The organism is Streptomyces sp. NPDC023573, assembly GCF_055559735.1.
Genome location: NZ_JBVHKB010000007.1, coordinates 280651 through 336918, shown reverse-complemented (window position 1 = coordinate 336918; position 56268 = coordinate 280651). Strand labels below are relative to the sequence as shown.

Annotated in this window: 54 protein-coding genes (2 of these 54 cut by a window edge); 38 read left to right on the top strand and 16 right to left on the bottom strand. The window is 71.6% G+C overall.

The window, feature by feature from the left end; translation table 11 throughout:
• Positions 1–1568 carry the 3' portion of a SpoIIE family protein phosphatase gene (locus ACZ32T_RS23885; RefSeq protein ID WP_467265602.1) on the top strand. Its footprint begins 508 nt before the window's first position, so the window shows 1568 of its 2076 coding nt (coding positions 509–2076); its start codon lies off the left edge, out of view; the stop codon is at positions 1566–1568.
• Between the two features lie 252 nt (positions 1569–1820).
• On the opposite strand, the gene ACZ32T_RS23880 is transcribed toward ACZ32T_RS23885, so the two are convergent.
• Complete coding sequence (locus ACZ32T_RS23880) at positions 1821–3266, bottom strand: glyceraldehyde-3-phosphate dehydrogenase (protein ID WP_467265608.1); 1446 nt, start codon at positions 3264–3266, stop codon at positions 1821–1823.
• A gap of 143 nt (positions 3267–3409) precedes the next feature.
• On the opposite strand from ACZ32T_RS23880, the gene ACZ32T_RS23875 reads away from it, so the two are divergent.
• Together ACZ32T_RS23875 and ACZ32T_RS23870 are read left to right on the top strand one after the other, a co-directional pair.
• Positions 3410–4375: a YihY/virulence factor BrkB family protein gene (locus tag ACZ32T_RS23875; protein ID WP_467265610.1), complete on the top strand. Its 966-nt coding sequence runs from the start codon at positions 3410–3412 to the stop codon at positions 4373–4375.
• 55 nt (positions 4376–4430) lie between these two features.
• On the top strand, positions 4431–4910 hold the full coding sequence (locus ACZ32T_RS23870) for a hypothetical protein (RefSeq protein WP_467368871.1): 480 nt from the start codon (positions 4431–4433) through the stop codon (positions 4908–4910).
• Between the two features lie 75 nt (positions 4911–4985).
• Here ACZ32T_RS23870 and ACZ32T_RS23865 read toward each other — a convergent pair whose 3' ends face one another.
• Positions 4986–5897, bottom strand: a complete 912-nt coding sequence (locus tag ACZ32T_RS23865; protein WP_467368869.1) for a MerR family transcriptional regulator — start codon at positions 5895–5897, stop codon at positions 4986–4988.
• Positions 5898–6072: 175 nt separating this feature from the next.
• On the opposite strand from ACZ32T_RS23865, the gene ACZ32T_RS23860 reads away from it, so the two are divergent.
• On the top strand, positions 6073–6435 hold the full coding sequence (locus ACZ32T_RS23860) for a DUF4180 domain-containing protein (protein WP_467265615.1): 363 nt from the start codon (positions 6073–6075) through the stop codon (positions 6433–6435).
• A 49-nt stretch (positions 6436–6484) separates the two neighbouring features.
• Here the strand turns inward: ACZ32T_RS23860 and ACZ32T_RS23855 are convergent, their stop codons facing one another.
• The 5 genes from ACZ32T_RS23855 to ACZ32T_RS23835 all read right to left on the bottom strand — a co-directional run bounded on the left by ACZ32T_RS23855 (position 6485) and on the right by ACZ32T_RS23835 (position 11574).
• Entirely contained in the window at positions 6485–7024 is a 540-nt protein-coding gene (locus ACZ32T_RS23855) for a MarR family winged helix-turn-helix transcriptional regulator (protein ID WP_467265617.1), read from the bottom strand.
• Positions 7025–7106: 82 nt separating this feature from the next.
• A complete protein-coding gene (locus tag ACZ32T_RS23850; RefSeq protein ID WP_467265619.1) occupies positions 7107–7718 on the bottom strand; it encodes an SRPBCC family protein in 612 nt (203 codons plus the stop codon).
• 42 nt (positions 7719–7760) lie between these two features.
• Positions 7761–10151: a xanthine dehydrogenase family protein molybdopterin-binding subunit gene (locus ACZ32T_RS23845; protein ID WP_467368867.1), complete on the bottom strand. Its 2391-nt coding sequence runs from the start codon at positions 10149–10151 to the stop codon at positions 7761–7763.
• Positions 10152–10156: 5 nt separating this feature from the next.
• The gene (locus ACZ32T_RS23840) at positions 10157–10693 is read right to left on the bottom strand and encodes a (2Fe-2S)-binding protein (RefSeq protein WP_467265623.1); all 537 of its coding nucleotides are present in this window, start codon (positions 10691–10693) and stop codon (positions 10157–10159) included.
• Positions 10690–11574, bottom strand: a complete 885-nt coding sequence (locus ACZ32T_RS23835; RefSeq protein ID WP_467265625.1) for an FAD binding domain-containing protein — start codon at positions 11572–11574, stop codon at positions 10690–10692. The genes ACZ32T_RS23840 and ACZ32T_RS23835 overlap by 4 nt, the downstream gene beginning before the upstream one ends.
• A 150-nt stretch (positions 11575–11724) precedes the next feature.
• Between ACZ32T_RS23835 and ACZ32T_RS23830 the strand changes: the two genes are divergently transcribed.
• On the top strand, positions 11725–12828 hold the full coding sequence (locus tag ACZ32T_RS23830; protein ID WP_467368865.1) for an XdhC family protein: 1104 nt from the start codon (positions 11725–11727) through the stop codon (positions 12826–12828).
• 69 nt (positions 12829–12897) lie between these two features.
• On the top strand, positions 12898–14091 hold the full coding sequence (locus ACZ32T_RS23825) for a TetR/AcrR family transcriptional regulator (RefSeq protein WP_467368863.1): 1194 nt from the start codon (positions 12898–12900) through the stop codon (positions 14089–14091).
• A gap of 36 nt (positions 14092–14127) precedes the next feature.
• Here the strand turns inward: ACZ32T_RS23825 and ACZ32T_RS23820 are convergent, their stop codons facing one another.
• A complete protein-coding gene (locus ACZ32T_RS23820) occupies positions 14128–15495 on the bottom strand; it encodes an MFS transporter (RefSeq protein ID WP_467265631.1) in 1368 nt (455 codons plus the stop codon).
• A gap of 289 nt (positions 15496–15784) precedes the next feature.
• Here ACZ32T_RS23820 and ACZ32T_RS23815 point away from each other — a divergent pair, with 289 nt between their 5' ends.
• The 11 genes from ACZ32T_RS23815 to ACZ32T_RS23765 are packed head-to-tail and all read left to right on the top strand — an operon-like array spanning position 15785 to position 25844.
• A complete protein-coding gene (locus tag ACZ32T_RS23815; protein WP_467265632.1) occupies positions 15785–17269 on the top strand; it encodes an aldehyde dehydrogenase in 1485 nt (494 codons plus the stop codon).
• Between the two features lie 32 nt (positions 17270–17301).
• Positions 17302–18279 (top strand): VOC family protein, encoded by a 978-nt coding sequence (locus ACZ32T_RS23810; RefSeq protein ID WP_467368860.1) that lies wholly within the window; start codon positions 17302–17304, stop codon positions 18277–18279.
• Positions 18276–19073 (top strand): aspartate dehydrogenase domain-containing protein, encoded by a 798-nt coding sequence (locus ACZ32T_RS23805; protein WP_467368858.1) that lies wholly within the window; start codon positions 18276–18278, stop codon positions 19071–19073. Before ACZ32T_RS23810 ends, ACZ32T_RS23805 begins: the two co-directional genes overlap by 4 nt.
• A complete protein-coding gene (locus tag ACZ32T_RS23800; RefSeq protein WP_467368856.1) occupies positions 19070–19873 on the top strand; it encodes an alpha/beta fold hydrolase in 804 nt (267 codons plus the stop codon). Before ACZ32T_RS23805 ends, ACZ32T_RS23800 begins: the two co-directional genes overlap by 4 nt.
• An 11-nt stretch (positions 19874–19884) precedes the next feature.
• Positions 19885–20406, top strand: coding sequence for a cupin domain-containing protein (locus ACZ32T_RS23795; protein WP_129260692.1), 522 nt, complete (start codon positions 19885–19887; stop codon positions 20404–20406).
• Entirely contained in the window at positions 20399–21154 is a 756-nt protein-coding gene (locus tag ACZ32T_RS23790; RefSeq protein WP_467265639.1) for an SDR family oxidoreductase, read from the top strand. The genes ACZ32T_RS23795 and ACZ32T_RS23790 overlap by 8 nt, the downstream gene beginning before the upstream one ends.
• Before the next feature lie 19 nt (positions 21155–21173).
• A complete protein-coding gene (locus ACZ32T_RS23785; protein ID WP_467368854.1) occupies positions 21174–21962 on the top strand; it encodes an SDR family oxidoreductase in 789 nt (262 codons plus the stop codon).
• A 10-nt stretch (positions 21963–21972) separates the two neighbouring features.
• Positions 21973–23598 carry a thiamine pyrophosphate-binding protein gene (locus ACZ32T_RS23780; protein ID WP_467368852.1) on the top strand — a complete coding sequence of 542 codons (1626 nt, stop codon included), beginning with the start codon at positions 21973–21975 and terminating at the stop codon, positions 23596–23598.
• Positions 23599–23636: 38 nt separating this feature from the next.
• Positions 23637–24572, top strand: coding sequence for a PDR/VanB family oxidoreductase (locus tag ACZ32T_RS23775; RefSeq protein WP_467368850.1), 936 nt, complete (start codon positions 23637–23639; stop codon positions 24570–24572).
• A 28-nt stretch (positions 24573–24600) separates the two neighbouring features.
• Complete coding sequence (locus tag ACZ32T_RS23770) at positions 24601–24825, top strand: recombinase-like helix-turn-helix domain-containing protein (protein ID WP_467265646.1); 225 nt, start codon at positions 24601–24603, stop codon at positions 24823–24825.
• 2 nt (positions 24826–24827) lie between these two features.
• On the top strand, positions 24828–25844 hold the full coding sequence (locus ACZ32T_RS23765; protein ID WP_467265648.1) for a Rieske 2Fe-2S domain-containing protein: 1017 nt from the start codon (positions 24828–24830) through the stop codon (positions 25842–25844).
• Between the two features lie 24 nt (positions 25845–25868).
• Here the strand turns inward: ACZ32T_RS23765 and ACZ32T_RS23760 are convergent, their stop codons facing one another.
• The gene (locus ACZ32T_RS23760) at positions 25869–26420 is read right to left on the bottom strand and encodes a MarR family winged helix-turn-helix transcriptional regulator (protein WP_467368848.1); all 552 of its coding nucleotides are present in this window, start codon (positions 26418–26420) and stop codon (positions 25869–25871) included.
• Between the two features lie 39 nt (positions 26421–26459).
• Positions 26460–27407 (bottom strand): methionyl-tRNA formyltransferase, encoded by a 948-nt coding sequence (locus ACZ32T_RS23755; RefSeq protein ID WP_467265652.1) that lies wholly within the window; start codon positions 27405–27407, stop codon positions 26460–26462.
• Between the two features lie 244 nt (positions 27408–27651).
• Here ACZ32T_RS23755 and ACZ32T_RS23750 point away from each other — a divergent pair, with 244 nt between their 5' ends.
• The gene (locus tag ACZ32T_RS23750; RefSeq protein WP_467368846.1) at positions 27652–29007 is read left to right on the top strand and encodes a lysine N(6)-hydroxylase/L-ornithine N(5)-oxygenase family protein; all 1356 of its coding nucleotides are present in this window, start codon (positions 27652–27654) and stop codon (positions 29005–29007) included.
• A 59-nt stretch (positions 29008–29066) separates the two neighbouring features.
• On the opposite strand, the gene ACZ32T_RS23745 is transcribed toward ACZ32T_RS23750, so the two are convergent.
• On the bottom strand, positions 29067–30716 hold the full coding sequence (locus ACZ32T_RS23745) for an FAD-dependent oxidoreductase (protein WP_467368844.1): 1650 nt from the start codon (positions 30714–30716) through the stop codon (positions 29067–29069).
• A gap of 9 nt (positions 30717–30725) precedes the next feature.
• Positions 30726–31640: an AurF N-oxygenase family protein gene (locus tag ACZ32T_RS23740; protein ID WP_467265658.1), complete on the bottom strand. Its 915-nt coding sequence runs from the start codon at positions 31638–31640 to the stop codon at positions 30726–30728.
• Positions 31641–32091: 451 nt separating this feature from the next.
• Between ACZ32T_RS23740 and ACZ32T_RS23735 the strand changes: the two genes are divergently transcribed.
• The 3 genes from ACZ32T_RS23735 to ACZ32T_RS23725 are packed head-to-tail and all read left to right on the top strand — an operon-like array spanning position 32092 to position 35287.
• Positions 32092–33432 carry an extracellular solute-binding protein gene (locus ACZ32T_RS23735; RefSeq protein WP_467265660.1) on the top strand — a complete coding sequence of 447 codons (1341 nt, stop codon included), beginning with the start codon at positions 32092–32094 and terminating at the stop codon, positions 33430–33432.
• Positions 33429–34391, top strand: a complete 963-nt coding sequence (locus ACZ32T_RS23730; RefSeq protein WP_467265662.1) for a carbohydrate ABC transporter permease — start codon at positions 33429–33431, stop codon at positions 34389–34391. Before ACZ32T_RS23735 ends, ACZ32T_RS23730 begins: the two co-directional genes overlap by 4 nt.
• Positions 34388–35287, top strand: a complete 900-nt coding sequence (locus tag ACZ32T_RS23725; RefSeq protein WP_467265664.1) for a carbohydrate ABC transporter permease — start codon at positions 34388–34390, stop codon at positions 35285–35287. Before ACZ32T_RS23730 ends, ACZ32T_RS23725 begins: the two co-directional genes overlap by 4 nt.
• Positions 35288–35332: 45 nt before the next feature.
• On the opposite strand, the gene ACZ32T_RS23720 is transcribed toward ACZ32T_RS23725, so the two are convergent.
• Positions 35333–36220, bottom strand: a complete 888-nt coding sequence (locus ACZ32T_RS23720; protein ID WP_467368842.1) for a UbiA family prenyltransferase — start codon at positions 36218–36220, stop codon at positions 35333–35335.
• An 86-nt stretch (positions 36221–36306) separates the two neighbouring features.
• Here ACZ32T_RS23720 and ACZ32T_RS23715 point away from each other — a divergent pair, with 86 nt between their 5' ends.
• The 4 genes from ACZ32T_RS23715 (at position 36307) to ACZ32T_RS23700 (ending at position 41734) form a co-directional block, all read left to right on the top strand.
• Positions 36307–37398 (top strand): type III polyketide synthase, encoded by a 1092-nt coding sequence (locus ACZ32T_RS23715; protein WP_467368840.1) that lies wholly within the window; start codon positions 36307–36309, stop codon positions 37396–37398.
• Positions 37399–37411: 13 nt separating this feature from the next.
• The gene (locus ACZ32T_RS23710) at positions 37412–37939 is read left to right on the top strand and encodes an isoprenylcysteine carboxyl methyltransferase family protein (RefSeq protein ID WP_467368839.1); all 528 of its coding nucleotides are present in this window, start codon (positions 37412–37414) and stop codon (positions 37937–37939) included.
• A complete protein-coding gene (locus ACZ32T_RS23705; RefSeq protein WP_467368837.1) occupies positions 37936–38949 on the top strand; it encodes an NAD(P)/FAD-dependent oxidoreductase in 1014 nt (337 codons plus the stop codon). The genes ACZ32T_RS23710 and ACZ32T_RS23705 overlap by 4 nt, the downstream gene beginning before the upstream one ends.
• An 82-nt stretch (positions 38950–39031) precedes the next feature.
• Positions 39032–41734, top strand: a complete 2703-nt coding sequence (locus ACZ32T_RS23700) for a SpoIIE family protein phosphatase (protein ID WP_467265672.1) — start codon at positions 39032–39034, stop codon at positions 41732–41734.
• A gap of 15 nt (positions 41735–41749) precedes the next feature.
• On the opposite strand, the gene ACZ32T_RS23695 is transcribed toward ACZ32T_RS23700, so the two are convergent.
• The 3 genes from ACZ32T_RS23695 to ACZ32T_RS23685 all read right to left on the bottom strand — a co-directional run bounded on the left by ACZ32T_RS23695 (position 41750) and on the right by ACZ32T_RS23685 (position 45053).
• Positions 41750–42379: a class I SAM-dependent methyltransferase gene (locus ACZ32T_RS23695; RefSeq protein ID WP_467368835.1), complete on the bottom strand. Its 630-nt coding sequence runs from the start codon at positions 42377–42379 to the stop codon at positions 41750–41752.
• 25 nt (positions 42380–42404) lie between these two features.
• A complete protein-coding gene (locus ACZ32T_RS23690; RefSeq protein ID WP_467265676.1) occupies positions 42405–43190 on the bottom strand; it encodes an SAM-dependent methyltransferase in 786 nt (261 codons plus the stop codon).
• Positions 43191–43337: 147 nt separating this feature from the next.
• The gene (locus ACZ32T_RS23685) at positions 43338–45053 is read right to left on the bottom strand and encodes a lysyl oxidase family protein (RefSeq protein WP_467268874.1); all 1716 of its coding nucleotides are present in this window, start codon (positions 45051–45053) and stop codon (positions 43338–43340) included.
• Between the two features lie 443 nt (positions 45054–45496).
• On the opposite strand from ACZ32T_RS23685, the gene ACZ32T_RS23680 reads away from it, so the two are divergent.
• From ACZ32T_RS23680 to ACZ32T_RS23620, 13 genes are all read left to right on the top strand, one after another.
• A complete protein-coding gene (locus ACZ32T_RS23680; RefSeq protein ID WP_467268876.1) occupies positions 45497–46258 on the top strand; it encodes a DeoR/GlpR family DNA-binding transcription regulator in 762 nt (253 codons plus the stop codon).
• Positions 46259–46447: 189 nt separating this feature from the next.
• Positions 46448–47806 (top strand): ABC transporter substrate-binding protein, encoded by a 1359-nt coding sequence (locus tag ACZ32T_RS23675; RefSeq protein WP_467368833.1) that lies wholly within the window; start codon positions 46448–46450, stop codon positions 47804–47806.
• On the top strand, positions 47803–48768 hold the full coding sequence (locus tag ACZ32T_RS23670; RefSeq protein WP_467368830.1) for a carbohydrate ABC transporter permease: 966 nt from the start codon (positions 47803–47805) through the stop codon (positions 48766–48768). Before ACZ32T_RS23675 ends, ACZ32T_RS23670 begins: the two co-directional genes overlap by 4 nt.
• A complete protein-coding gene (locus ACZ32T_RS23665; RefSeq protein WP_467368828.1) occupies positions 48765–49643 on the top strand; it encodes a carbohydrate ABC transporter permease in 879 nt (292 codons plus the stop codon). Before ACZ32T_RS23670 ends, ACZ32T_RS23665 begins: the two co-directional genes overlap by 4 nt.
• Complete coding sequence (locus tag ACZ32T_RS23660; RefSeq protein WP_467368826.1) at positions 49643–50632, top strand: zinc-dependent alcohol dehydrogenase family protein; 990 nt, start codon at positions 49643–49645, stop codon at positions 50630–50632. The genes ACZ32T_RS23665 and ACZ32T_RS23660 overlap by 1 nt, the downstream gene beginning before the upstream one ends.
• Entirely contained in the window at positions 50629–51543 is a 915-nt protein-coding gene (locus tag ACZ32T_RS23655; RefSeq protein WP_467268887.1) for a PfkB family carbohydrate kinase, read from the top strand. The genes ACZ32T_RS23660 and ACZ32T_RS23655 overlap by 4 nt, the downstream gene beginning before the upstream one ends.
• Before the next feature lie 275 nt (positions 51544–51818).
• Entirely contained in the window at positions 51819–52241 is a 423-nt protein-coding gene (locus ACZ32T_RS23650) for a DUF6221 family protein (RefSeq protein WP_467268889.1), read from the top strand.
• A gap of 98 nt (positions 52242–52339) precedes the next feature.
• Positions 52340–53230, top strand: coding sequence for an SDR family oxidoreductase (locus tag ACZ32T_RS23645; protein ID WP_467368824.1), 891 nt, complete (start codon positions 52340–52342; stop codon positions 53228–53230).
• 108 nt (positions 53231–53338) lie between these two features.
• Entirely contained in the window at positions 53339–53572 is a 234-nt protein-coding gene (locus tag ACZ32T_RS23640; RefSeq protein WP_467268893.1) for a hypothetical protein, read from the top strand.
• Between the two features lie 340 nt (positions 53573–53912).
• Positions 53913–54404 carry a lamin tail domain-containing protein gene (locus ACZ32T_RS23635; RefSeq protein ID WP_467268895.1) on the top strand — a complete coding sequence of 164 codons (492 nt, stop codon included), beginning with the start codon at positions 53913–53915 and terminating at the stop codon, positions 54402–54404.
• A gap of 149 nt (positions 54405–54553) precedes the next feature.
• Positions 54554–55051 (top strand): peptidylprolyl isomerase, encoded by a 498-nt coding sequence (locus tag ACZ32T_RS23630; RefSeq protein ID WP_467268897.1) that lies wholly within the window; start codon positions 54554–54556, stop codon positions 55049–55051.
• Between the two features lie 166 nt (positions 55052–55217).
• The gene (locus tag ACZ32T_RS23625) at positions 55218–56009 is read left to right on the top strand and encodes an SDR family NAD(P)-dependent oxidoreductase (RefSeq protein WP_467368822.1); all 792 of its coding nucleotides are present in this window, start codon (positions 55218–55220) and stop codon (positions 56007–56009) included.
• A gap of 26 nt (positions 56010–56035) precedes the next feature.
• On the top strand, positions 56036–56268 hold the 5' end (the start) of the coding sequence (locus ACZ32T_RS23620) for a ribonuclease H family protein (RefSeq protein WP_467368820.1). 478 nt of this gene lie beyond the right edge of the window; the window shows 233 of its 711 coding nt (coding positions 1–233); its start codon is at positions 56036–56038; its stop codon lies beyond the right edge, outside the window.

The following is a 56268-nucleotide window of genomic DNA, read 5'->3' as shown; positions in this document are numbered from 1 at the left end:
AGGTGCTGACGGGCGGCGAGGCGCGTTCGGTGCTCCACAGGGACACCATCAGCTTCCACCGGGTGGCCCAGCAGTCGGTGCTCGAAGGGTGCCCGGAGTCGGTCGTCCCGCTCGGTGAGACCCACGCGTACGACCGTGACTCGGAGGTGGGCCGCGCGCTGGTCCACGGGGAGCCGGTGCGCTTCACCGTCGACGAGGAGGCACTGCGGCGCTGGAAAATGGTCGATCCCGCACGGGCGCGGAGCATGCGCGAGAACAAGATCCACTCGGTGCTGGCGGTCCCGCTGCGGGCCCGTGGCATCACCCTCGGCACCTCCCTGTTCTGCCGGCACCGGACCCCCGGCGGGTTCGGGGCCGCGGATCTGCAGCTCGCAGCCGAACTCGTCTCGCGCGCGGCCGTATGCGTGGACAACGCCCGCCGGTACACCCGCGAGCGGGCCACGGCGCTCGCACTGCAGCGCAGCCTGCTGCCGCGCCGGGCTGCCCGGCAGCAGGCGGTCGAGGTCACGGCACGCTATCTCCCGAACACCGACGGCGCGGGCATCGGCGGGGACTGGTTCGACGTGATCCCGCTGTCCGGCGCACGGGTCGCGCTCGTGGTCGGCGACGTCGTCGGCCACGGTCTTCACGCCTCGGCCACCATGGGCAGGCTCCGCACCGCGGTGCGGACCCTCGCCGATGTCGATCTCGCGCCCGAGGAACTCCTCACGCAGCTCGACGCCCTGGTGCTCACGCTCGACCGGGAACAGCCGGCGGACAGCTCCGAGGACGCGCAGGTCGCCGGTGCCACCTGCCTCTACGCCGTCTACGACCCGTCGACAGGGCTCTGCACGATGGCCAGGGCGGGCCACCCCGAGCCGATGCTGGCCTGCCCGGACGGCACCGTCAGGCAGCTGCCGCTGCCCTCCGGGCCGCCGCTCGGTGTGGGCGGCCTGACCTTCCAGGGGGCCGAGTTCGAGCTGCCCGAGGGCAGCCGGCTCGCCCTGTACACGGACGGCCTGATCGAGACGGCGGGCCGGGACCGCGACCATGCCCTCGCCGAGTTCCGCGATCTGCTCGGCGGCTCCACGTACTCGCTCGAAGAGGCCTGCGACACCGTCATGCACGCGCTGGTTCCCGAGCAGCCGAACGACGACGTCGCCCTGCTGATGGCCCGTACCCGACGTCTCGACGCGGGCCACTACGCCGCGTGGGACCTCCCCGCCGACCCGTCGGTCGTCTCCAACGCCCGTAAGCGTGCCGCCGCCCAGCTCACGGCGTGGGGCCTGGACGACGCGGTGTTCACCACCGAGCTGGTCGTCAGCGAACTGGTCACCAACGCCATCCGCTACGGCGCCGAACCGATCCGGCTCCGCCTCATCCGCGACACCGCGCTCATCTGCGAGGTCTTCGACGGCAGCAGCACCGCCCCCCATCTGCGCCGCGCCCGGATCTTCGACGAAGGCGGACGCGGCCTCCTGCTCGTCGCGAGTCTCACCGAGCGCTGGGGCACCCGCTACACCAGCGACGGCAAGACCATCTGGGCCGAACAGCCGCTGCCGGACGCGGAGGTGGCGGACCTGGTCTGAGCCCGGCCCGCCACGCGCGCGGCCGTCGGCCGAGCGCGCCGCCCCTTCGTGAAGAGCTCCCCGCCGTCGCTCAGCAGCCGGTCGATCGCTGCGTCCATGGTGTCGGGGCCGGACTCCTCGCCCAAGGGCACGATGCGGTGTCCTCTGCCACCGTGGCGGTCACCGCCGTCCGCGGCGGAACAGCCTGACCCGGCCATGGCGAAGGCTCCCGGTGCCGTCTCGTGGCACCGGGAGCCGCGGGGTCCGCCCGGATCAGACCGCCGGTGCCGGGTACGTCGGGTACTCGACCCCGGAGACGTGCTGGACGACCCGGACGACCTGCGAGGAGTAGCCGAACTCGTTGTCGTACCAGAGGTAGAGGATCGCGTTGTCGCCCTCGACCTTGGTGGCTCCCGCGTCGACGATCGAGGCGTGGCGCGAGCCGATGAAGTCGCTCGAGACCGCGTCGGGAGCGGTGATGAAGTCGATCTGGCGCCTGAGCGGCGAGGTCAGCGACACGTTACGGAGGTGGTCGAGGACCTCCTCGCGGCTGGTGCCGCGCGCGAGTTGCAGGTTCAGGATGGCGATCGAGACGTCGGGCACCGGGACCCGGATCGAGCTGCCGGTGATCTTCGCGTCGAGGTCGGGCAGCGCCTTGGTCACGGCGGAGGCGGCGCCCGTCTCGGTGATGACCATGTTGAGCGGCGCCGAGCGCCCCCGGCGGTCCGAGTTGTGGTAATTGTCCAGCAGGTTCTGGTCGTTGGTGAACGAGTGGACCGTCTCCACATGGCCGCGCAGCACGCCGTACTCGTCCGCCATCGCCTTCAGCGGCGGGACGATCGCGTTGGTGGTGCACGAGGCGCAGGAGATGATCTGCTCGTCCGGCTTGATCGTGTCGTGGTTCACGCCGTGCACGATGTTGGGGACATCGCCCTTGCCGGGCGCCGTCAGGACGACCTTCGCGATGCCGGGGCGCAGGTGCTTGGACAGCCCCTCGCGGTCGCGCCAGCGGCCCGTGTTGTCGATGAGGATGGCGTCCTTGATGCCGTGCGCCGTGTAGTCCACCGCCGTCGGGTCGTCGGAGTAGATCACCTGGATCTCGTTGCCGTTGGCGATGATCCGGCTGTTCGCCTCGTCGACGGTGATCGTGCCCTGGAACTGGCCGTGGATGGAGTCCCGGCGCAGCAGTGAGGCGCGCTTCACGAGGTCCTGCCCGGCGCCCTGGCGTACGACGATGGCGCGCAGCCGCAGGCCGTTGCCGGAGCCGGTCTTCTCGATGAGCAGACGGGCCAGGAGGCGGCCGATGCGGCCGAACCCGTAGAGGACCACGTCACGCGCCTCGCGGCGCTCCGTCTTGTTGACGCCCGTGGCGCCGGCCACGGCCTCGGCGGTGAAGTCGCCCACCGACAGGCCGCGGTCGTCCGTCCGGTACGTCGCGGCGAGCATGCCCAGATCGATCTGTGACGGACCGAGGTCGAGCGCCGTGAGGGCGTGGAGGAACGGCAGCGTCTCGGTGACCGAGAGCTCCTCGCCGGCTATCTGCCGGGCGAAACGGTGGGTCTTGAGGATGCTGACCACCGACTTGTTCACCAGGGAGCGGCTGTGGAGCAGGATCGTGACGTCCCGCTCCCGGTGCAGCTTCCCGATGATCGGGATCATCGACTCCGCGATCTCCTCGCGGGTCTTCCAATTGGTGAACGAGTCCTCGGTGGCAGTCACAAGTCCATCTTTCGAGCTAGGCGGTGCTCATATGTTAACCGCACCAGATTTTGATCACGCAATCGGTGCCGCCGGTTGTCCCCGCACGAACTACTGTGCGGTCGGGTCGGGACAGCAGAACCGGCGGTCGGAGGAGAGGTCTCATGGGGACAGTCGTCCATGTGCCGCAGACGCGGGACATGATCGGGGAGGAGCTGTCGGGGGACGAAGCCCTCAGCGCCCTGCGCCACTACGGCGGGCGCAAGCTGCTCCTGGACGCCTTCGCGCGGTTCCGGTACGCCGACGGGTTCAGCTTCGCGAGGTCCCTCGGGTTTCAGGTGGTCGTGGGCATGGTGCCCTTCGTGATCGCGCTGGTGGGCGTGGCCACGACGGTGCACACCGAGAGCATCGGCCGCGTGATCGAGCTGACGCTCGGCAGGATCGTGCCCGGCGCCAGCGCGGAACTCGTGCAAGGTGCGTTGCGGGACACCCGCCGGAGTGCGGGCTCCACGACGGCGGGGGCGCTGGCGATGTGGCTCGGCCTCGGCTTCGCCGTGCTCAATCTCGCCTCGGCGATGGGCCAGATCGAGCGGGGCTGCAACCGCATCTACGGCATCGAGCGCGATCGCCCCTTTCTCGCCAAGTACGGTCGCGGACTGCTGCTGGCAGTCGCCGCGGGGCTGCCTCTGATGCTGGGGTTCCTCGTGCTGGTCGCCGGGGAGGCCGTCGGGGACTCGGTGGTGGAGGCCCTCGGCTGGTCGCGGTCCTGGCTCGGCTGGTGGGGCGTCCTCGAGATACCCGTCGGAACGGTCTGCGCCGCCTTCGCCTCCGCCGTGATCTTCCGCTGGTCGCCCCGGCGTGTGCAGCCCGGCTACACGTGGCTGGTCTTCGGCTCCGCCGTACACCTGGTCCTGTGGGTCGCGGCCACCTGGCTGCTCACCTTCTACGTGGGAAAGAGCGGTTCGTTCGGTGCCGTCTACGGGCCCTTGACCGCGTTCGTGGCGCTGCTGCTGTGGGCCAACCTGACCGGCATCGTCCTGTTCCTCGGGATCGCGTTCGCGGCTCAACTGGAGGCCGCGCGGGCGGGTATCACCGAGCCCGTCCGGCCGGACCCCGGCCCCGGCACCTGAAGGCCGTCCGGCCGCGGGGACGCATCGGTCGCGGCAGGCGGGGCAGGCGCGAGTCATGCAGGGACGCTACGCACAGGCCGAGACGGACCCCTCCCACGGTGCGCCCCTCCGTGGGCCGGACGACGTCGGACACCCCTCGCACCACGGTGGCAAGGGCCGCCATCGACTGCTCAGGCACCGGAAGGGCGACTGGCACCGGCGCGTGCTCGCCTACAGCGAGATCGAGCTCGTGGAGTCGTCGCAGGGGGCAGGTGACACGCGGTGTCTGCTCCTCGTGCACGTGCGCAAGGTGGTGGGTCACGTGGATTTCCGCCTCTGCGACTCCTGCGCGGAGGCGGTCATCACCGACGTGCTCATCGAGAAGCAGTTCCATCGCAGCGGGCTGGGCACCAGGGCGCTCTCCCACCTGCGAGCCCGGTATCCGGGAGTCGCCTGGCGCACCACGCTCGATCGGCGCGGGACGCGCGACCTCATGCGCCGGATGCGGGTGCCGAGGCAGGCCGAGGGCAGCCTGTGCTTCCACGCGGCCGGATGACGGCCGGTCCCGCCCGCCGCAGCAACGCCTCCGGCGTCGCCCCTTGCCCGGTCCCGGCACGATCCGGGCCGTGTTTCAGGTAGCGGGTGAGTCCTGGGCGGAGAGTTCTTCGGCCAGTTCCATACAGCGCACGCGGGCCGGGGCGAAGTCGTAGGGCATCTTGCGGGTGGCTTCGCACACGCTCATGGAGCCGGCCTCCCGCCTGCCGGAGGCGAGGTCGGCCTCGCCCTCGCCGTCATCGGCGGCAGCGGGGTGCAAGGTTTCCCAGGCGTCGAAGAGGTCGTCGTCGTCCTTGTCCAGGCCGGACTCCTCGACGGCGGCCTGCAGGGCGCTTTCGAAGGCGTGCCGCTCGCGGGCCACCTGGAGCACCCGCGGGTCATCGACGGCGACGCTGTCGTCGAGTGCCTCCTCGGCGTCCTCGACGCGGTCGGAATCCTCCCGCAGAGCGGGATGCGTGGCCAGAACGACGAAGCGGGTGGCCTGGACCGCCGCGCCGAGCGGGCCGAAGACCCGCTCGGTGACCAGCAGACTGTCCAGGTCCGCCTGGCGCAGGGAGCCCTCAGGCAGGCTCTTGAGGCGTTCGGTGACGATGCCGGAGAGCAGGCCCGTCCGGCTGCCTTCGGTGCGCATCCGCTGCACGGCGGTCCGCTGCCGCCGCAATTCCGCCTCCTGCCCGGCGAGGGTTTCCTCCAACCGCTCCAGGACGTCCGCGACACCCTCTCCGCTGTCCGTCCCGACGGAAGCCGTGCCGGTGGTGAAGGCGTCACGGATGTCGTCCAGAGCGATCCCGGCATCGGCCATCCTGCGGATCCAGAGCAGGCGGATCATGTCCTCGTACCCGTAGCGGCGGCGGTCGTCGCCGCCCCGCTCAGGCTCGGGGAGCAGGCCGATCTCGTGGTAATGCCGAATCGCCCGTGGTGTGCTGCCGGCGAAGGCAGCCGCGTCACCGATCTTGACCTGGCGGGGTGGCGTGAAGGACGAACGCATGAGCAGGGACCTTTCCTCAGGGATCGGGACGGGAGTCCACCGGACCACATGCCGTTACGGAAGGTGCAACTCGGTACGCATCGCTCCGCGGGTTCACAGCCACGGCCGGCCTGATCATCAGCATGCGGGGCGCGCACCGGAAGCCGAGCCCGAACACGGCCTAGTCTGGTCGCCCATGAGCACCTTGCAGACCATCCATGACGTGCCCGTCCTGATATGCCCCTCCCAGGGCGAGACCATCCGCGGGGAGAGGGAGGCCCTGGATCTCATCGGTGACGCCGGTTACCAGGGGGCCCGGTGGGCCGTCATCCCCGCCGGGCGTTTAGATGAGAGCTTCTTCCGGCTGGAGACCCGCGTAGCGGGAGACATCGTCCAGAAGTTCGTGCAGTACGGCGTGGGACTGGTGGTGCTCGGCGACGTCTCCCACCACGTGCAGGAGAGTTCCGCGCTCCGGGACTTCGTCCGGGAGTGCAACCGGGGGACCCAGACCTGGTTCGTCGCCGACGACGACGAACTGCGCGACCGGCTGAAGGGCTGAAGCCCGGCACGGGACGCCCGGGCGGGGCGGAGCCATGCCGGCCCGGCGGTCATTGCGCCGGGCCGGCCCGCTCCTCGTCGGCGTCGAGGATCGAGATCTCCAGCTTCCGGAGCAGCCGCGCGAGCTGCCGGCGCTCGGAGGGGGACAGCCCTGCGAGCATCCGGTTCTCGTTGTCCAGGTGCTCGGTGAACGCCGTGTCCACCGTCGCCAGGCCCTTCTCCGTCAGCCGGGAGTAGACCACCCTGCGGTCCTGGGTGTCCCGCTCCCGCACGATGAGGCCGTCCTTCTCCAGGCGGTCGATCCGCAGGGTCACCCCCGCCGACGACACCAGCCCGGAATCGGCGAGCTGACCGGCCGTCAGCCGGTAGGGCTTGCCGGACCTGCGCAGCGCGGTGAGGACGTCGAAGCCCGCGACGGACAGGCCGTGCCGCTCGACGGACTCGGTGAGTCCGGTGCTGTAGCGCAGGAAGGAGCGGTGGAGCCGGGCGAGGACCTCGAGCGGGCTCGTGTCCAGCTCCGGCCGCTCCCGCGCCCAGTCCTCGACCACCTTCGCCACAGCGTCCCGGTCCCCAGGCCTTGGTGCTGCCATCTCATCCCCTCGTACGGCGTCGGCCGGCGTCCCCCCGGCTTCTCACGGCACTGAGAATCTTACCGCTGAGGTGATGGGAGGCTCAGCCGCGGGAGCGCCGCCTCACCGCCCCGAGCAGCATGACGGCGATCAACGCGGCGGCCGCGGGTACGGCGGCCTTCCTGAGCAGCACGGGAAGGGCCGCCGCGCCCAGGTCCACGGCCTCCGGCTCGGCCGGGGACACGACCGGCGCCGGGCCCGCGGATCCGGGGGCGGGAGCACGCAGGAGGTCCTCGAGACGGTCCGCGAACTGCTGCACCAGCCGGTCCCCCACCTCGCTCATGATCCCGCGGCCGAACTGTGCCGGACGTCCGGTGATGTCGAGGTCGGTGCGCACGTGCACCCGGGTGCCGTCGGGGCCCCCGGCCAGGGTCGCGGTCACCGTCGCGGACGCGGTTCCCGCCCCCCGGGTCTCGCTGCCGGTGAGGTCGAGGTGCATCGAGCGAGCGGCCTCGTCGCGCGTGACGGTGCCCTCGCCGCGGTAACTCATCTGCACCGCACCGATCTTGACCTTGACCCGGCCGGTGAAGGAATCGCCGTCGAGCGTGTCGAGCACGGCACCGGGCATACAGGGCGCGACCCGGCCGAGGTCGTGGAAGAGCTTCCACGCGTCCTCGGGACCGGCGGGAACGGTGAAGGTGTGGTCGAGCTGCATGGTTTTCCCATCCTTGGGTTCGAAGGCGGACGTCGGGGCAGGTCAGCCGCCGGCGGCCGGGTTCCGGATCAGGTCGCGCACCCGGCTGGGCGAGAGCGGGCCGCGGCGTACGACCACGCCGAAGGGGCGCAGCGCGTCCTCGACGGCGTTGGCGAGCACCGCCTGCGGGGCGATCGCGCCGCCCTCCCCGAGTCCCTTCACCCCGAGGTCGTTCATCGGGCTCGCGGTGAAGAGTTCGTCCATGTCCAGGTCGGGGATCTCCGAGGAGGTGGGCACCAGGTAGTCCATGTAGGTGCCGGTCCTCGGCTGCCCGTCGGGGCCGTAGACCATCTCCTCGTACAGGGCGCCGCCGATGCCCTGCGCGATGCCGCCGGTGACCTGGCCCTCGGCGATCATCGGGTTGACGATGACGCCCGCGTCGTGGACGACGACGTAGTGCAGGATCCGCACGACGCCGGTGTGCTCGTCCACCTCCACGACGGCCGCGTGCGCTCCGCTGGCGACGGCGAAGCCGGGCGGCCGGAAGTGCACGGTCTCGCTGAGTTCGGTGCCGTGACGGCCGTCGGAGGGTTCCGGCGTCCCGGGCAGCGGGGCCCGGCCGGCCAGCTCCGCCAGGTCCATCGACGGGCCACCCGGCTCCGTCGCAGCCACCACGCCGTCACGCAGGCCGAGCCGGTCCGCCGGGACGCCCAGCCGGCGGGCGGCCGCGTCGATGATCTTCTCGCGGACCAGCAGTCCGGCCCGGTGGGCGGCGTTGCCCGCGTTGACCAGGGCACGGCTGGCGATGGTGCCCACGCCGAACGGCGTGGCCTCGGTATCGCCCCCGGTCACGTCGATGACATCGAGCGGCACCCCGATGGCGTCCGCGGCGATCTGGGCCATGGACGTACGGTGCCCCTGGCCCTGGGAGGGCGCGCCTATGGAGAGGCGGACCCGCCCGGTGGGGGCGATGTCGATCCGTGCCGTCTCGAACGGGCCGAGGCCGGTGGCCTCGATGTACATCGCGAAACCGATACCTATGCGCCTGCCGTCGCCGCCGCCCGCGCGCTGCCTGGCGCGGACCCCCTCGACATCCGCCTTCGCCACGGCGCGGCGCAGGAGCTCGGGGAAGTCCCCGGAGTCGTAGGACTGAGGGCTGCCGGAGCGGTCCACCAGCCCGGTCGTGTACGGCATCTCGTCCGGTCCGACGAGGTTGCGGGCTCTCAGCTCCTCGGGCGCGATGCCCAGTTCGGCGGCCAGCCGGTCCATCGCGCGTTCCATCGCGAACACCGTCTCCGGCCTGCCCGCCCCTCGGTACGGCGTGGCGAACGTGGTGTTGGTGAGCACTCCGGTGACCTCGATGGCCACGTGGGGGACCCGGTAGGGGCCGAGCAGATGGCAGAGCGAGTTGTACGGCACGACCAGGCCGGTCATGTTGTACGCGCCGAAGTTCACCATGATCCGGTCGCGTACGCCGACGAGGTGCCCCTCCGCGTCAGCGGCCAGCTCGATGTGGTGGATCTGCTCGCGGGCGTGGGAGGAGGCGGTGAGGTTCTCGTTGCGGTCCTCGCGCCACCGGACGGGGCGGCCGAGCCTGCGGGCGGCGTGCGGGACGAGGAGTTCCTCGACGTAGAGGATGCCCTTCTGTCCGAAGCCGCCGCCCACATCCGCCGCGATGACACGGACGGTGTCCGCCGGGAGGGCGAGCGTGTGGGCGATGGCCTCCCGCAGACGGTGGGGCGTCTGCGTCCCCGCCCAGACGGTGAGCCGGCCGCTGTAGGGGTCCACCTGGGCGGATACCGCACGGGTCTCGATCGGCGAGGCCACATAGCGGTGCGCCTCGAAGCGTTCGGCGACCACGGTGTGCGCGGAGGCGAAGGCCGCGTCCGGTTCGCCGACGCGCGTCGCGACGGCCACGGCGGTGTTGTCCGGCAACTCCTCGTGCAGCAGCGGGGCCTCGGCGGACAGGGCGTCCTCGGGGTCGACGAGCACGGGCAGCGGGGCGTAGCGGACGTCGACGAGTTCGAGTGCGTCCTCGGCGAGATAGCGGCTCTCCGCGAGGACGACGGCGACGGGCTGGCCGACGTAGAGCACCTTGCCGTCGGCGAGCAGGGGCATGGGCGTCATCCGGACCGTGGGGTCCAGGAGCTCGGCTAGGCCCGGCGGGGTGCGCAGCTCCTCCTTGTTGAGCATGGGAGGCAGGTCCGCGACGTCGCCGCCGGTCCACACGGCGACGACACCGGGTGCTTCCAGCGCCGCCTTCACGTCGATGGACTCGATACGGGCGTGGGCGTGCGGACTGCGCAGGAACGCGGCCTCGACGGCACCCGGCAGCGCGATGTCGTCGACGTAACGGCCGTTGCCGCGCAGCAGCCGGTCGTCCTCGACGCGTGGGACGGACCTGCCGATCCAGCTGCCGCCGTCCTGCCGGCCCGTGTCGGAAGCGTGGGACATGCGGGTCACTCCCCGAAACGCTCGTCGAGTGCCTGGCACACGGCACGGCGGATGTTGCGGTAGCCGGTGCACCGGCACAGGTGGCCGCTGAGCGCGTCGGCGACCTCCTCCGCTCCCGGGCGCTCGGGCTGCTCGGTGAGAGCCGTCGCGGTCATGAGGAAGCCGGGCGTGCAGAAGCCGCACTGCATGCCGTGGCACGTGTGGAAGGCGCGCTGGACCGGGGTGAGGGGGGCGTCGCCCGGGGCGAGGCCCTCGACGGTGCGGATCGCGACGCCGTCGCACTGCACTGCCAGCGTCAGGCAGGTGCGGGCCGGTTCGTCGTCGACGAGCACGGTGCACGCCCCGCACACTCCGTGCTCGCAGCCGACATGGGTGCCGGTCAGTCCGAGCCGGTCGCGGAGGAAGTCACTGAGCAGCAGCCGGGACTCGACCTCGGCGGTGATCTGTTCTCCGTTCACGGTGAGGGCGATCCGGTGCCAGCCGGACGGTTCGGCGAGCGGCGGGGTGCGGACGGTGGGAGGGGCGGGGACGGAAGGGGTCATGAACAGCGCTCCCATGCGGTCGTACAGGCACGGACGAGGAGATGGGCGGCGGTCTCGCGCCGGTACGCGGCGCTCGCATGGACGTCGTCGGAGGGGGAGAGGCCGGCGAGCGCGGCACTCCGCGCGGCGGCCAGGGCCTCTTCGCCGACCCGGGTGGAGACGAGCGCCTCCTCGACGGCGGGCAGCCGTACGGGGACGGGGCCGGCACCGCTGAAGACGACGCGGGCGGTGCGGACCGTGCCCGTGCCGGGGGCGCGCACCAGCAGGACGGCGACTCCGACGGTCGCGAAGTCGCCGTGCCTGCGGGTGAGTTCCTCGAAGGCCCAGCCGTGTGGTGCCGGCATCGGGGGGACCACGACCTCCGAGAGGAGCTCGTCGTCGCCGACCGCGGTGGAGAACGTGGCGACGAAGAAGTCCTCGGCGGGGACGATGCGGCTGCCGCGCGGTCCGGTGATCACGAAGCGGGTGTCCAGCGCCCGCGCCGCCGTGGGCAGTTCGGCGGCCGGGTCGTGGTGGGCCAGGCTGCCGCAGACGGTGCCGCGACCGCGGATCTGCGGGTGGCCGATGTGCCCGATGGCCGCGGCCAGCAGGGGCCATCCGTGGCGGACGGCCGGATCCGCGGCGGCCCGTGCCTGCCGGACGGCGGCGCCTATGTGCAGGGCGCCGGCGGCGTCGACCGACAGCTCGGCCAGCGCGGGGATGCGGGTGATGTCCACGAGGAGCTCAGGCCGCGCGAGGCGCATGTTCAGCATGGGGATCAGCGACTGGCCGCCCGCCACGATCTTGGCGTCCCGCGAGGAGTCCGCGAGGAGGGCGACCGCCTCGGCGACGGAGCGGGGAGCGGTGTAGTCGAAGGGTGTGGGTTTCAAATCTGCTGCCACCGGGCCTCTCGGATGGTCGGCACGCCGTGGTGCTCGGGCGTCGGTGTACCGATCGTTACGCACAGATGTATCTAGTACCTGAAATGATTTACACTAAAGTTTCTCGTTGGCAAGAGGTATCCGCAGATTTCACGGCCCGAGGTGAGCGACATGCGACACGTCATCGACCAGGCGGCGGCCTGGCAGAGCTCCGGAACCCGCTGTGTGATGGCGACCGTGGTGCGGACCTGGGGCTCCGCCCCGCACGGGCCCGGCGCCTCCATGCTGGTGGCCCAGGACGGCAGTATCGCCGGGAGTGTGTCCGGCGGCTGCGTCGAGGCTGCCGTGGTCGCGGCCGCGGAGGAGGTCTTCGCCGGAGGGCCACCGGTCGTGGAGCGGTGGGGAGTCGGCGACGAGGACGCCTTCGCGGTGGGGCTGACCTGCGGAGGGACGATCGAGGTGCTGATCCGTGAAGTCGGCCCTCGGGTGCCGCTCGGCCGCGTCGCGGCGGACCTGGCCGCCGGGGTCCCGGTCGCGCTCGTCACCGCGCTCGACGGTGGAGGAAGCCTGGCCGTGGGGCTCGGGGAGGTGAGCGGTTCGCTGGGTGGCGCGGCTGGCGACCGGGCGGCAGCCCTGGCGGCCGAGGGCATGCTGGGCCGCGGCGCGAGCGGGCTGGTGACCACGGGGGAGGGGGCGGAGAAGCGCGGGGCGGGCCCCGGGTGCGTCCCGGAGCGGGAACTGCTGGTGCAGTCCTTCGCTGCCCGGCCCCGGCTGCTGATCTTCGGGGCCACCGAGTTCGCCCGGCCGCTCGCGGCCTTCGGGGCCGCGCTCGGCCACCGTGTGACCGTCTGCGACGCCAGGCCGGCCTTCGTGGACCCCGGACGTTTCCCGGGCGCCGACGAGGTCGTCGCCGACCGGCCTGACCGCTGGTTCCTCGCCCATGAGGGACTGGTCGACCGCACGACCGCGGTGTGCGTGCTGACCCACGACCCGCGCTTCGACGTCCCGGCCCTCACCCGTGCCCTGCGCGGCCCCGCGGGGTACGTGGGCGCGATGGGGAGCCGCCGCACACACGAGGACAGGCTGGCGCGTCTTCGTGCGGCCGGCGTGAGTGAGGACCGGCTCGCCCGTCTGCGGTCACCGATCGGTCTCGACCTCGGCGGCCGGGGGCCCGAGGAGACCGCCCTCTCGGTCCTGGCTGAGATCGTCGCCGTACGGCGGGGCGGCACCGGTCTTCCGCTCACGGTCGGGACGGGCCCCGTCCACGCACTGTGACCGTTTTTGAACGAGTGTTTTTATGCACACCCGTTTAATCTGAACCATGTGGATCCAGAGAGCAAGAGCATGAGCCCGCGACGACGGCCGGGCGACGGCGCGGGCGCCCACGCTCCGGAACCGGCGCCGCCACGTCGCCCCGGTTCGCACGACCCGGAAGGCAATCGCCGCGCGGTCCTCGACGCGGCACGCCGTCTCTTCGGCGCTCACGGCTTCAAAGGCGTGGGGGTGCGCGCCATCGCCGCCGAGGCGGGGGTGACGCCCGGCCTCGTGATGGCGTACTTCGGGACCAAGGACGGTCTTTTCCGGGAGGCCGTGGGCAGTGGGGCCGGCGTCAGCCGCGACGTGCTCGCCGCGACCGGCGGTGAGGCGGGGGACCTTCCGGGCGTCCTCGCCCGTGCCTATCTCGACCGGTGGGACCGACTGCCGGCGGACGACCCCTGGCCGGCGCTGATCCGCTCGGCGGTCAGTCACCCGCCGAGCGCCGAGCTGCTGCGCACGATCCTCGACACGCAGGTGGGGGAACCCCTCGCCGAGGTCCTCGGCACGACCGACGGGGCCGATGTGCGTACCGCGGTGATCCGCAGCGTCCTCTTCGGCGTCATCATGGAGCGCTATGTCTTCGCGCACGAACCGGCGGCGTCGGTGCCGGCCTCGGAGCTCGCCCCGGCGCTGACGGACGTGCTCGCCACGGCGTTCGGCGACGCCGGGGGGCCGGCCGCCGCGCGGACGGCCGGAGCGGAGGCGAAAGGCCCGGACCGGGAAGCCCCCGGCCCCGTGGAGGCCTGCCCTGCCACCCCGGAGGAGCCGGGGACCACTTCGGGCACGGCGTCCTTGTTCGCCCTGCTCAACGAATGCTCCGCGCGCCACCAGCTCGTCGTCGGCAGGGCGGTGCGCGCGTACGGCATCAGCCTGCCCGCCTACGATGTCCTGGCCACGCTGCGAGAGGCGGGTGCCCCGTACCGGCTGACGACCGGTGAGGTCGCGGCGGCCGGCTCCGCCCGGGCGGGCGGGCTCACGCAGCAGGCGGACCGGCTGGCGGAGGCCGGACTGATCCGCCGGGAGCGGGACACCGGGGACCGCAGGATCGTCTGGTTGTGTCTCACTCCCGAGGGCCTCGAACTGACCGGGCGGGTGTCGGACGTGCGGTCCGAGCAGGAGCGGGCGCTGCTGGCCGGACTGGGACACGCGGAACGACGGCGGCTCACGGCCCTCCTGGGAACCCTGGCACACACGCTCGGGGCCGGTGGCCCGGAGCAGTGAGCGCTGCTCCGGGCCACCGGCCCCGAACCGGTGTGATCAGGCGTTGAGCTCCTCCAGGGTCCTGCCCTTGGTCTCGACCGCGAACCAGGCGATCACGGCGCCCACCGCGCCCACGACGGCCAGCTGGGCGAAGACCAGCCCCAGGCCGCCGCCCGCGCCGATGACCGCGCCGACGGCCACCGGGCCGAGGATGACGCCGCACCGGTTCCACAGACCGCCGAAGGCCGCGCCCCTGGCCCGGTTGGACGTGGGGTACAGCTCGGGGGAGTAGAGGTAGAGCCCCGCGTTGATCGCGTACAGGAAAAAGGTCGTACAGGAGGCGAAGAGGGCCACCTGGCCTCCCGAGGTCGCGCCGGCGAGCGCCAGTACGGCGAGGGAGAGCACGGTGCCGACGAAGGCGCCGATCAGGGCGGGCCTGCGGCCGATGCGGTCGATCAGCATGGCCACGACGAAGGTGCCCAGCAGGCCCGTGACGTTGCTGACCAGGGTGTAGACGAGTGCCGTGGTGAGGTCCAGGCCGAACTCCTTCGTGTAGAGGGAGGGCAGCCAGGTGGAGATGCCGTGGTTCACGTAGTACGCCACGAACCACAGCCCCGACAGGACCGCCGTACGCCGCAGATAGCGTCCGCGGAACAGGTCCATGAGAGTGCCCTTGGGCTCGTCCGGCGTGTCCACGGACGGTGCCGGCGCGGGGAGTTCCTCGGAGGTGGCGCGGGCGACCTCCGCCTCGATCCGCGAGATCGCGGCCTCGGCCTCGGCCGTACGTCCGCGGGAGAGCAGCCAGCGCGGGGACTCCTCGACGTGGCGCGGCAGCAGCGCGGCGATCACCACGGGGAGCGCGCCCACGAGGAACATCGCGCGCCAGCCGAAGGCCGGGACCACCCAGACGGCGAGCAGGGTGGCGGCCGCCAGTCCGGCGGGGAAGATCATCTCGTACAGCAGGACGAAGCGGCCCCGCTTGTCGGACCGGGCGATCTCGTTGATGTACGTCGCCGCGACCGGTACGACGCCGCCGATGCCGAGGCCCTGGAGGAAGCGGAAGAGCGAGAACGTCTCGATGCTGCCGGACAAGGCCACGGCGAGGCTGGCGAGGCCCGTGATCCCGACTCCCAGGGCGACGGTGCGCACGCGTCCGATGCGGTCGCCCAGCCAGCCCGCCGCGAGGGCGCCGAGCAGCATGCCGATGGATGCGGAGGTGACGGCGAAGGTGGCCTGCCCGGTGGACAGGTCCCACTCCTTCATCAGGACGGGGAGCGCGGACGCGGCCAGCAACTGGTCGAACGCCTCGAAGAAGGTGACGGCGCCGATCAGGAACCGGACCTTGATGTGCCAGCGCGAGTGCGGCAGTCGTTCGAGTCTCGCGGCGATCGAGCCGAGAGCGGGCTTGCCGGCCACAGTCGTCATGGAGGGGGTCCTTCCGCGGGCAGATGAGTTGCGGAGACAGTAGGGGGCTATACCTAAGGGGTCAATAGTTAAGGGCTTAGGAAGCTTGTTCTCCGCGACCCGGTCGCCATCATCGATCGCGTGGAAGTGGTGCTCAAGACCGTTCGGGCAACGATTTCACCTCGGGGTCTTGTGTTGAGAAACTTAAGCACTTAGATTTCTAGCACTTCGGCAGTCCGGTGGCGGTAACCCAACGAGCCTGTCCGCACCCGGAGTCCACCCACTTTCCGCCTCGTCCGGAGGTCCATCCGTGCTGCAGTTCCCCACCCACATCCTGATCGCGGGCCAGTGGCGGCGCGGTGCGGGCGAGCCCGTCGACACGGTCGACCCGGCGACCGGCCGCGTCCTCACCACCGTCCACTCCGCCTCGGCGGACGAGGTCGCCGAAGCGGCCGAAGCCGCGGCGCGCGCCGCGGCGGAGCCGGCCTGGCGCGACCTGCCCGCCCATGAGCGGGCCCGGCTGCTGCACCGGATCGGCGAGCTCACCGAGCGCGCCGCCGACGAGCTGTCCGCCCTGCAGACCGCCGACACCGGCAAGACCCTCACCGAGACCAAGGCCCTCGCGCTCAGCGCGGCAGGAACGTTCCGCTACATGGCGGCCGTCCTGGAGACGGCCGAGGAGTCGGTGACCCCGTCCCGGGGCCCGTATGTCACGGTGAGCACGCACGAGCCCATCGGCGTCGTCGGCGCGATCAACCCGTGGAACTCCCCGGTCGCCAGTGACGCCCAGAAGATCGCCCCCGCACTCGCCGCCGGCAACGCGGTGATCCTCAAGCCCGCCGCCTGGACCCCCCTGGTCTCCCTGGCACTCGGACGGATCGTCTTCCAGGCGCTCGACGAGTTCCGGCTGCCGGCCGCACTGCTCTCCGTGCTGCCCGGCAGCGGCCGGGTGGTCGGTGACGCCCTCGTGCGCCACCCCCTCGTCGGCCGCATCGGGTTCACCGGGGGCACGGAGACCGGGCGGTCCATCGCCGAGACCGCCGCCCGGAAGCTGATCCCCGCCTCACTGGAGCTGGGCGGCAAGTCGCCGACGATCGTGCGCGCCGACGCAGACATCGAACAGGCCCTGTCCGGAGTGCTGTTCGGCATCTTCTCGTCCAGCGGCCAGTCCTGCATCGCCGGATCCCGGCTCTTCGTGGCGCGCGAGATCTACGACTCCTTCGTCGGCGAACTCGTCGAGCGTGTACGGAAACTGCGCGTCGGCCCCGGCACCGACCCGGCCACCCAGGTCGGCCCCCTGGTGCACCACCGCCACCGCGACTCCGTCGCCGCCTACGTCGACCTCGCCCGGTCCGAAGGGGCCCGCGTGCTGTGCGGCGGATCGGCGCCCGAGGGAGATCTGTACGAGGACGGGGCCTACTACCTGCCCACCGTCCTCGACGGCCTCCCGAACACCTCGCGCACCTGCCAGGAGGAGATCTTCGGCCCGGTCCTCGTCGCCCTGCCCTACGACGACGAGGACGACCTGGTCCGCCAGGCCAACGACTCCGTCTACGGTCTGGCCTGCGGGATCTGGACCAGCGACCTGCGCGCCGCCGGGGCGCTGGCGCGCCGGATCGAGGCCGGAACCGTCTGGATCAACACCTACAAGCAGTTCAGCGCCTCCACCCCCTTCAGCGGGTGGAAGGACAGCGGCCTCGGCACGGAGAAGGGCCGCGACGCGATCCGCGCCTATCAACGCCAGAAGTCCCTGTACTGGGGCATCTCGGACCATCCGCTTCCGTGGGCCAACTGACCCGGCACACCTGCCAGTCCTGGAGGGACCCCATGCACCCCGTACCGCCCGGTCCGATCGCCCGGCTCCGCTCGCTGCGCTACGTCGAGCTGCACACCCCGGCCTTCACCGAGGCCGCCGACTTCTACGAGGACGTCTGGGGGCTCGAAACCGTCGAGTCCGACACCGGCGCCCGCTGGCTCCGGGGCACGAGCGACGAGCACCACGTCCTGCACCTGAGCGAGCGGGACCGGGTCGGCCTCGGCAGGATCGCCTTCGCCGTCGCCACACCCGCCGAGGTCGACGAGGCGGCGCGCCGCCTCGAAGCACGCTCCCTGGTGCCCGTCGCCGGACCCGGCCCGCTGGACCAGGCCGGCGGCGGCTACGGACTGCGGTTCACCGACCCCGAGGGCCGCCTCATCGAGATCAGCGCCCAGGTCGACGCCGTCGTACCGCGCGGCAGGGACGGCGCCGTTCCCGTCGGGGTGACGCACGCCGTGCTCAACACCACCGACATCGACGCCGCGGTCGCCTTCTACTGCGACGTACTCGGGCTGCGCGTCTCCGACTGGTCCGAGCACCAGATGGCGTTCCTGCGCTGCAACAGCGATCACCACTGCATCGCCTTCAACCAGGCGGAGTGGACCTCGCTCAACCACGTGGCCTACGAGATGACCTCCGTCGACCACTTCATGCGGGGTCTCGGACGACTGCGGCACCACGGCATCACCCCCCGGTGGGGCCCCGGCCGGCACGGCCCGGGGAACAACACCTTCTCCTACTTCACCGACCCTTCCGGGCTGGTCTGCGAATACACCTCGGAGGTCGCCCAGATCGTCGAGGACGCCTGGATCGCCCGGGTGTGGCGGCGGGTCCCCGAGCTCTCCGACCTGTGGGGGACGGCCGGCGCGCCGTCGAAGGAGATCCGCTGCAGCATGGCCGGCTCCCCGGACCCCGGCCCGCTCGCCACCCCGGGCGCCCGGGCCGCCGGCCCGCTCGTTCCCGTAGACGCCCAGGAGGCCACCGCATGAGCACCGTACGCAAGGTCGCCGTCGTCGGCTGGGGCGCCATCGGCCGCGTCGTCGGCGCCGCGCTCGCCGAAGGCCGCGTGACCGGCGCCGAGCTGGTCTGCGTCGTCGACAACCGCCCGCTCGGCGAGGCCGCCCCCGTGCGCCAGGCCACCTTCGAGGAGGCCATGGAGTCCTGCGACCTGATCGTCGAGGCCGCGGGCCAGGGCGTCGTACGCGAATGGGGAGAGCGGGTCCTGGAATCCGGCACCGATCTGCTGATCGCCTCCACCGGCGCGCTGACCGACGACGAGCTCGCCAAGCGGCTGCTGGCGGCCGGCCCCGGCCGGGTGTACTTCACGGGTGGTGCGGTCGGCGGGCTCGACCTGCTCCAGGCGGTACGCACCCTCGGCCCGCTCGACGAGGTCCGGCTGACCACCACCAAGCTGCCGTCCACCCTCGAACAGCCCTGGATGGACGAGGAGCTGCTGGGACGCATGCGGACGGCCACGGGCCCGGTCGAGGTCATGTCCGGCACCGCCCGCGACGTCCCCGTGAAATTCCCCAAGTCGACGAACGTGGCCGCCTCGGTCGCGCTGGCCGTCGGCGACCTGGACGCTGTGCGGGTCCAGGTCGTCGCCGACCCGGCGGCGCACCGCACGCGGCATGTGATCGAGGCGTCCGGCGGACACGGCACCTACCGCTTCGAGGTGGCGCACCTGCCCGACCCCGGCAATCCCGCCACCAGCCAGGTCGTACCGTACGCCGTGCTCCGCAGCCTCGCCGCCCTCGCCGGCCGGACCGGGCAGATCCTGTGAGCGCCGCCGCCGCCGCTGCCGCCGCCCACGTCCACGTCGAGGAGGCGGGCGACCACGGACCGCTGCTGCTGTGCCTGCACGGCATCGGCTCGTCCTCGGCCGCCTTCGCCCCGCAGCTCGCCGAACTCTCCGCGTACGCGCGGGTCGTTGCCTGGGACGCCCCCGGCTACGCCAAGTCGCCCGATCCCACCGGGCCGTTGGGCCTCGACGACTACGCCGACGCGGCGGCCGCCCTCATCCGGGAGCGAGCCACCACCGCACATGTCCTCGGCGTCTCCTGGGGCGGGGTGATCGCGCTGCGTCTGGCCACCCGCCACCCGGAGCTCGTCGCCTCACTGATCATCGCCGACTCCAGCCCCGGCTCGGGCACGGACGAGGCCAAGGCCGCCGGCATGCGGGCCAGGGCCGCCGACCTCGCCGAGCTGGGACCCCGCGCCTTCGCCGAAGCCCGTGGCCCCCGGCTGGTGTCGTCCGGCGCGCCGGACGAGCTGGTACGCCGCGTCGTCGACACCATGGCCGACTCCGTACGCCTGCCGGGCTACGCCTACGCCGCCGAGTCCATGGCCTGTGCCGACCTGCGCGCCGAGCTCCCCTCGATCGCCGCCCCCACCCTCGTGCTCTGCGGCGAACAGGACCGGGTCACCGGCACCCAGGCGAGCCAGGCCATCGCCGGGGCCATCCACAGAACCGCCTACGTGATCGTCAAGGACGCCGGTCACCTGGCCAACCAGGAGCAACCGGGCCACTTCGACGCCTGGGTGCTCTCCCACCTCCGCATCACCGCATCCATCCCCGAATAGGAGCCACCACCATGCCCCTGACCACCGACGCGTACGACAACGGCGACGACCTCTCCGCGTACACCGACTCCCTGATCGCCACGAAGGCCTCCCGGGTCGCCGACTTCGACACCCTGTCCTTCCAGGAGAAGGCCGGAGCGCAGTTCCGCCGCGGCCAGATCCGTTACGTCGGCTCCGGCGCCACCGGCAACCACGAGAGCGACAGCCGGATCCTGCCCTCCGGCGGGTTCACGTTCTCCAACATGCTGCTGCCGCCCGGCGCCGAAGGCCCGGCCCACACCCACCACGACGTCGAGGAGGCCTTCTTCGTCCTGGAGGGCGAGGTCAAGGTCGGCATCCACCGCGGCGCCGACGAGGCCGAGTACCGCACCCTGGGTTACCGCGACATGATCGTCGTCCCCGCCGGTGTGACCCGGTCCCTGAAGAACGAGGGCGACACCGACGCCCTGTTCTGCGTCGTCATCGGCACGCAGAAGCCCCAGGTCCCGACCTACCCCGAGTACTCCCCGATGCACGGCGTCACCCGTGGCTGACCAGCCCCCGGCAGGCCGGCGCACCGTCGTCGTCACCGGAGCGGGCCGTGGCCTCGGACTGGCCATGGCCCGCCGGGCGGGCACCGACGGCTTCCGCGTCGTCCTCGCCGAACTGGAACACGAGCGGGGCGAGCACGCCACGGCGGAGCTGCGCGCGGAGGGCGTCGACGCCCACTTCGTACGCTGCGACGTCGCCGACCCCGCCTCCGTGGCGGAGCTCGCCGACGCCGTACGCCGACTCGGCCCGCTGTACGGCCTCGTCAACAACGCGGCGCTCGCCAACGGGGTCGGCGGCAAGGAGTTCCAGGACATCGACGTCGAGACGTGGGACCGGCTGATGGCGGTCAACGCCCGCAGCCCCTGGCTGGTCTCGAAGGCCCTGTACCCGCTGTTCACCCAGCCGGGCCGGATCGTCAACCTCGCCTCGGACGCCGCCCTGTACGGCTCCCCGCGGCTCGCCCACTACATCGCCTCCAAGGGCGCCGTCATCGCGCTGACCCGCGCCATGGCGCGCGAGCTGGGCGAGAAGGGGATCACCGTGAACGCGGTGGCCCCCGGCCTCACCGAGTGCGAGGCGACCGAGACCGTGCCGGCCGAACGGCACGACCTCTACCGCATGAACCGGGCCATCTCCCGCCCGCAGCAGCCGGACGACCTCACCGGGATCGTCTCCTTCCTGCTCGGCGAGGAATCCCGCTATCTGACCGGACAGGTGATCGCCGTCAACGGCGGCTTCACCATGAACTGAAACCCAGGAGACACGAGTTATGGATCTGGGCCTCGCCGACCGCACCATCGTGGTCACCGGCGGCAGCTCGGGCGTCGGCCTGGCCACGGTCCGCGCCCTCCTCGACGAGGGCGCCCGCGTCGCCACCTGCGGCCGCGACGCCGGCCGGCTCGCCGAGGCGGCCACCGTCCTCGGTGCCGGGAACGACCGCCTGCTGACGGGCGTCTGCGACGTACGGGACGCCGACGCGGTCCGCGGTTTCGTCCGCCGTGCCGCCGAGGAGTTCGGCGGGATCGACGGGCTGGTCAACAACGCCGGACAGTCCCGCATGAAGGGGCTCGACGACTCCACCGCCGAGGACTGGCGCGACGAGCTGGAGCTGAAGTTCGCCGGGGTGCTGAACCCCCTGCAGGCGGCGCGCCCCCATCTGGCCGCCTCCGCGGCGGCGAGCGTCGTCAACATCAACGCCGTCCTGGCCAAGCAGCCCGAGACCCGGCTGATCACGACGAGCGCGGCGCGCGCCGGCATCCTCAACCTCTCCAAGTCCCTGTCCGTCGAACTCGCACGCGACGGCATCCGGGTCAACTCCGTCTGCCTCGGACTCGTCGACACCGGCCAGTGGACCCGTCGCCACACGGCCTCGGGATCCGGCCTGTCCTACGAGGAATGGCAGACGGAACTCGCCGAGGACCGGGGCATCGCGCTGGGCCGCCTCGGCCGGGCCGAGGAGGTCGCGTACGCGGTCGTCGCCCTGCTCTCGCCCCGCGCCTCCTACATCACCGGCACCGGCATCGACGTCTGCGGCGGCGTCGGCCGCTCCATCCTCTGAGGAGACCACCATGCGTCACGACAACGGAGGCGATCTCCTCGTCACCGTCCTGCGCGAACTCGGCATCGACACCGTCTTCGGCATCGTCAGCGTCCACAACCTGCCGCTCGTCGAAGCCGTCGACCGCGACCTGCGCTTCGTGCCCGTGCGGCACGAGGCATCGGCCGTCAACGCCGCCGACGCCTACGGCCGTGCCCGGGGCTCCCTCGGCTGCGCTCTGACCTCCACCGGCACCGGGGCGGGCAACGCCGCCGGATCGCTGATCGAGGCGCTCAGCGCGGGCAGCTCCGTGCTGCACGTCACGGGCCAGGTGGAGAGCGAGTTCCTGGGCAGCGGGCGGGGATTCATCCATGAGACCAAGGACCAGCTCGGTATGCTCCAGGCCGTCTCCGCGTACGCCGCGAGCGTGCCGGACGCCGCGCAGGCGGGCCGGATCCTGCGCGAGGCGGCCCGTGCGGCGCTGACCGCACCCGGCGGCCCCGCCAGCGTGGAGTGGCCGATCGACCTCCAGTACGCCGCGCAGACCGACGAACCCGCCGAGCACGCGGAGACCGCCCCGGTGGCCGCCCCGAAGGACGACCTCGCCGCCGCGGGAGCCCTCCTGGCCTCCGCCCGCCGCCCGCTCGTCTGGGCAGGCGGCGGAGCGAACACGGCCCGCGGCGAGCTGGCCCGGCTTCTGGAGGCGACCGGCGCCGGACTGATCACCTCCAACTCCGGCCGGGGCAGCGTCCCCGAGGATCACCCGCAGGTCGTCGGGAACTTCGCCACCACACCGGCGGTGCGCGCCCTCCTCGAGGACGCGGACGTCCTCCTGACCGTCGGCACCCACTTCCGGTCGAACGAGACCGCCGACTACACCCTGGAACTCCCCGGGGCCCACATCCAGATCGACGTCGACGCAGCCGCCCTCGGCAGGGTTCACCCGGTCACCCACCCGCTCCACGGTGACGCGGCGGACGCCCTGACAGCCCTGCTGCCGCACGCCGTGACCGCCGAGCCCGGCTGGACGGACCGCGTCACAGCCGTACGCACAGAGGTACGCGCGATCCTGCACGACAGCATCGGACCGCAGGCCGCGATCTGCGACGCACTCCGGTCCGCGCTTCCCCGTGAGGCCGTCGTCGCCCGCGACGTCACCATCCCCTCCAGCAGCTGGGGCAACCGGCTCCTGGAGATGTACGACCCGAAGGACAACGTCTTCCCGCGGGGCGGAGGCATCGGCCAGGGGCTGGGCATGGGTATCGGCGCGGCGCTCGCGCGGCCCGGCACGCCCACCGTCGTGATCGCGGGCGACGGCGGACTCGCCGTCCACCTCGGCGAACTCCTCACCCTCGCCCAGGAGCGGCCCCGTCTGACCCTGATCGTCTTCAACGACGGCGGTTACGGAGTCCTGCGCAACATGCAGGACCACCACAGCGAGCGCCGCTCGGGAGTCGACCTCACCACCCCCGACTTCGAGCTCCTGGCCCGCGCCTGCGGCCTGCCGTACGCCCGCATCCGTGCCGAGGAGCACGCGGGCCCGGTGCTCGGCGAAGCCATCGCCTCGGACGGTCCCACGCTCGTCGAGGTCGACCTCGACGCCCTCGGCCCGATGAAGAACCCGTTCACCCCGCCCGTCAGGATCCCGGGCCAGTAGCCCGGCCGACCGAACCGCCGGCAAGGAGGCAACAGACCATGAGCGAGGATTCGCTGCGGCTGACCGTCCGTCGTATGACCTGGGAGGCCGAGGGCGTCCTGTCCGTCGAACTGACCCACCCCGACGGCAAACCCCTGCCCGCCTGGACCCCCGGTGCGCACCTCGACGTCCACGCCGGCGGCCAGGTCCGCCAGTACAGCCTGTGCGGCGACCCGCACACCCAGGACGTCTACCGCATCGGCGTACTCAACGAGCCCGCCTCGCGGGGCGGTTCACGTTTCGTGCACACCCGGCTGCGGCCGGGCCAGGAGATCACGGTCTCCGAGCCGCGTAACCACTTCGTGCTGGAAGACGTTGACTCCTACGTGTTCGTCGCCGGCGGGATCGGCATCACCCCACTGCTGGCGATGGCCCGGGAGGCCGCCCGCAGGGGAGCCCGGTGGCGCATGGTGTACGGCGGCAGGAGCAGGGCCTCCATGGCGTTCACCGGCGAACTCGACGCGCTCGGCGGCGACGTCACTCTTGTCCCGCAGGACGAGCGGGGCCACATCGACCTGGACTCCGCGCTGGCCGGTCTGCCCGAGGGCACCCTGGTGTACTCCTGCGGCCCCGAGCCCCTGCTCGCCGCCGTCGAACAGCGCTGCCCCGCGGACCGGCTGCGCCTGGAGCGGTTCGCCGCGCCGACGGTGGAACGCACCGGCGACGACGAGGCCTTCGAGGTCGAGTGCCGCACCTCCGGGACGACACTCACCGTCGGTGCCGGGACCTCCGTCCTGGAGGCCGCCGAGAGCGCCGGGCTCACCGTGGACAACTCGTGCCGCGACGGCATCTGCGGTTCCTGCGAGACCCGCGTGCTCGAAGGTACCCCCGACCACCGCGACTTCCTGCTCAGCGAGAGCGAACGGGCCGCGAACACCACGATGATGATCTGCGTCTCGCGGTGCGCCTCCGGCCGGCTCGTCCTCGACCTCTGACACTTCCCCCGCACCCACAGGAGACACCGTGACCGACACCTGGCCCTACCTGGACGTCCACCAGTCCCGTACGCACGAGCCGACCCCGTACGAGTACAAACTCGCCGCCACCCTCGAAGAGGTCTACACCCACGAGGGCCACGAACTCGCCGACGTCGTGCGCGGGCTCAACGCACGCCAGGTCCACTCCGCCGACGGCGCCCCGTGGACCGAGGAATCCTTCCGCGCCGAGATGAACCGACTGGGAGCCTGACCATGACGCTGTCGTCCTCCGCCACCGCGGACCACATCTACGCCACCGGTCTGCGCAACCAGTGGCACCCGGTCGTCCCCTCGCACTTCGTGGCCCCCGGGGCGATGCGCAAGGTGACCGTGCTCGGCGAGCAGTGGCTGCTGTTCCGGCGCTCCGACGGCGCCCTGTCGATGCTCGCCGACCGCTGCCCGCACCGTGGCGCACCGCTCTCGCTCGGCAAGCACCTCGGTGACCGGGTCGCCTGCTGGTACCACGGAGTCGAGGTCGAGTCCGACGGCACCGTCTCCTCGGTCCCGGGGCTGCCGGGCTGCAGCCTGGAGGGCAAGAAGCTGGTGACCTCGCTGCCGGTGCGCGAGGTCGCGGGAGCGATCCTCGCCTACTTCGGGGACGAGGAGCACCCCGAGCCCGTCGAGCTGACCCTTCCGGAGCCGCTGACCGATCCGGGCGTGGACGCGTTCCTCTGCTACGCGGAGTGGAACTCGCCCTGGCGCTACGACGTGGAGAACCTGCTCGACCCCATGCACGGCGCCTTCCTGCACCACGACTCGCACACCATGTTCGACGGCGACACGACGGCCAAGTTCCGCATCCGGGAGACCGACCGCGGTTACTTCTTCGAGAAGACCGACCAGCGCGGCGTCAACTTCGACTGGGTGGAGCTCTGCCGGACCGGGGTGGACTGGGTCGATCTCTCGATCCCGTACCCGCCGTCCGCCGGCCCCGGTGGCCCGTTCGGCATCGTCGGCATGGTCTGCCCGGTGGACGAGCGCCGCAGCGGCGTCTTCTTCTGGCGCTACCGCAGGGTCGAGGACTGGCAGCGCGCCTCCTGGCGCTTCCTCTACCGGACGCTGATCGAGCAGCGCCACTGGGACGTCCTGGAACAGGACCGCGTCATGCTGGAGGCCATGCCGGCGGACGCCGACCAGCAGGAGAACCTCTACCAGCACGACCTCGGCGTGGTACGGCTGCGTCGCCTCTACCGCGCGGCGGCCGAGGCACAGTCGACGGCCGGAGCCTGAGGGGCGCGTCGCGCGCGCGGGTGTTCACCGGGGGAGGTCCTCCCCCGGGTCCCGCGGTCCGGCGCCGGTGACCGCGAGGCCGTCAGCCGCCCGGTCCCGTTCCAGGTGCGTGTGGACGCGGTGCAGCAGCGAGGCGAACAGCTCGCGTTCCCCGGGGCTCAGCGGGGCGAGCAGGTCCGCCTCGGTGGCGGACACATCGGCGTCGAGCCGTGCCAGCGTGCGGCTGCCCGCCGCAGTCAGGGCGACCTCGATCCGGCGGCGGTCCGAGGGATCGCGGGCGCACACGACGTATCCGGCCGTCTCCAGGTCCGTGACTGTCCTCGTCAGATCACTCTGGTTCATGTCCAGTCGCGAAGCGAGGTCGCCCTTGGACCGGGGGCCGGTCTCGTCCAGCACGGCCAGGACGGTCAGATGCCACAGCCGCAGCCCGTGCGCCGTCAGCGTGCCGGTGAGCCTGCGGCGTGCGGCCTTGCCCGCCGCGTACATGAGATAGGCGTTGAGGCTGAGCACGCTCGCCGGCGTCACTCCCGCGGTCCGGGGCCCGTGTGCCGCCCCCGGCACCCTCGGCTGGTGCATGGTTCTTCCTCACATGGTGACGGCCGGCAGGCCGGAGGGTCAGGGCCGGCCGGTGAGGTAGCCGCCCATCGAGGTGAAGTACTCGGCCGCGGGCAGCTCCTGGCCGTCCTCCGTACGCACCCGGGTGACGGCCAGACCGCGGTTGCGGCCGGTCCGGGCGTCCGCCCCGGCGACGATCACCACTCCGTCACCCTCGCGGTAGAAGATCCTGCCGGGCGTGCCGCCGTAGCGCCCCTCGGACACGACCGCCGTCACGATCTCCAGACGCCTGCCCCTGTGGTGGGTGAACGCGCTGGGGTACGGCGCGGACTGCGCGCGCACGAGACGCTCCAGGTCCTCGGCCGGCCAGTTCCAGTCGATGCGGATGTCCTCCTCGGCGCGCTTGTGGAAGAAGCTCGCCAGGGACCGGTCCTGCGGGGTGAAGTCCGTACGTCCGGCCGCGATGAGGTCGAGTGCCTCCGTGGTGACGGGGGCGATGAGTTCGACCGTCCTGTGGAACAGGTCCGTCGCCGTGTCCGCGGGTCCGACCTCCACGGCGCGCTGCACCACGATGTCGCCGGCGTCGAGCTCGGCGTCCATCATGTGCGCGGTCACGCCCACCTCGCGCTCACCGTTGATCAGCGCCCAGATGAGGGGCGAGAAGCCCGCGTACTTCGGGAGCAGCGAATCGTGCACGTTGAGTGTGCCGTGCCGGGGGAGCTGGTAGATGTGCGGGGGGATCCACGTACGCCAGTTGTTGGCCACGATGATGTCCGGCTCCGCCTCCTTGAGACGGGTGAACAGCTCGTCGTCGTCGGGCCGGTTGCGGATCAGGACGGGCACGCCGTTCTCCTCGGCGAGGTCGGCGACCGAGTCGCTCCAGATCTTCTCGTACGCGTGCTCGCTCCTGGGGTGCGTCACCACCAGCACCACGTCGTGTGCGGAGTCCAGGAGAGCTCGCAGGGTCCGGTGTCCCCAGGTCTGATAACCGAACATGACGACCCGCACAGGTTCCTCCTCGGAACGACGATGAAGCTTAGTAAAGCAAGCCTAACCTAAGCATGCAATGCCTGTCATCGCAGGGTGAGTTGACCGCCGCTTGCCCGGCCACCGTCCGGATCGCCCTGTCGACAGCATGCGATGATGAGGTTAGCTTTACCTAAGTTCCACCCCGGCTGCCGCTCAGTCGGTGTGCTCTTTCCCGCTTTCCCCACGTCCGCCAAAGCGGCTGCCCCCGCACGATGGGAGTGACATGTCACAGGCTTCACCCGACGACGCACCACCGGTCCACGACCTCATAGGAATCGGCTTCGGCCCGTCCAATGTGGCCATGGCGATAGCGCTCACGGAGCGCAACCAACGCGTCGGCAGGCAGCAGGCCGTCACCGCTCACTTCTTCGAGAAGCAGCCGCGGTTCGGCTGGCACCGCGGGATGCTGATCGACGACGCCACGATGCAGGTGTCCTTCCTCAAGGACCTGGTGACGCTGCGGAACCCGTCGAGCGAGTTCAGCTTCCTCTGCTACCTGCAGAGCCAGGGGCGTCTGGTCGACTTCGTGAACGGCAAGAGCCTCTTCCCGCTGCGGGTCGAGTTCCACGCCTACTTCGAATGGGCCGCGGCCCAGGTGGACGACATGGTGTCCTACGGGCACGAGGTCATCGACGTACGGCCCGTCGTGCACGACGGGGTCGTGGAGTACGTGGACGTGACCTCCCGTTCGGGATCGGAGACGGTGGTCCACCGGGCGCGGAACCTCGTGATCGGCACGGGCCTGCGGCCGCAGATGCCCGAGGGGATCAAGCGCACGGACCGCATCTGGCACACCTCCGACCTGCTGGCCCGGGTGGACGGCCTGGACGGGGCCGAGCCGCCGTCCCGCTTCGTCGTCGTCGGGGCGGGCCAGAGCGCGGCCGAGAACGTGGCCTATCTGCACCGCCGTTTCCCGGAGGCCGAGGTCTGCGCGGTCTTCTCGCGCTACGGCTACAGCCCAGCCGACGACAGCGGCTTCGCCAACCGGATCTTCGACCCGGACGCGGTCGACGAGTACTTCACCGCCCCGGACGAGACCAAACGCAGGCTGATGGGCTACCACGGCAACACCAACTACGCCGTGGTGGACATCGACCTCATCGACGACCTCTACCGCACCGCGTACCAGGAGAAGGTCCTCGGGACCGAGCGGCTGCGCTTCCTCAACGTCTCCCGGGTCGTCGACGCCGTCGAGACACCCGACGGGGTCCGCACCACGGTCGAATCGCTGGTCACCGGCGAACGTACGACGCTGGACGCCGATGTGGTCGTCTACGCCACCGGCTACCAGCCCGCCGACGCGCTCGGCCTGCTCGGCGACGTCGCGGGGCACTGCCTGCTCGACGACCAGGGACGTGTCCGTGTCGAGCGCGACTACCGCGTGGCGACCGGTCCCGGACTGCGGTGCGGCGTCTATCTGCAGGGCGGCACGGAGCACACCCACGGCATCACCTCGTCCCTCCTGTCGAACACCGCGATCAGGGTCGGCGAGATCCTCGACTCGGTCGTGGAGCGCGGGCGGAGGGACGCGCCCGGCCGGCCCCACGACGCGGTCGGAGGGGTGGGCGCCCCCCTCTGAGGGGACCGGTCCGACGTCCGCCCGGCCCGCCGGTGAAGCCGGCGGGCGCGGACGGGTGTTCAGCCGGGGATCCGCCGCCGGCCGCCCCGCGCCGCTGCCACCAGCTCCGGCAGCGTCGCCAGCTTGACCCGGGGGCGGCCGTCGCGTCGCCCCAGGGCGAGCTCGGTGCGCTCGATCTCCGCCAGGCCGCGGGCGTCCACGACCCGCCGGTTACGGCGGCGCACGAGGCGCTGGAACGCCTTCGCCCCCTGCGCCGGCGCGGGCAGGGAGCCGCCGACGGCATCGTCGAGCAGCGTGCCCACGGTCTCGGCGGCGCAGGTGCGGTTGGCCCCGATGCCGCCGGACGGGCCGCGCTTGATCCACCCCACGACGTACGTCCCCGGCCGCCCCGCCACCCGGCCGCCCTCGTGCGGCACGGTGCCCGTCACCTCGTCGAACGGCAGCCCGGCGACCGGCAGTCCACGCCGGCCGACGGCCCGCAGCAGCAGCCCGGCCGGTATCTCCCGGCCGCCGTCGCTGTCGCTCACCCGAACCGCGCGGACACCGCCTTCACCGATGGCCTCCACCGGCGCGGAGTGGAAGCGGAACACGATACGGCGCCCCGCCGGCGGCGGGCGCGACCAGTCCACCTCCTCGCGGGCGACATCCGCCAGCAGCGCGGCCCGCTCACCCGGCTCCGCGGCGTCGATCGCCGCACCGGTCCTCGGGTCGTGACCGTCGACCACCAGCTCCACGCCGGGCAGATGCTTGAGCGCGAGCAGTTCCGCCCTGGTGTACGCCGCGTCCTCGGGGCCGCGCCGCCCGAGCAGCACCACCTCATGCACCGAGCCCGCGCGCAGGGCCTCCAGCGCGTGCCCGGCGATGTCCCCGGCCGCCAGTGCCCCCGGGTCCGAGACCAGGATCCGCGCGGCGTCGAGTGCCACGTTTCCGTTGCCGACCACGACGACCCGCTCCCCGGACAGGTCCACGGCGTCCGGGGCGACCTCGGGGTGGGCGTTGTACCAGGAGACGAACGTCGTCGCGCAGACGCTGCCGGACAGATCCTCGCCGGGTATCCCGAGCCGGCGGCCGGCCGGCGCCCCGACGGCGTAGACCACCGCGTCATGGTGCGCGGCGAGCTCCTCCGGGGTGATGTCCCTGCCCACCTCCAGGCCGAGGTACATGCGCACCCTCGGATGCGTGTGGAACCTGGCGAACGTGTCCCCGGCCTTCTTCGTGGACAGGTGGTCGGGCGCCACACCGTAGCGGATGAGCCCGCCCGCGACCGGCAGCCGGTCGATCAGCGTCACCTCGGCGCCCGTGTGCAGGAGCAGGTCCTCGGCGGCGTACATCCCGGCCGGACCCGTGCCCACGACCGCGACCCTGAGCGGCCCGAAGTCCGCCGGCAGGCTGCGCTCGAAGGACGGCTCCCCCCACACGTGGAAGTTCGGCCCCCCGGGCGCGGGCGCGGGCTCCCGGTCCGCGAAGTACGCCGCGTTGAGCGGGCCGTACTCCTGCTGGGAGGCGGGGAGGCTGTCCACGGGGAAGACGGCCTCCACCGGGCAGGCGTCGGCGCAGGCGCCGCAGTCGATGCAGGACTTCGGGTCGATGTACAGCATCTCCGTCCGGCCGAAGTCCGGTTCCTCCGGGGTCGGGTGGATGCAGTTCACGGGACACACCGAGATGCAGGTGGCGTCGCCGCAGCACGTCTGGGTGATGGCGTAGGTCATCTCGTCCGCTCAGATCAGATGGGCACGCTTGTAGAACGCCAGGGCGGGCTTGGTCAGCAGCCGGGCCGAGGCCAGGAACTCCATGAGGCCCGAACAGCTCGAGCGCATCATCGACTTGTGGTGCTCGTTGGCCTTCGCCTCACCGAGGGCGCGCTTGCCGTCGAGCCCGGCGTTGGCGTAGACGTCCTTGTTCACCATGCTGGTGACGATCACGTACGACGCGATGGCGATGACCAGTGCGTTGATCCGCCGTCGCACCGGACCCGCGCCGCTGAGGTGCCTGCGTGTCTCCGCGCGGGCGAACTTCATGTGCCGGGACTCCTCGACGACATGGATGTTGTTGATGGTGCGGACGAAGGGCACGACCCGCTCGTCCCGCATCCAGTCGCGCTGCATGACGTCGAGGACCTCCTCGGCGACCAGGATCGCGGCGTACGCCGCCTCACCGAACGCGAGCGTCTTGAACGCCCGCCCGAGCTCCACCGCGAGCCGGTGCGGCCGGTAGGGCGGGGCGCCCAGCTTCTGCGCGCCACGGGCGAACATGATCGAGTGCCGGCACTCCTCGGCTATCTCGGTCAGCGCCCACTGCACGTCCGCGCTCGTGGGGTCCTTGGCGTAGACGTCGCGCAGGACCATCTGCTGGAGGATCATCTCGAACCAGATGCCGGTGCTGGCCACCGAGGCGGCCTCCTGGCGCGTCAGTTCCTTGCGCTGCTCCTCGGTCAGCTCGCTCCAGTACGCGGTGCCGTACAGCGTGCTCCACTCCGGGCTCGCGCCGTGGAAGCCCTTGTCCAGCGGCGTGTCCCAGTCGACCTCCGTGGCGGGGTCGTAGGCCAGCGTGGCCGCCGATTCGAGCAGGCGTCGGGTGAGGTGGTCCTCGGGCGGCCGGTCCTCGGCATCCGGCCGAACGGTGCTGCTTGCCATGGTGCGGCTCCTCGGTTCGTCAGTGATGTTCCTTGGTGCTGTCACATGTGCGATGCGGTGACGGGCCGTCATATGCCGGGCCGCCGACCGGAGACGGCGGCAGCCGGGAGCAAGGGACCGGCGTCGGCCCCGGCCGGACGGTCCTCCGTCCTCCTTGTTAGACGGAAGGTATAGCAAGGCGGCCGCGTGGGCCTACCCCCCAGTAAGAAATGTGTGCGCATCCCCGCGACATCTCCTCGCGCGCACCCGCGCACAGACGTTCTCGACGGGCGGGGGAGAGGGGATCGTTCGTGATGCCGAACATCGTTCGCAATTTCAGCGCGAGTCATTGACGCGACGTTTTCCCGGGCCTACGGTCCCGTCCGAAGTAGCGGTCACGCGTCGAAATACCGAACGTGCCGCCTCTCTTCACGCGTCCCCGCACCTCAGAGACGAGCCGAGACGAGCCGCCATGCAACCACCCCTCCTCAGCCGGCGCCGCGCCCTCGCGGGCGGTGCCGGCGCCCTGGCCGCCGCCGGAGCCCTGGGCTCCCTGTCCGGCTGCGCCGCACCGGCCACCGCCGCGGGTCCGGGACAGACCCTGCTGCGGTACTGGCACCTGTTCGGCGGCGGTGACGGCGTCAACATGCAGGGAATGCTGGACGACTTCCGGTCCGGTCACCCGGAGATCGCCCTGGAGGCCTCCACCCTCCAGTGGGGCGCCCCGTACTACACCAAGCTCGGCATGGCCGGCGCGGGAGGGCGGGCCCCGGAGCTCGCCGCCCTGCACCTCGCCCGCCTCGCGGGCTTCGCCCCGGGCCGGCTCCTCGATCCGTTCGACGTCGGTCTGCTGGCCGAACGCGGCATACGGGAGGAGGACTTCCCGCCGGACATCTGGCGCCGGGGTCAGGTGGGCGGCAAGCAGTACGCCGTCCCGCTCGACACCCACCCCTTCGTCCTCTACTACCAGACCGAGATCTGCGAGAAGGCCGGACTCATGTCGGGCGGCCGGCTCAAGCCGGTCAGCGGCGCCGGCGAATTCGCCGACGCACTGCGCGCCGCGAAGAAGGCGACCGGACAGCCGGGCCTGGTGACCGAGACGCTCGGGCCCGACTGCATCACGCCCTGGCGCCTCTTCTCCAGCTTCTACGCGCAGACCGGCGGCACGGTGCTCTCCGCGGACGGCAAGCGCCTCGCGCTCGACGACGCCAAGGCGCTGCGGGTGCTGGAGTACCTGGCCCGGCTCGTCGAGGAAGGCCTCATGGTGCGCCGCGTCGACTACCCGGGGTCCGTCGGCGTCTTCAGCGGCGGGAAGACCGCCTTCCACCTCAACGGCGAATGGGAGATCACCACCTTCAAGAACACCGGGCTGCCGTTCTCCATGACCCGCGTCCCCGCGCTCTTCGGGACCGCCGCCACGCAGGCCGACTGCCACGCCTTCGTCCTGCCGCACCAGGCGGACCGCGGGGGAGCCCCCAACGAGGCGGCCCACACGCTCGTCGCCTGGATGCTGAAGCACTCCGTGGCCTGGGCCGAGGGCGGGCACGTGCCCGCCTATCTGCCGGTGCTCGACGATCCGGCCTACCTCGCCCTGAAGCCGCAGTCCGAGTACCGCACCGTGATCGACGACGTGGCGCTGGACGAACCCGCGTGGTTCGCCGGCTCCGCCTCCCGGCTGTGGATCGAGCTCGGAGCCGTGTTCTCCGGGGTCCTCACCGGCTCCAGGAGTCCGCGCAACGCCCTGACCGAGGCCAAGGCCCGGCTGCGGACACTCCTCGACACCCGAAACCCCCTCCCGGGAGCCGCGTCATGACGTCCACCACCGCCGCGGCGCCGGCACCCGTGGCGAAGCCCGCCGAGGGCACGGCCGGGCGTCCGGCCCGCGCCGTGCACAGGAAGTGGACCGAACACGGCCTGGTGTTCATCGCGCCCTTCCTCCTCGTGTACGCGGGCTTCCTGATCTGGCCGCTGATATCCGGCCTGCACATGAGCCTCACCAGCGAGAACATCACCGGGACGGGAGGCGAGTTCGTCGGCCTCGACAACTACGCCGAGGCCGTGCGCGACCCCGATGTGTGGTCCTCACTCTGGAACACCGTCTGGTTCACGGTCCTGTCCACCGTCCCCCTCGTCGTCGTCGGCCTCGCGCTCGCCCTGCTCGCCCACCAGTTGCGGGTCGTCCAGTGGCTGTGGCGGCTCAGCTGGTTCGCGCCGTTCCTGCTGCCGTCCGGGGTCGTCTGCCTGCTCTTCCTGAACATGATCCTGCCGTCGGACTTCGGCCTCGCCGACCAGATGCTCGCCGCCGTCGGGCTGACGCCGGAGATCGGATGGCTCACCGACGAGCGGTACGCCATGCTCAGCATCGTGGCGACCACCGTCTGGTGGACCGTCGGCTTCAACTTCCTGCTGTACCTCGCCGCCCTCCAGGCCATCCCGGCGCACCTCTACGAGGCCGCCGAACTGGACGGCGCCGGTGCGGGCAAGCGGCTCCTGCACATCACCCTGCCGATGCTCAGCCGCACCACCGGGCTGGTCGTGGTCCTCCAGGTACTGGCCTCGCTGAAGATCTTCGACCAGGTCTACATCATGACCGGCGGTGGCCCCGACGACTCCACCCGCCCGATCCTCCAGTACGTCTACCAGCAGGGCTTCACCGGCTACCGCATCGGCTACGCCTCCGCCGTCTCGTACATCTTCTTCGCCCTGATCCTGACCGTCTCCCTGGTGCAGCCGCTGCTGTCCCGGCGCCGAGCTGAGGAGGCCGCGAAGTGAGCGGTTCCACCACCGTCACCACCCGCACCGCCTCACGCCGGGAGCGGCCCGCCGACGCCGGGGGCCGCCGTCCGCGCTGGACGCCCGGCAGGGTCGTCCTCCTCGTCATCGCCCTGCTCCTCACCGCGGCCTGGCTCCTGCCGCTCGCCTGGGCCGTCGCCACCTCCCTCAAGCCGGAGGGCGACACGACGAAGACACCGCTCTCCTGGATCGGCTCGCGCGTCACCTTCGACGCGTACACCAAGGTCTGGGAATCCGGCGACCTGATGGTCTGGCTGATGAACTCGGCGTACATCTCCGTGATGACCACGCTGCTGACCGTCGTGACGTGCGCGATGGCCGCCTACGGCTTCACGCGCACCGACTTCCGCGGCCGGCGGCTGCTCTACGGGCTGGTGCTCGCCGGCATCATGGTGCCCCCGCAGGTGCTCATCGCGCCCCTGTTCCGCGAGATGGCCCAGCTCGGCCTCGTCGACACGTACTGGGGTGTGATCCTGCCCCAGGTCGCCGTGCCCGCCATGGTGTTCATCCTGGTGAAGTTCTTCGAGGGCGTACCCCGGGAACTGGAGGAGGCCGCCTTCTGCGACGGCGCCGGCCGCTGGCGGGTGTTCTGGACGATCGTCATCCCGCTGTCCCGGCCCGTGCTGGCGGCTGTTGCGATCTTCACCTTCATCTCCACCTGGAACAACTTCCTCTGGCCGTTCCTCGTGACCACCGACCCGGGCGGCATGACCCTGCCCGTCGGCCTCGTCAACGTCCAGTCGTCCTTCGGGGTCCGGTACGCCCAGATCATGGCCTCGCTCGTGATCGCCGGGATGCCGCTCCTGATCGTCTTCGCCTTCTTCCAGCGGCAGATCGTGCGCGGTATCGCGCACACCGGTCTCGCCGGCCAGTGACGCGCCGCGCGGCCCGTACGGACGGCTCACCGTCCGTACGGGCCGTCAGGCGAGCTCCGTGCCCCGTGCGAGCAGCAGCGCCACATCCGCGGCGGCCACCGCCACCGTCCCCGCGAGCGCGGCCTTGCGCCACGCCCCGGCGGGCCGCGGACCCGCGTACGCCGTCGTCGCCGCCACGGCGCAGAGAGCCACACCGCAGAGAACGGCGGCACCCCGTCCGCCCGGCGTCCCCGCGGGACCCAGGACCAGCACCGCGGTGGCCGCCACCAGCGGGAGGGGCAGCAGGAACCGGGTGCGGGCCGGGCCCAGCCGCTGGGGCAGACCGCGGATCCCGGCCCGCAGGTCCTCCTCGATGTCCGGCAGTACGTCGCCCAGATGGGCCGCGACACCGAGCAGCGCACCCGCCGTCACCGCCCACCACGCGGGCCAGGGGCTGCCCGGCAGACTCAGGGTGACCAGACACGGTAGGGCGCCGAAGCCGGTCGCGTACGGCAGCCAGGACATCACGGTGCCCTTGAGCCTGAGGTTGTACGCCCACGCCGCGGCGACCCCCGTCAGATGCGCGGCCCCGGCCGCTCCGCCGCACGCGAGCGACAGCACCGCGCACAGGAACAGCGCGGTGAACGCCGCGCCGCACACGGCTCCTCGGCTCACCGTGCCCCGGGCCACCGGCTTGCCCGGCCGGGCGGCCTCGGCGTCGCGCGGGGCGTCGAACGCGTCGTTGCACCACCCCACGGAGAGCTGCCCGGTCAGCACGGCGGCGGCGACCAGCAGGCGACGGCCGCTCCCCGGGCCCGAGCTGACGGCCAGCGCGGTGACGAGCACGGTCACCGCCACCACCGGACCGGGATGGCAGGACAGCGCGAGCCCCCACCACGGGCCGGACAGCCGGAGGGCGGGCGGGTACGCCGAGGTCCTGTCCGTGGTGTCCACGGGGCGATCGTAAGGACACCGAGACGTACGAACACGGCAGCCGCGCGCCGCATGTGCTCCGATTTGCCCCGGTATGTAGGCAGGATGTGGAACATGACCCTTCCGAAGCGGTGGCCGGGGTGACCCGGATCGCGGCCGTGCACGGAGTCCTGCCGCCGCACCGCCACCCCCAGGGCGACGTCACCGACATGGTGGCGCGCACCTGCCTGCCCCCGGGCACCGACCGCCGTGTGCTGGACCGGATCCACGCCAACGCGGGAGTGCGGACCCGGAACACGGTGCTGCCCCTGGAGCGCTACGGCGAACTGGACGGCTTCGGGGCCGCGAACGACGTGTTCATCGCAGCGGCCGTCGACCTCGGGGCCGAAGCCGTCCGAGGCGCGCTGCGCAAGGCCGGACTGCGCCCCGCCGACGTCGACCTGCTGCTTTTCACCTCGGTCACCGGGATCGCCGCGCCCTCCGTCGACGCACGGCTCGTCGGACGGATCGGCCTTCGCCCCGACGTGAAGCGGCTGCCCGTCTTCGGGCTGGGCTGCGTCGCCGGAGCCGCCGGGGTGGCGCGGCTGCACGACTACCTGCACGGCCGGCCGGACCAGGTGGCCGTGCTGCTCTCGGTCGAGCTCTGCTCCCTCACCTTCCAGCGGGACGACGCGAGCCCCGCCAACCTGGTGGCCACGGCGCTGTTCGGCGACGGCGCCGCGGCGGCGGTCCTCGTCGGCGACGGTCACCGGACGCCGGTGCGCGGCCCCGAGGTCGTGGACACCCGCAGCCGCCTGTACCCGGACACCGGCCACGTCATGGGCTGGGACATCCGCGGCTCCGGCTTCAGGGTCGTCCTCGATCCGGCCGTCCCCGACGTCGTACGCCGCTATCTCGCCGAGGACGTCAGCGGCTTCCTCCATGAGCACGGGCTGAAGCCGAAGGACGTCGCCCGCTGGGTCTGCCATCCCGGCGGCCCCAAGGTCCTGGACGCCGTCGCCGACGCCCTGTCCCTCCCCGAGGGCGCTTTGGACGTCACCTGGCGTTCGCTGGCCGAGGTCGGCAACCTGTCGTCGTCCTCGGTGCTGCACGTCCTGCGGGACACGATGGAACAGCGCGGGCCCGAGCCCGGCACGCCCGGTCTGCTGATGGCCATGGGCCCCGGCTTCTGCTGCGAACTGGTGCTGCTGCGGTGGTAGCGGGGAGGAACACATGATCTGGTACACGGCCCTCGTGCTGGCCGTAGCCGTCGAACGCCTGGCCGAACTCGCGGTGGCGCTGCGCAACGCCCGCTGGAGCCTGGCCCGGGGCGGCACCGAAGCCGGGCGTGGACACTATCCGGTCATGGTTGCCCTGCACACGGGGCTCCTCGCCGCCTGTCTCGCCGAGACCTGGCTGGCCGGCCGCCCGTTCGTGCCATGGGCCGGCTGGGCCATGGTCGCGGTGGTGGTCCTGGCGCAAGGACTGCGCTGGTGGTGCGTCCGCACCCTGGGACGCCGCTGGAACACCCGGGTGATCGTCGTCCCCGGCCTGCCCCTGGTGACCGGCGGCCCCTACCGGTGGCTGCGCCATCCGAACTACGTGGCGGTCGCCGCCGAGGGGGCCGCCCTGCCGCTGGTCCACGGCGCCTGGGTGACCGCCGTCCTGTTCACCGTGCTGAACGCGGCGCTCATGAGCGTACGCATCCGGTGCGAGGACGGCGCGCTGGCCCGCCTCGTCGGAGCGGACGCGCGCGCGTGATCGACATCCTGGTGGCGGGCGGCGGGCCGGCCGGCCTCGCGGCGGCGATCCGGGCCGCCTCGGCCGGCCTGGAGGCCGTCGTGGTCGAACCCCGCCCGCTGCCCGTGGACAAGGCATGCGGCGAGGGAATCATGCCCAGCGGAGTGGCGGCCCTGCGCGCCCTGGGCGTCACTCCGGCCGGCTGTGAACTCCGGGGCATCCGGTATGTCGAAGGCCCCCGGCAGGCCGAGGCGGCCTTCCTGGGAGGCCCCGGGCTCGGCGTCCGGCGCACCGAACTCCACGCCGCGCTGCTCCGGCGCGCCCAGGCCCTCGGCGTACGCGTCGTCGCCGGCCGGGCGACAGACGTACGCCAGGGCTCCGACAGCGTCACGGCGGCGGGACTGACCGCCCGCTGGCTGATCGCCGCCGACGGCCTGCACTCGCCGCTGCGCCGTGCCCTCGGCCTGGAACGCCCCTGCGCCGCACCCCGCAGATACGGGCTGCGCCGGCACTACCGGACCGCCCCCTGGACGGACCTCGTGGAGGTCCACTGGTCGCGCCTCGGCGAGGCCTATGTGACACCGGTGGGGGAAGAGACGGTGGGCGTCGCCGTGCTGAGCCGCCACCGGGGCTCCCACGAGCAGCACCTCTCCGCCTTCCCCGCCCTGGCCCGCAGGCTCACCGGACGGGAGGCGGGACCCGTACGCGGCGCCGGCCCGCTGCGCAGGAGTGCGAGCACACCGAGGGCCGGCCGGGTCCTGCTGGCCGGTGACGCGGCGGGTTACGTCGACGCGCTCACCGGAGAGGGGATCGCCCTGGCCGCGGCGACCGCCTCGGCGGCCGTCGACTGCCTCGCCTCGGGCCGGCCCGAGGCGTACCCCGCGCAGTGGGCCCGGCTGACCCGCCGGCACCGCCTGCTCACCGGGGTGCTGCTGGGTGCCGCGGGGAACCCCTGGACCGCCGGGCTCATCGTGCCCGCCGCCCACCGGCTGCCCCGGCTGTTCGCCGCCGCGGTGCGCGCCCTGCAGTAGCCGCCATCCATGGCGTCCCGTCCGCCCGCCCGCGCGTGCGGCGGGGCGGCGAGGAGGCGGGAAGCCGTGTACAAAGGGGGACATGGCCGGACGCTACGGCCGCCCGCGTTCGTTTCTCCGGATGAGAAGCCTCGCTGGTCAGGTCTTTCTCCTGCAAGTGGCGATCGTGGTGCTGCTCGTCGCTGCATCCGTGGCCGCACTCGTGCTGCAGTCGCGGGCCGACAGCGAACGGGAAGCCCGTAATCGCTCGGTCGCCGTGGCCGAGACCTTCGCGAACGCCCCCGGCGTGGACGCGGCTCTGCGGAGCCCCGATCCCACGGCCGCGCTCCAGCCCGAGGCCGAGGCGGCGCGCAAGGGCTCCGGGGTCGACTTCATCGTCGTCATGAACCTCGATTCCGTCCGCTTCACCCACCCGCTGCCCGACAGGATCGGCAAGAAGTTCGTCGGCACCGTGGAGCCCGCCCTGGAGGGCGGTGTCGTCACCGAGAAGGTCGACGGCACCATCGGACCGCTCATCCAGGCCGTCGTGCCCGTGAAGGGGGCCGACGGCGAAGTGCTGGGCCTGGTGTCCGCGGGCATCACCATCAAGAGCGTCAGCGGGGCCGCCGAGGACCAGTTTCCCCTCCTCTTCGGCTCGGCCGCGGGAATCCTGCTGCTCACCATGGGAGGCACCGCACTCGTCACCAGGCGCCTGAAACGCCAGACCCATGGACTCGGCCCGACCGAGATGACCCAGATGTACGAGCACCACGACGCCGTTCTGCACGCCGTGCGGGAAGGCGTGCTCATCGTCGGCGGTGACGGGCGGCTGCTGCTGGCCAACGACGAGGCACGGAGGCTTCTGCACCTGCCCCCGGACATCGAGGGCACGCCCGTCACGGAGCTCGGGCTCGATCCGGTCACCACCGGACTGCTGACCTCCGGACGCAGCGCGACCGACGAGGTGCACTCCGTGGGAGACCGTGTCCTGGCCATCAGCCAGCGGGCCACGGACAGACACGGCGGACCGCCCGGGAGCGTGACGACCCTCCGCGACACCACGGAGCTGCAGGCACTCACGGGCAGCGCGGCCATGGCGCGCGGCAGGCTGAAGCTCCTCTACGACGCGGGTACGGAGATCGGCACCGCCCTGGATGTCGTACGCACCTGCGAGGAGCTGACGGAGTTCGCCACCGCGCGGTTCGCCGACTACGCCACCGTCGATCTGGCCGAGGGCGTGCTGCGCGGCGAGGAGCCCACGATCGCCCGGGCCACCACCGACGGCCTGCGCCGCTCGGCCTTCAGCGGCCCACGCGACGACACGGGGCTCCATCCGCTGGGCTCGGTGATCCGCTTCCTGGAGACCACGGACCTCGGTGCCGGCCTGCTCAGGGGCGAAGCCGTCCTCGACACCGATCTGGCGCGGCGCGGCGGCTGGCAGCAGAAGAATCCGGAACGCGCCGAGCGCATCCTCGAGAGCGGGTTCCACTCGCTGATGGCCGTCCCCATGCGGGCAAGAGGCGTGCTCCTCGGCGCGGCCCTGTTCTGGCGAGCCCAGACCCCCGAGCCGTTCGAGGACGAGGACCTGTCCGTCGCGGAGGAGCTCGTCGCCCGCGCCGCCGTGAGCATAGACAACGCGCGCCGCTACTCCCGTGAGCACAACGTGGCGGTCACCCTGCAGCGCAGCCTGCTGCCGCAGGGACTTCCCGTCCAGAGCGCCATCGACGCCGCCTACCGCTACCTCCCCGCGCAGGCGGGGCTCGGCGGGCTGGGCGGTGTCGGCGGCGACTGGTTCGACATCATCCCGCTGCCCGGCGCCCGTGTCGCCCTCGTGGTCGGGGACGTGGTCGGGCACGGACTCCACGCGGCCGCCACCATGGGGCGTCTGCGCACGGCGGTCCACAACTTCTCCACTCTGGACCTGCCTCCTGACGAACTGCTGTGGCACCTGGACGAACTCGTCGCCCGCATCGACCAGGACGAGTCGGCCGAGGGCTCGCAGGGAGGCGACGTCACCGGGGCCACCTGCCTCTACGCGATCTACGACCCGGCGTCCGGACGCTGCACCATGGCCCGCGCGGGCCACCTCCAGCCCGTGATCGTCAGCCCCGAGGGTGACGCCGTGTTCGCGGACGTCCCGGGCGGCCCGCCCCTGGGACTCGGCGGCATGCCCTTCGAGACCCTCGACCTGGAGCTTGCGGAGAACAGCCGTCTCGTGCTCTACACGGACGGGCTCGTCGAGGACCGGCACCGCGACATCGACGAAGGGCTGGAGATGCTGCGCGAGGCCCTGGCCGGACACCCCGGCCGGACACCGGAGGAGACCTGCCAGGCCGTCCTCCGCGCATTGGTGCCCGCCAAGGCACGCGACGACATCGCGCTGCTCGTCGGTCGCACCCGCTGTCTCGCCCCCGAGAACGTGGCCGTGTGGGATGTGCCCTCGGAACCCTCCGCGGTCGCGAGGGTGCGCTCCGAGGTGTCCCGCAAGCTGAACGAGTGGGATCTGGTCGAGGAGGCCTTCACGACCGAGCTGATCCTCAGCGAACTGGTCACCAATTCCATCCGATACGCCACCGGCCCGATCGGCGTACGTCTGATCCGTGACAGGACGCTGATCTGCGAGGTGTCCGACCGCAGCAGCACCTCGCCCCACCTGCGCCAGGCGGCCGGCATGGACGAGGGCGGCAGGGGCCTGTTCCTCGTCGCCCAGCTCGCCGAGCGCTGGGGCACCCGCTACACCGACGACGGCGGCAAGGTCATCTGGACGGAACAGCCGCTGCAGCCGGAGATCAACGGGCCGGGGTGACGGATCACCGGCGGATCACCGGCGGCAGTCCAGGAACAGATGGGGTTCGGGGACCGCCCCGGGCCGGTCCGGAGTGAACACCGATGCGGTCTCGTGCACGACGGTCAGCCCGGCATCGGCCGCGAGTGCCCTGAGCGCGTCGGGCCCGAAGCTGGTCACCCGTACCTCCTGGCCCATGAAGACGGTGCTCACGCCCTCCACGTCCAGCGGCACGGTCGCCAGGACCAGATGACCGCCCGGCCTGAGCGACCGCGCCAGACGGTGCACGAGGGCACGCTGCTCCTCGCGCGACATCTGCAGCAGCGAGAAGTAGACGCAGACGGCGTCGAAGCTCTCCTTCTCCAGGGCGAGCTCACGGATGTCCGCCCGGCGGAACGACGCCCCGGGGACCCGGCGGGACGCCAGGTCCACCATCACCGGTGAGACGTCGACGCCCAGCACCTCGTGCCCGGCGGCCGCCAGGGTGTGGGCGGTCGGCCGGCCCGTCCCGCTGCCGACGTCCAGAATCCTGCTGTGCGGCGCCAGCCGCCCCAGCAGCCGGTCCAGTGAGTCGTGGTGCGCGGCCGAGCCGGCGAAAGCCGCCTCGTAGTCGGCCCCGATGGCGTCGAACGCCTCGGCTGCCGCGTGCTGATGGCTCTCGGCCATGGGCACCTCCCCTTCCGGACCGTGACTACGGGATACGGGCGACCGCGACGTAGACGCCGCTGAACTCCTGCTCGGGGGCCGGTGTGCCGCGGAACCACTCGGGAGCCGTCACCAGACCCGGCTCGACGATGTCCAGGCCCTCGAAGAAGCCGGCGAACTCGGCGCGGGTGCGGAGAGCGAGCCGGATGCCCCCCTTGCCGTACTCGGCCGCACCCTGTTCGCCGCGCTCGGGGTTCACGTCCGAGGCACCTTGCGACAGCACCACGTAACTGCCCGGAGCCAGCGCGGAAGCCAGTGTGCGCACGACGGCCCGCGGGTCCTGGTCGTCCGGGAGGAAGTGGAGAAGACCCAGGAGCGAGAGGGCGACGGGCCGTTCGAAGTCCAGGACCTTGCGGGCCGCCTCGATGATCGTGCCCGGTTCGAGCACGTCCGCGTGGACGTAGTCCGTGGCCCCTTGCGGACTGCTGATCAGGAGCGCCTCCGCGTGGCGCAGGACGATCGGGTCGTTGTCGCAGTAGACGACCCGTGACCGCGGATCGATCTCCTGGGCGATCTGGTGCAGGTTCGGCGCGGTCGGGATCCCCGTGCCGATGTCGAGGAACTGGCTGATGCCCTCGCCGGCCAGCCAGGCCGTCGCGCGGTTCATGAAGGCACGGTTCTGGAACGCCCCGGCCTTCGCCTCCGCCGGCAGGTGCCGCGCCACCGCCTGGTCCACCGGGTAGTTGTCCTTGCCTCCGAGCAGCGAGTCGTACACGCGGGCCGAGTGGGGCCTGCTGGTGTCGATCGGGGGCCGGGGTGTCCCAGTCGTCATGACGCGCTCCGTCGCAGATGAGGTGAACCGCTCCGCCTGCGCAGTCTGCCACAGCAACTCACGCAGGGGCGGCAGCCGTTGATCTCTCATGCCTGACGGAAGCGGCCCCCGGGACCATGTCCCGGGGGCCGCGCGGCGGACCGGGTATCAGGGGGCGTCGACCAGGTCGTGCTTGGGCACGGTCACGGTGCGGGCACCGGGCTTGCCGCCCAGGACCACCTTCCGCAGGGCGCTGTTGTTGCCGAGGTCGGTCTCCTTGAGCCGGTTCTCCGGGTTGGCCAGCACCTGGATGTAGTAGGTGCCGTTCGCCAGGCCGGTGATGTCGAAGGACTGGCCCGGAAGGTCCTGGGTGTACGTGTCACCGGAACCCACGTCGAGCACCTCCCGTACGGAGATGGAGTTCTCCTGGCCGCAGGCCGTGGACAGATCGGTGTTGTCCGGATGCCAGTTGGCGTTCTTCACCGTGTAGTCGACCGCGTCGGTGTTGGCCAGGCAGAAGGCCTCCTTGCCGCTGCGTACGGTCTCCTTCCGGTCCGCCTTCAGCAGCCGGTAGCTCGCGAAGTCGGTGAAGTGCCAGTGCTCGTGACCCGGGCGGGGGTCCCACTCCATGGTGCCGGTCGGGGTGTAGCCGACCTGCTTGCCCGAGGCGTCGTAGAAGTACTGGTAAGCGTCCATCAGTTCGTTGCCCGGCTTGCGGAAGCCGTCCACGACCAGCTGTGCGGGGCCCGCGTTCCACACGTTGGCGCTGAAGGCCAGATAGTCCTTGCCCGGAGCGTCTGCGTCGCCCTGCCCGATGGTGATGCCGTAGGCGGGCAGGGAGCGCAGGTCGGGCTTGGGAACGTCCGGAACGGCTGCCCTGCCCGTCGGACGCTGCGCGTTCGGCCGCGCGGCGGGTGCCTGCCGGGAGCCGTCCGTAAGTCCCGGCCCGTCGCCCTGCGCCGACCGGAGGCCCTGGCGCTTGGCGGCCCACGGCACGGCGGCGGGCGCCGGCGGGTGGGGGCCGTGACCCACGTTGTACGAGGGGCCCGCGCCGGTGGTCGCGGCCGCCGGGGCGGGAGTGCGCGCGGCGGTGTGGCCGGCGTGGCCCGAGTGCCCGGCCCCGTGGGCCGCGTGCTCCGACGCGGAACGGGCGCCCGCGGCGCCGGCCGGGCTCTCCTCCTCCCAACTGCGCTCGCGCACGGTCACCTTGACGGTCTGCGGCGCGTCAGCGATCTTGAACAGGTCGCGGTAGCGCTGGGTGACGGCCACCTCCGCGGTGTACGTCCCGGCGGGAAGGGCGACCGGCGCGGCGTAGTAGCCCGCGTACGTGTTGGCAGCCCAGCCCTTCTCGACGCCCCACACCGATCCGAGCGTGAACGGGTTCGTCGGACAGCTCTCGGGATACTTCGACGTGGACGGGGCCTCGGGCAGAATCCGGCCCGAGGCGTTGTTCGGGCAGAAGGACTCCGTACGGTTCACGACGGCCTTGCCCGCGGCGTCCCGGACAGTGATCCGGAGGAAGCCCGGCAGCCCCGAGAAGTCCTTCACCAGTCCCTTGGGCAGGGCCTTGGTCCGGGTCTTGTTCCCCTCGTGGATGATCTGGGTGGCGACGACCGGGTCCTTGTAGCTCTTGCGGGTCACCCGCAGCTCGAGCGGGGCACCGGAAGCGGTGAGATACGTCCCGAGGTCCAGGTAGACGCCCGGATCCTCCTTCCACGAGTCGAGCGTCACCGACTTCGAGGCGGCGACCAGGCCGAGCTGGGGGACAGGAGCCGCCTGCTCGCTGTCGGGCGCCGCGGCGACGACGCCGGCGGTCACGGTGATCGCCGCGGCCGCGGCGACAGCCGGACGCCACAGGCGGTTGCGGGGGGTTCTGCTGCTCATCGTTCTCCGATGTCCGGATGCCCCGTCGGGGCGGTGGAGTCGCTTTGCCCATGAGAGAGGGCGAACCCGCCGGAGGTTGTCCGCGGGCTCCCGAAGACCGGAAGGTTGGCCGAAATCGGGCCTTGGGGTGTGCAATCAGACATTTCTCTGCTGTTCCTGGCGCGACCGCGGGAGTGCTGTGCTAGAAGCGCGCCCACGCCTCTGTGACCGCTGACGGGCATGAAACGGGCGCGCCCACAGGCGAAGCAGGCGCCGCGCGGGCGCCCCGCCACCGCCGTGTCACGGGCCACCAGCGTGGGGACCGGTGGAGAAACGGGCACGAACGGGCAGAGGCTGTGGCGCGAGGAAGCTGGTCGTACAGCCGTTTCTGCTTGTACAAACAATGCGTGGGCCCGAACGGACGCCGGGCCCACGACTGATTCGCACTAGCGCAGGGATGTGTCGTGGGCACCGAGGAACGCCGCCGGGGAATTCTCGAGACGGCCCGACAGGACGGTTCGGTCGACGTGAACCGGCTGGCCGAACGGTTCGAGGTGGCCAAGGAGACCATCAGGCGCGATCTGCACGCCCTGGAGGAACACGGGCTCGTCCGGCGCACGCACGGTGGTGCGTACCCGGTCGAGAGTGCCGGGTTCGAAACCACCCTGGCGATGCGCACCACGCACCACGTACCGCAGAAGTCACGGATCGCGACGGCCGCCGCCGAGCTGCTCGGTGACGCCGAGACGGTCTTCGTCGACGAGGGCTTCACCCCGCAGCTCATCGCCGAAGCGCTTCCCCGCGACCGCCCGCTGACGGTGGTCACGGCGTCCCTGGCCGTCGCCACGGTCCTGGCGGACTCGGAGAAGACCGCCGTGCTCCTCCTCGGCGGCCGGGTGCGCGGCAGCACCATGGCGACCGTCGACCACTGGGCGACCCGTATGCTCGCCGACTTCGTCATCGACCTCGCCTACGTCGGTGCGAACGGCATCTCCCGCCAGTACGGGCTGACCACCCCGGACCCGGCGGTCGGCGAGGTCAAGGCGCAGGCCATGCGCAGCGCCCGCCGCCGTGTCTTCGCCGGCGTCCACTCGAAGTTCGGAGCGGTGAGCTTCTGCCGCTTCGCCGGTGTCGGTGACTTCGAGGCCGTCGTCACCGACACCGGTCTGCCCTCGGCGGAAGCCCAGCGCTACTCCCTGCTCGGCCCGAACGTCATCCGCGTCTGACACGACGGCGGGACCGCCCCGCCGCACCCGGCCCCTTCGTCCCCGTACCCGTCCCCCGTCCCCCGCTCCCGCCCTCGCGTCCTCTTCGAGCAACACCCGCAGGGCAGCCCCGCCATGCCCGGAACCGTCAGGAGAGCCGGAGCGCACGGGCACCGATCCGCGAGCCGCTACGACCGATCAGGAGATTCTATGCCCCACCAGCAACGACGCCGTGGGATCCGCGTGCGTGCGGTCGCGGGCACGGCAGTGATGGCCTTCCTCGCCGCCGGATGCGCCGGAGCAGGCGGCACCGCGTTCGGAGGGGGTGACGCACTGAACGTACTGATGGTGAACAACCCCCAGATGCTGGAGCTGCAGAAGCTCACCGCCGAGCACTTCACCGAGGAGACCGGCATCAAGGTCCACTTCACGGTGCTCCCGGAGAACGACGTCCGCGACAAGATCAGTCAGGACTTCTCCAACCAGGCGGGCCAGTACGACGTCGGCACCATCAGCAACTTCGAGGTGCCCTTCTTCGCGAAGAACGAATGGCTGCACCCCCTCGACACCTACGCCGCCGAGGACACCGACTTCGACCAGGAGGACATCCTCGAACCCCTGCGCGAGTCACTCACCGCAGAGGGCAAGCTCTACGCCGAACCCTTCTACGGCGAGTCGTCGTTCCTCATGTACCGCAAGGACGTCTTCGACGCGAAGGGGCTGACGATGCCCTCGCACCCCACCTGGACCGAGGTGGCGGACCTCGCGGCGCGGGCGGACGGCGCCGAGCCCGGCATGAAGGGCATCTGCCTGCGTGGACTGCCCGGCTGGGGCGAGCTGATCGCCCCGCTCACCACCGTCGTCAACACCATGGGCGGCACCTGGTTCACCGAGGACTGGAAACCCCGGCTCACCTCACCGGAGTTCAGGAAGGCCACCGAGTTCTACGTCGATCTCGTGCGCAAGCACGGTGAACGCGGCGCCTCCCAGTCCGGATACGCCGAGTGCCTCAACAACATGACGCAGGGCAAGACCGCCATGTGGTACGACGCCACGGCGGGCGCCGGCTCGCTGGAGGCGGCCGGCTCCCCGGTCAAGGGGAAGATCGGCTACGTACCCGCGCCGGTCGAGGAGACCAAGAGCTCCGGGTGGCTCTACACCTGGGCCTGGGGCATCCAGAAGGCGTCCAAAAAGGCGGACGACGCGTGGAAGTTCGTCTCCTGGGCTTCCAGCAAGGAGTACGAGTCGCTCGTCGGTGAGACCAGCGGCTGGTCCAACGCCCCGGCCGGCAAACGCGCCTCCACCTACGAGAACCCCGAATACCGCGAGGCGGCAGGCGCCTTCGCGGACGTCACCGAGCAGGCCATCTCGGGGGCGGACCCGAAGAACCCGGGAACCCAGCCGCGCCCCGTGCCGGGTATCCAGTTCGTCGGCATCCCCGAGTTCACCGATCTCGGGACCAGGGTCGCGCAGGAGATCAGCGCGGCCATCGCCGGCCGCCAGTCCGTCGACAAGGCGCTGGCCGCTTCCCAGAAGCTGGCCGAACAGGTCGCCAAGGAGTACCGATGACCACAGCAGTCGGCACCACACCCCAGTCACCACCCCGGCCACCCGCGGCCCCGGCGCCCAAGGCGAACCGGGCCAAGGCCTGGGCCACCAGGGCTCCGCTGCTCCCCGCACTGGTCTTCCTGATCGTCGTCACCCAACTGCCGTTCGTGGCGACCCTGGTGATCTCCCTCTTCGACTGGAACTCCCTCAGTCCGGACAAACGCGCCTTCAACGGGCTCGACAACTACGCGTCCGTCTTCACCGACGCCGCGCTCCGCGACTCCGTCGTCACCACGATCCTGCTGACCGTGGGCGTCGTCCTCGCCACCGTCGTCATCGGACTGGCCCTCGCCCTGCTCCTGGACCGCACGTTCTTCGGCAGGGGCATGGTCCGCACCCTGCTCATCACGCCGTTCCTGATCGTGCCCGTCTCCGCCGCGCTCCTGTGGAAGCACGCGCTGTACAACCCGGAGTACGGCCTCCTCAACGGCGCGCTCAGCTGGGTGGGCGACCTCTTCGGCGACACCAGCCCGAGCCAGCCCGACTGGATCGCGGACATGCCGCTCCTCGCCGTCATCGCGGCGCTGGTCTGGCAGTGGACGCCGTTCATGATGCTGATCCTCCTCGCCGGCCTCCAGAGCCGGCCCGCTGAGGTCGTCGAAGCCGCCCGCCTGGACGGCGCGAGCGCCTGGCAGACCTTCCGCTATCTGACGCTGCCGCATCTGCGCAGGTACCTCGAACTGGGTGTCCTGCTCGGGGCCGTCTACATCGTGCAGAACTTCGACGCGGTGTTCACGATCACCGCGGGCGGACTCGACACCGCCAACCTTCCCTACACGATCTACCAGACCTTCTACCAGGCCCACGAATACGGACTGGCGTCCGCCGCGGGAGTCGTGGTGGTGATCGGCACGATCATCATCGCCACCTTCGCGCTCCGGACCGTCTCGTCCCTCTTCAGTGAGGAGGCGAACCGCGCATGACCACCGCCACCGTCCCCGCGCCCGCTCCGTCCGCACAACGCATCCTGCGGCGGGCCAGACGCCGCTCCACCGCGCTGGGCCTGCTGGCCTGGGCGGCAGGACTCGCCTTCTGCCTGCCCGCGCTGTGGATGCTGCTGACCTCGCTGCACGCGGAGTCCGACGCCGCCACCAACCCGCCCTCCCTCTTCGCGCCGCTCACCCTCGACGGCTACCGCGCCTTCTTCGGCGCCGACACCGGCGTCACTCCGTGGCCGCCCCTGCTCAACTCCCTGGGCGCCTCCTTCTTCTCCACCGTCCTGGTGCTCCTGCTGGCGCTCCCGGCGGCGTACGCCCTCTCCATCCGGCGCGTCCCCAAGTGGACGGACGTGATGTTCTTCTTCCTCTCCACGAAGATGCTGCCGGTCGTCGCGGGCCTCCTCCCCGTCTACCTGTTCGCCAAGAACGCCGGGATGCTGGACAACATCTGGCTCCTCGTCCTGCTCTACACCTCGATGAACCTGCCGATCGCGGTCTGGATGATGCAGTCCTTCCTCGCGGACGTGCCGGTGTCGGTCATCGAGGCCGCCCAGGTCGACGGCGCGAGGCTGCCGACCGTCCTGGCCCGGGTCGTCGCACCGATGGCCGCCCCCGGGATCGCGGCCACCGCGCTGATCTGCTTCATCTTCAGCTGGAACGAACTGCTCTTCGCACGGGTGCTCACCGGCGTCGTCGCCCAGACGGCACCCGTCTTCCTCACCGGATTCGTCACCAGCCAGGGCCTCTTCCTGGCCCAGCTGTGCGCCGCGTCCGTCGTCGTGTCCCTGCCGGTGCTCGCCGCCGGCTACGCCGCCCAGGACAAACTCGTCCAGGGCCTGTCTCTCGGAGCAGTGAAATAATGCGGGCAGCCATCGTCGAAGCACCCGGGAAGATCTCCGTCACCACCGTCCCCGACCCCACCCCGGGCCCCCGCGAGGTCGTCGTGTCCGTCGCCTCCTGCGGGCTGTGCGGAACCGATCTGCACATCCTGCAGGGCGAGTTCGCGCCCTCCCTGCCGCTCGTCCCCGGCCACGAGTTCGCCGGGGAGATCGTGGGCGTCGGCCGTGACGTCACGGAGCTCGCCATCGGCGACCGCGTCGCCGTCGACCCCTCGCTGCATTGCCACGAGTGCCGCTACTGCCGCAGCGGGCGCGGCAACCTCTGCGAACGCTGGGCCGCCATCGGCGTCACCGTCTCCGGCGGCGCCGCCGAGTACGCCGTGGCCCCCGTCGCCAACTGCGTCCGGCTGCCCGACCACATCGACGTGAGGGACGCGGCCCTCATCGAACCGCTGTCCTGCGCCGTCCGGGGCTACGACGTACTGAACAGCACCCTCGGCGCCGAGGTGCTGATCTACGGCTCCGGGACCATGGGCCTGATGATGCTCGAACTCGCCAAGCGCACCGGTGCGGCCGGCGTGGACATCCTGGACGTCAACCCCGACCGTCTCGCCACGGCCGGCCTCCTCGGCTGCTCCCGGTCCGCGGCCGGGGCGGACGAGCTGGAGCGGCCCGGCGGCTGGGACGTCGTCATCGACGCCACGGGGAACGCCGCCGCCATCCAGGACGGCCTCGGACGCGTCGCCAAGGGCGGGACCTTCCTCCAGTTCGGGGTCGCCGACTACGCGACGACGGCAGTCATCGAGCCGTACCGCATCTACAACCAGGAGATCACCATCACCGGCTCGATGGCCGTTCTGCACAGCTACGAACGCGCCGCCGCGCTCTTCGCCACCGGGGTCCTCGACCCTGCCGTCTTCATCAGCGACCGGCTGCCGCTCGACCAGTACCCGCAGGCCATCGACCGTTTCAAGGCGGGCGTCGGCCGCAAGATCGTGGTCGAGCCGTGACGGGCGGTCCCGGCGCCGTTCTCGTACTCGGAGAGGCGCTCGTCGACCTCGTACCCATGGCCGACGACGGCGGCCTGCGGGCCGCCCAGCCCGGCGGGGCCCCGGCCAACGTCGCCGTCGGGCTGGCCACGCTCGGCACCCCGGTGGCGTTCGCCGGAGGGCTGGGCGGCGACGGCTTCGCCCGCATGATCGAGGAGCGGCTGCGGGCGGCCGGGGTGGACCTCACGCTCTGTGAACGCTCCGGACTGCCCACGGCGCTGGCCGTCGCCGAGCCGGGCGCCGGGGGGACCGGCTACCACTTCCACCTCCAGGACACGGCGACGTTCCGGCTGCCCGACCTGTCCACGCGGGCAGCCGCATTCGGGGCCGTGTACGCCGGCGGGCTCGCGGCCGTCGTGGGACCCGCGGCATCGGCCGTACGGGCCACCGCCGAGGCTGCCGCCGCGCACTCCCTGCTCGTCGTGGACCCCAACGTCCGCCGCGACCGCACATTGGGCGCCGACCACGGCGCGGCGGCGCTGCGCGAACTGTGCGCACTCGCGCACGTCGTGAAGGTCAGCGACGAGGACCTGGGGACGCTGTGGCCCGGAGCCGACCCGGAGGAGGCCTGCCGGGAACTGGCGGCAGGAGGAAGGCTGGTGGTCCTCACCCGTGGCGCCCGGGGCAGCACCGCCTTCACGGCGGACGCACCGCCCGTCTCCGTCCCGGCCACCCCGGTCGAGGTGGTCAACACGATCGGCGCGGGGGACGCGTTCACCGCGGGTCTGCTGAGCCGGATGGGGGCCCTGGGTTCCTTCACGGCGACGCCGTATCCGGAGGAGGTGAGGGACATGCTGTCGTTCGCCTCCGAGACGGCCGCCTCGGTGTGCGCACGGGCGGGCACGGAGCCCTCGGCCCCCGCCGGTATCTGAGGGGGCTCGCCGCCCGCGTGGACCGTCGCCGGGCCGGCCGCACACCGGAGTCCGGCGCCACCCCGGGAGGGGAACTCGGCTCCCGCCCGGCGGGATGCCTCCCGCCGGATCCCGCCGGTCACCACCCCGCGCGGTGTCCGTCATACGGAACGCCCCTCGTGCCGACTGCGTCCTGGGCACGCGGGTGAGGCATCCTCTGCTGGTCGGGCAGAACGGGCCCGTGGTGGTGAGTGGATCTCCGCCACGGTCTGTGACGGAGAAGGATGCGGAACCAGATGGCAGACAACTCGGACCTGTTGGCCTTCGTGCGGGCACGCCTCGCCGAGGAGGAGCAGATCGCGCGGGAGGCGGGAGGTGACGGCTGGCGGACTCCGGCCGAGGCACCCGGTGAGGTGCACGACCGCACGAGCGGCATCGCCTTCGTCGTACGGTCGCGCGCCTACGACCGGCACATCGCCTTCCAGGACCCGGCACGCACCCTGCGCCGCGTCGAGACCACCAGGGTCCTCCTGGACGAGTACGAGGAGATCGCGGTCCTGGACACCGACCGCCCTGCCCAGGACTTCACCTCGGGCCGCGCCGTCGGGCTGGGCTTCGTCGTGCGGCAGATGGCCGCCGAGCACGCCGGTCACCCCGAATACCGGGTGAAGTGGCTGCCCCGGTTCTCCCACTGGGGCCCGCCCTCCCCGCCGGAGTAGAGGCAGGCCCGCCCCGTCTCGCCGAGCGCCCGGCCGACAGGAGTGTTTGGGTGGACACACCGTCCCGCGCGCCGACGGGGTCGAGCCGAGGAGGGCGTATGACGAGCACACCCGGTCCTCTGGAGGGCCGCGTCGCCGTCGTGACCGGCGCCGCACGGGGCCTGGGCGCGGCCCTCGCACGCGAGCTGGCGGACCGCGGCGCCACGCTGGCCCTGGTCGGCCGGGAGGAAGCCGGCCTGGCCGCGGTGCGGGACTCGCTTCCGGGCCTCGCGCGGTGCTGGGAGGCCGACGTCACCGACGAGGCGGGAATGGCGCGGGTGGCGGACGAGGTACGGGAAGGGCTCGGCCCCGCCTCGGTCGTGGTCGCCAACGCGGGCCTGGCCGAGGGCGGCCCCTTCGCGGAGTCCGACCCGGCGACCTGGCGGCGCGTGATCGAGGTGAACCTGATCGGCAGCGCGATCACCGCACGGGTCTTCCTGCCCCAGCTGCGCGCCACGCGCGGTTACTACCTCCAGATCGCATCGCTGGCCTCCATCGGCGCCGCGCCCATGATGAGCGCGTACTGCGCCTCCAAGGCGGGCGTGGAGTCCTTCGCGCACTCGCTGCGCGCCGAGCTCGCCCATGAGCACGTCGCGGTGGGGATCGGCTACCTGAACTGGACCGACACCGACATGATCCGCGATGCCGACCAGCACCCCGTGCTGCGCGAGCTGAGGGCGCACATGCCCAGGCCCGCGCGCAAGGTCTACCCGGCGGAGACCGTGGCACGCCGCATGGCGCGGGCGGTCGAGCGCCGCAGCGCCGCCGCCTACATGCCGGCGTGGCTCCGCGCCACGCAGCTGGTGCGCGCCGCGATGCCTCCGGTCGTCACGGCGTTCTCGAAGCGGGAGCTTCCCGGACTGGCACGGACGGCTCGGTTCGAGCCCACGGGCCTCCTCGGGGCGGGCGGGCGGGCCGACGCGTCGAGCCGGCGGGGACCGGACGGCTGAAACCCGCTCCGCCCGGCTCGGACACGGGCCGCACTGAGTACGGGGGAGCGGGGCGGCTGAGTACGTGACCCGATCCGGGCGTCTGCCGCCGCTGGTCGAATGGGGACCATGCTCCCCGAAGCGCCGACGCGCCCCCGCATCCAGAACCTGACCAGCGCGGGCACGGCGCTGGCCGTGACCCTGCTCCCGCTGGCCGTCGGCGTCCTGCTGGCCAGGACGATGGCGCTGGATCCGATGACATCCGTGAACGCTTTCGTCACCGGTGGGGGGCAGCGCGTTCGGCTCGCCCCTTCGCGATGGATGCTGAAGGCTCGAACGCGCGAGCTGCTTTCCCGGCGGTAATGGAATGTCCGTCCAGGTAAGCGCTGTCGCTCCTGTTACACGGATCGGCGAGGTCCCGGCAGGGGTGTGCGGGGGAGCGGGGCCCGGTGGACGGGGCGCCGTGACCAGGCGGACGGCCCTCGCAAAGGGTCGGTGCAACGATCAACGGTTGACAGGTCTACGACTGTCGGGATCCGTGCCGGGTGCAGTCGTGTGTGACAGAAATGTCCGTACTTCGTCACACGGACCAGGGCGTCTTTCGGCCATCCCGAAAGCGGGACAAAGTTTGCGTTCCCGGTACGACGCCGGGATCGGAAAACGCCCGGAGCTCCATGCCGGGCCCGCATGATGAGGGGTTTCCATGTCCCGTACCGCACGCCGGATCACCGCCACCGTCCTCGCCTCAGGCGCCCTGCTCGCCGCGGCGGCCCTTCCGGCGACGGCCGATGGCCGGGACCACGGTCACAACCGGCCGGCGCACCGCTCGGCCGTCGTCCTGGGCGCGATCCAGTACGACAGTCCCGGTCGCGACAACGGCTCCAACCGGAGCCTGAACGCCGAGTGGGTCACCGTGACCAACACCAGCCGCCACTCCGTCAACCTCCGCGGCTGGACGCTCACCGACGAGAGCCGACGTTCGTACACCTTCGACCTGCGGCTGGCCGGCCGGTCCTCCGTCCGCGTCCACACCGGTGTCGGCCGTGACACCCGGCACGACGTGTACCAGGACCGCCGCCACTACATGTGGGACAGCAGGGACACCGCCACGCTCCGCGACAGCCGCGGGCACAAGGTCGACTCCGAGTCCTGGGGCCGGCACCACCGTGGGGGCGGCCACCGCGGCAACCGCTGAGCGGCACCGGTAAGGGGAAGCGGCGTTCTCCCTGACTGAGACGGCGTACCACGGCTCACCGCCGTGGTACGCCGTACGCGTGCGGCGCGCGGCCGCCGTGGGGCGGGGCCTGTGCATCGGGAGGTCCCGGGTGATGTCAGGATGGACTCATGACCATCAAGGCGTTTTTCGACATCACCATCGACGACCAGCCCGCTGGGCGGATTGTGTTCAACCTCTTCGACGACGTGGCCCCCAAGACCGCGGAGAACTTCCGCGCGCTGGCCACCGGTGAGAAGGGCTTCGGCTACGCGGGCTCGCCGTTCCACCGCGTCATCCCGGACTTCATGCTCCAGGGCGGTGACTTCACCAACGGCAACGGCACCGGCGGCAAGAGCATCTACGGCGAGAAGTTCGCCGACGAGAACTTCACGCTGAAGCACAACAAGCCCGGCCTGCTCTCGATGGCCAACGCGGGCCCGAACAGCAACGGTTCGCAGTTCTTCATCACCACGGTCCTCACCCCGTGGCTGGACGGCAAGCACGTCGTCTTCGGCGAGGTCGCCGACGAGCCGAGCATGGAGCTCGTCCGCAAGATCGAGTCGTACGGCTCCTCGACCGGCAAGACCAAGGCGAAGATCGCCGTCTCCGAGTCCGGCGTCCTCTGAGTCACCCGACGGGGCTCCCGGCCGGTTTCCACGGGCCGGGAGCCCCGAGCCGTGCCATGGCCTGATCCGGACGGGGCACGGCGGCCGGAAGGCGTCCCGGGCCGGGGAGTGACAGGGTGGAGATGCTTCGACCCCGCACACCCACATGGGACGGAAGGACCGCAAGGTGCGTATCGATCTCACCGGCAGGACCGCTGTCGTGACCGGCTCCTCGCAGGGCATCGGGCTCGCCGTCGCCACCGGGCTGGCCGCCGCCGGAGCGCGCGTCGTGCTGACCGGACGGGGCCGGGACCGGCTCGTCGCGGCGGCCGAAACGCTGCGCCGCACCGAGCCCGACGCCGATGTCCTCACGGTCGCCTGCGACCTCGCCACGGAGCAGGGGGCTGCGGAGCTCCACGAGGCCGTGCCCACGGCGGACATCCTCGTCAACAACCTCGGCATCTTCGGCTCACGGCCGCCGCTGGAGATCACCGACGAGGAGTGGCGCGCCTACTTCGACACCAACGTCCTCAGCGCGGTGCGTCTGATCCGCCGCTACCTCCCCGGTATGACCGAGCGAGGGTGGGGCCGGGTGCAGAACATCGCGAGCGACTCCGCGATCGTCATCCCCGCCGAGATGATCCACTACGGCATGTCCAAGACCGCCCTGCTCGCCGTCTCCCGGGGCTTCGCCAAGGAGGCCGCCGGCACCGGGGTGACGGTGAACTCCGTGATCGCCGGGCCCACGCACACCGGTGGTGTCGAGGACTTCGTCCGCGAGCTGGTGGGCGATCTCCCGTGGGACGAGGCCCAGCGCGAGTTCATGCGGCTGCACCGCCCGCAGTCCCTGCTCCAGCGCCTGATCGAACCCGAGGAGATCGCGAACCTCGTCGTCTACCTCAGCTCCTCGCAGGCGTCGGCCACCACGGGCGCCGCCGTGCGGGTGGACGGCGGCTACATCGACTCGATCGTGCCCTGAGCTTCCGGGCTGGCATGATCAGGGGCATGGACGAGCGCATCATCGCCGCGTGTGACGGGGCATCGAAAGGCAATCCGGGACCTGCCGCCTGGGCGTGGGTCGTGGCCGATGGCCAGGGGAAACCCCGGCGGTGGGAAGCGGGCCCGCTGGGCACCGCCACCAACAACGTCGCCGAGCTCACCGCCCTGCTGGAACTGCTGCGATCGACCGATCCGGGCGTGCCCGTCGAGGTGCGCATGGACTCGCAGTACGCGATGAA

Excerpts from the sequence above, each read along its gene's own strand:
- ACZ32T_RS23875 (WP_467265610.1), top strand. The coding sequence starts at position 3,410 with ATGGGGACAGTCGTCCATGTGCCGCAGACGCGGGACATGATCGGGGAG.
- ACZ32T_RS23870 (WP_467368871.1), top strand. The coding sequence starts at position 4,431 with ATGCAGGGACGCTACGCACAGGCCGAGACGGACCCCTCCCACGGTGCG.
- ACZ32T_RS23865 (WP_467368869.1), bottom strand. The coding sequence starts at position 5,897 with ATGCGTTCGTCCTTCACGCCACCCCGCCAGGTCAAGATCGGTGACGCG.
- ACZ32T_RS23860 (WP_467265615.1), top strand. The coding sequence starts at position 6,073 with ATGAGCACCTTGCAGACCATCCATGACGTGCCCGTCCTGATATGCCCC.
- ACZ32T_RS23855 (WP_467265617.1), bottom strand. The coding sequence starts at position 7,024 with ATGGCAGCACCAAGGCCTGGGGACCGGGACGCTGTGGCGAAGGTGGTC.
- ACZ32T_RS23850 (WP_467265619.1), bottom strand. The coding sequence starts at position 7,718 with ATGCAGCTCGACCACACCTTCACCGTTCCCGCCGGTCCCGAGGACGCG.
- ACZ32T_RS23845 (WP_467368867.1), bottom strand. The coding sequence starts at position 10,151 with ATGTCCCACGCTTCCGACACGGGCCGGCAGGACGGCGGCAGCTGGATC.
- ACZ32T_RS23840 (WP_467265623.1), bottom strand. The coding sequence starts at position 10,693 with ATGACCCCTTCCGTCCCCGCCCCTCCCACCGTCCGCACCCCGCCGCTC.
- ACZ32T_RS23830 (WP_467368865.1), top strand. The coding sequence starts at position 11,725 with ATGCGACACGTCATCGACCAGGCGGCGGCCTGGCAGAGCTCCGGAACC.
- ACZ32T_RS23825 (WP_467368863.1), top strand. The coding sequence starts at position 12,898 with ATGAGCCCGCGACGACGGCCGGGCGACGGCGCGGGCGCCCACGCTCCG.
- ACZ32T_RS23820 (WP_467265631.1), bottom strand. The coding sequence starts at position 15,495 with ATGACGACTGTGGCCGGCAAGCCCGCTCTCGGCTCGATCGCCGCGAGA.
- ACZ32T_RS23810 (WP_467368860.1), top strand. The coding sequence starts at position 17,302 with ATGCACCCCGTACCGCCCGGTCCGATCGCCCGGCTCCGCTCGCTGCGC.
- ACZ32T_RS23805 (WP_467368858.1), top strand. The coding sequence starts at position 18,276 with ATGAGCACCGTACGCAAGGTCGCCGTCGTCGGCTGGGGCGCCATCGGC.
- ACZ32T_RS23795 (WP_129260692.1), top strand. The coding sequence starts at position 19,885 with ATGCCCCTGACCACCGACGCGTACGACAACGGCGACGACCTCTCCGCG.
- ACZ32T_RS23785 (WP_467368854.1), top strand. The coding sequence starts at position 21,174 with ATGGATCTGGGCCTCGCCGACCGCACCATCGTGGTCACCGGCGGCAGC.
- ACZ32T_RS23780 (WP_467368852.1), top strand. The coding sequence starts at position 21,973 with ATGCGTCACGACAACGGAGGCGATCTCCTCGTCACCGTCCTGCGCGAA.
- ACZ32T_RS23775 (WP_467368850.1), top strand. The coding sequence starts at position 23,637 with ATGAGCGAGGATTCGCTGCGGCTGACCGTCCGTCGTATGACCTGGGAG.
- ACZ32T_RS23765 (WP_467265648.1), top strand. The coding sequence starts at position 24,828 with ATGACGCTGTCGTCCTCCGCCACCGCGGACCACATCTACGCCACCGGT.
- ACZ32T_RS23760 (WP_467368848.1), bottom strand. The coding sequence starts at position 26,420 with ATGCACCAGCCGAGGGTGCCGGGGGCGGCACACGGGCCCCGGACCGCG.
- ACZ32T_RS23750 (WP_467368846.1), top strand. The coding sequence starts at position 27,652 with ATGTCACAGGCTTCACCCGACGACGCACCACCGGTCCACGACCTCATA.
- ACZ32T_RS23745 (WP_467368844.1), bottom strand. The coding sequence starts at position 30,716 with ATGACCTACGCCATCACCCAGACGTGCTGCGGCGACGCCACCTGCATC.
- ACZ32T_RS23740 (WP_467265658.1), bottom strand. The coding sequence starts at position 31,640 with ATGGCAAGCAGCACCGTTCGGCCGGATGCCGAGGACCGGCCGCCCGAG.
- ACZ32T_RS23735 (WP_467265660.1), top strand. The coding sequence starts at position 32,092 with ATGCAACCACCCCTCCTCAGCCGGCGCCGCGCCCTCGCGGGCGGTGCC.
- ACZ32T_RS23730 (WP_467265662.1), top strand. The coding sequence starts at position 33,429 with ATGACGTCCACCACCGCCGCGGCGCCGGCACCCGTGGCGAAGCCCGCC.
- ACZ32T_RS23710 (WP_467368839.1), top strand. The coding sequence starts at position 37,412 with ATGATCTGGTACACGGCCCTCGTGCTGGCCGTAGCCGTCGAACGCCTG.
- ACZ32T_RS23700 (WP_467265672.1), top strand. The coding sequence starts at position 39,032 with ATGGCCGGACGCTACGGCCGCCCGCGTTCGTTTCTCCGGATGAGAAGC.
- ACZ32T_RS23695 (WP_467368835.1), bottom strand. The coding sequence starts at position 42,379 with ATGGCCGAGAGCCATCAGCACGCGGCAGCCGAGGCGTTCGACGCCATC.
- ACZ32T_RS23690 (WP_467265676.1), bottom strand. The coding sequence starts at position 43,190 with ATGACGACTGGGACACCCCGGCCCCCGATCGACACCAGCAGGCCCCAC.
- ACZ32T_RS23685 (WP_467268874.1), bottom strand. The coding sequence starts at position 45,053 with ATGAGCAGCAGAACCCCCCGCAACCGCCTGTGGCGTCCGGCTGTCGCC.
- ACZ32T_RS23675 (WP_467368833.1), top strand. The coding sequence starts at position 46,448 with ATGCCCCACCAGCAACGACGCCGTGGGATCCGCGTGCGTGCGGTCGCG.
- ACZ32T_RS23670 (WP_467368830.1), top strand. The coding sequence starts at position 47,803 with ATGACCACAGCAGTCGGCACCACACCCCAGTCACCACCCCGGCCACCC.
- ACZ32T_RS23665 (WP_467368828.1), top strand. The coding sequence starts at position 48,765 with ATGACCACCGCCACCGTCCCCGCGCCCGCTCCGTCCGCACAACGCATC.
- ACZ32T_RS23660 (WP_467368826.1), top strand. The coding sequence starts at position 49,643 with ATGCGGGCAGCCATCGTCGAAGCACCCGGGAAGATCTCCGTCACCACC.
- ACZ32T_RS23650 (WP_467268889.1), top strand. The coding sequence starts at position 51,819 with ATGGCAGACAACTCGGACCTGTTGGCCTTCGTGCGGGCACGCCTCGCC.
- ACZ32T_RS23645 (WP_467368824.1), top strand. The coding sequence starts at position 52,340 with ATGACGAGCACACCCGGTCCTCTGGAGGGCCGCGTCGCCGTCGTGACC.
- ACZ32T_RS23640 (WP_467268893.1), top strand. The coding sequence starts at position 53,339 with ATGCTCCCCGAAGCGCCGACGCGCCCCCGCATCCAGAACCTGACCAGC.
- ACZ32T_RS23635 (WP_467268895.1), top strand. The coding sequence starts at position 53,913 with ATGTCCCGTACCGCACGCCGGATCACCGCCACCGTCCTCGCCTCAGGC.
- ACZ32T_RS23630 (WP_467268897.1), top strand. The coding sequence starts at position 54,554 with ATGACCATCAAGGCGTTTTTCGACATCACCATCGACGACCAGCCCGCT.